Here is a 57671-nt window from a genome sequence, read left to right as displayed (position 1 = left end):
GGGTGTCATCACTTTAATATTAATTTGGGTATTAGCTAGAAAAATAGCGAGCCCATTGAGGCAACTTGCTGAAACCGCAAATACGTTGGATAGGCCAACCACAACACGCGAGTTAATGCTAATTCGTTCATGGTATTTTGAAAGTAATGAGCTTAGAAAAGCAATGTTAAAGGGAGTTGGTTTATTACACAGTAAAATTGGTTTGTTACGTCAAGAAGCACAGACAGACTCACTAACAGGGTTACACAACCGTAGAAGCTTTGATGCGCAGTTAAGTCATTTTATTGCACAGCGCTGCCCGTTTGCAGTTTTGGCAATCGATATTGATCACTTTAAGCGGGTTAACGACGAGTTTGGGCATGATATTGGTGATGTGGTATTACAGTCGCTTGCTAAAATTTTGTTAGATGTAACTCGTGATAGCGACGTTGTTGCTCGTACTGGTGGAGAAGAATTTATTGTGATCATGCCAAGAGTTGAGGTCAAACGGGCGTATCAGCTTGCAGAGCGCTTGCGGATGCGGATATCTGAAAGCTACATTGACCCTGTTGGCTGCATTAATGTATCTATTGGTATATCTGGTTGGCCGATTGAGCAACTGAACATTGATGAAGTACTTAAGCTCGCTGACCAAGCCTTATATCAAGCTAAAAAAACGGGCCGCAATCGTTCTGTAGTTAATGCAAGTTATGGCCAAGATTTCACAACTATTTCTGAGTCTCCAATCTTGGAATAAGTTATTTAATGTGCAATAGTGAATGTTATTAAGTTATTTATGGAAAACCAAAATGGCATTCACTTTTTTGACTCGTTTACCTAAATCCATTTCCTTGTTAAGTATTGCTGTTATTTTAACAGGCAATGTTTATGCAGACTCAAGCGATGATAAACGTAGCGAATTTGTGGATGTTGGTGCTTTGCTACCGAATGCTGTGTTAGATATTCGTTATTTTGGCCATCATAACTTTGTTGGCAAACCTGTTGATGGTTACAATGCGCCAAAATGTTTATTGCACAACAGTGCTGCTACAGCCCTTAAAAAAGTGCAAGTAGCAGCGCAAACCCAAGGCCTGAGCTTGAAAATATATGATTGTTATCGCCCGCAGCGCGCTGTTGATCACTTTGTACGTTGGGTTAACGATTTAGAAGATACCCGCACTAAAGCTGAGTTTTATCCAAACTTAGGCAAAGACAAACTGCTTGGTGATTACATCGCTGCTAAATCGGGTCATAGCCGTGGTTCAACGATTGATTTAACCTTAGTTGATGCAAAAGGCAATGAGCTCGATATGGGCTCACCATTTGATATGTTCGACACTCTTTCTAACACCGACGACCCACGCATTAGTGCAGAGCAAAAAGCCAATCGATACAAATTAAAAAGCCTGATGACTGAGGCCGGCTTTGCGCCTTATTCAATGGAATGGTGGCATTTTACTTACAAACCGCAAGCATACCCCGCAACCTATTTTGATTTTGTGGTGGAGTAGGTAAAACAGCTTTAAGCTTTCAGCTGTAAGTTTTAAGCCGAAAAGTGTTGTTTTTGAATGTTGAATCAGCTTGATTAAATAGCGTTGAATGTTAGACACGCCATGCAAGCATGACGCCTACGGTTTGATGTAGGCGTGAAACTTGTTTCACGCGTCTGACAGCTCCTTCTAGAACCTAGTATGATGACGCGGGATAAACCCGCTGCTACAGGCTGACAGCTTCTTCACGTTGGGTTTCGCTGCGCTCTACCCAACCTACATCACCTCTTTTACCGGTGAATAATCAACTTTAATTTCAACAACATCGACATTGGCATTTTGTTTAAAAGCGTTTTGCACTTTTAATAAATCAGTGTCTTTTTCTGCAAGGTAGCGGTAGCTTTTGTTGGTCATTTTTTTCAGCGCATATTGACTGCTAAGCTCTACCGGTAAGCTATTTTCTTTTAGCGTTAAGTAAATTGCACCCGTTGCAATGCCGCGCTCTTGCATTGCGTGATTAAAGACTTCTGTGCCCTTGGTTAAAGTCGGTGCATCAAAGGTAATTTTTTCGCCATTATTACTAAAAGCGTTCGTAAATTTTTGCTTGTTGATTTCGACTGCTTTTTTAACATCTTTAACTGAAATTTGTTCTTTTTGTGAACTGGTTGTTGGCTGTTGTACTGTATCTTGCTCGCTTATTTCATTTTTTTGACAGCCAGTCATTAGAGCTAAAATTAATGTAAGAAATTGTATTGTAAATATTTTTTTCATACCCCACCTGTTTTTTTGTTACTTTTTTTTACAATTAATTCTGTTTTTTAATTGTTCTATTAGGTACATTGGAATTGGTTATGATTGTTAACCGAAAATAAAAATATAACAATAGGGAACGTAAATAATGTCACAATTTAAAGTAACAGCAGTTGCTACTATGGTAACGGCTATTTTGGCATCATCTCAAGTACAGGCAAGCGAACAAACTCGTTTTTATAATACTTCAAGCGTTAGCTCACAAGTGCAATTCAACCCCCAAGTATCTCAACAACGTGCATTAGCTGAGCGAAGAACTGTTTCGGGTCACAAATCAATTTTCGATGAGCAGTTAGGTAAAGCTACGTTCTTATGGAAAGCAGTTGGTCAAGCTAAACCTGATATGGCGATGGTGCTTCCTGAGCAACGTAATGCCTATGCTGCAGATTTTTATTTAAATGCCTTAACGGGTGTTAGCACTGCGAAAAAAGGTTTTTCAAGTGCTGTATTAACAGATTTATCTGAGCAAAAACTTGGCTCAATCACAGCTAAATACAAGCAAAAAGTACTCGGCGTTGAAGTTTTCAACCGTGAATATAACCTGATTATGGACAAAGAGCATAATTTAGTTGCTGGCTCTGGGTATTTCGCAAATAAAGTGACGAGTTCAGTTGCTCCTCTAGGTGAGTTCACAAGTGCTGAGCAAAGCATTAAACGTGCAATTAAAGAACTTGCTGATATCAATGTGTCTTTAACTAAATCAACTGAGCAAGGCGACTATGTTAAGTACACTGTGTCTAACCAAAACGGTGACAAAGTTGTATTAGGACAGCCACGTGCTAAGAAAGTATTCTTTGAAGTAGCGGGTGAGCTGCAATCTGCATACTATGTTGAAGTAGAAGTTGCTGATAAAAACAGCCTGGAAAGCGATTACTTCAGCTACGTTATTGGCGCGCAAAACAGCAAAGTTTATTTCAAGAAAGACTTAAAAGCACACGCGGCAGACTTTAACTACCGTGTATGGGCTGACGAAGATGGTTACCCGTGGGAAGGTCCACACGGTGACGTGATCCCAGCTGATGGCCCAGATCAAATTGATGAAACTGAAATCCTAGATGCACCACTCGTAAGCCTGTCTTACTACAAAAAATTAAGCACGATGGATCCATGGCTTGCTGATGATGCTACAACAACATCAGGTAATAACGTATTTGCTTATGCTGATGTTATCGCACCACAAGGTTTTACAGAAGGTGACTTCACAGCTGAAACCACATCAGATTACACATTTGACTACCCTTATCAAGTTGATCAAGTAGCAAACAGCTACGACAACCGTAAAGCAGCTATCGTTAACTTGTTCTATATGAACAACTTCTTACACGATTTCTTCTATGACCATGGTTTTGACGAAACATCAAATGTTGCGCAAGTATCAAACTACGGCCGTGGTGGTGTAGAAGGCGACCCTATCGAAGCGCAAGCGCAAGATAATAGCGGTTTAAATAACGCTAATATGGCAACCCCTGCTGACGGTGCAAGCCCACGCATGCAAATGTATTTATACAACTCGAAAGATGCGAAAGTGGGTGTAGATTTTGGTGTGGTTGTTACATCTGACGAATCAATTGGTCTTCTAGAGTCTTCTAAAGTATCAGGCTTTGGTCAAATGCAATTTGCTGATATCGCAGGCGAAGTTGTTCGTCTAGTTGATGGCGATGATGCCGATTCTGGTAGCGTAACAGATGGTTGTCAACCAGCAACAAATGCAGCTGAACTTGCTGGCAAAATTGCGCTAGTTGATCGTGGCTCTTGTAACTTCACAGCAAAAGTACTACACGCTCAAGAAGCGGGTGCAATTGGTGCAATCGTTGTAAACAACAACCCTGATACAGATGAACCAGCGCCGATGGGCGGTGAAGATGATGCCGTTATCATTCCTAACATGGGTCTGAACTATGCTGACGGTCACGCACTTTACGATGGTATCGCTGCAGGCGACACTGTTACTGTGAACATGTTCAACAAAGCAACGTTAAAAGACGGTACGCTAGATAACGGTATTATTGCTCACGAATGGGGTCACTACATCAGTAACCGTTTAGTGGGTAACTCATCAGGTCTTATCAACTTCCAAGGCCGTGCGATGGGCGAAGGTTGGGGTGATTTCCACTCACTTATGTTCATTGCTAAAGCTGATGACATTAACATTCCAGGTAACGACAAGTTCCAAAAAGCCTACGGTAGCGGTACTTTCGTAGAAGATTTCTACTACGGTATCCGTCGTGTTCCATATTCAACTAATATGGAAGTAAACCCGCTGTCTTTCCGTCACATTACTGAAAATGAAGGTGCTGATGTAGGCATTGCACCAACAAGTGTTGCTTCACCACACGCAGCAGGTGAAATTTGGGCAACTATGCTTTGGGAAAGCTATGTAGCACTTATCAACGAGCACGGCTTTGAAGACGCACAAAACCGCATGGCTAACTACTTAGTTGCTGGTTACAAGCTAACTCCTGTTGCTCCGCTATACACAGAAGCACGTGATGCTATCTTAGCTGCAGCGTACGCAGTAGACCCAGAAGATTACAAACTAATCTTAGGTGCATTTGCTAAGCGTGGTATGGGCTTAGGTGCTGTAGCACCAGAGCGTTTCAGCGAAGATTTAACCGGTGTTGTTGAATCAGACAAAATGAAACTTGCTAGCTTCACATTGAAAGATGTGGCAATGAATGCAAACTACAACGGTGCTGAATTAGGTTATTGTTCAAACGATAACGTGCTAGATAAAGGTGAAACAGGCACATTAACTGTTAGCATCATGAACACAGGTAGTGAAGTACTAACGGGTACACAAGCACAGTTAACAGTTGTTAGCGGTCACGATGTAACGTTCGAAAATGATGGTTTAATTACATTCGACGATACAAACCCGTATGCTTCACAAACAAGCGCGCCTATCACGTTTACGCTAAATGATGCAGGCACTGCTGATACACTTGAAATCGAAGTGTCATTCCCTGAACTGTCTGCTGATGACGAAATTGTTGAAGCAGCAACCGATAAAGTATCTTACCTTGTGAACATGGACTTTGAAGATAAAGCACCAGTTAGTTCACAAACTGCTGACGATATGGAAATTGCAGGTGCATCATTACGTGACTGGAAAGAAAACGTAATGACAGGTGATGACCTAGCCGTTGGCACGCAAAGCATGGCAAAAGGTGGTTACGTTCCATTTTTTGATAGCTTTGGGTTTGGTCTTGGCGAGCAAACCATGTACCTAAATAACAATGACTTCCAGTCTGATGTTGCAATCGAATCAAGAGAGTTTGATATCGGTTTTGCGGGTGACTTTGAAGTTTCATTCTGGCACTTCTACCTAATCGAAAACGAGTGGGATGGTGGTGTTGTAGAAATCAGCGTAAACGGCGGTAACTGGGTTGATGTTACTGAAATGGGTGGTACATTTGATGTGGGTTACGATGGCCCTCTAATCGAAAACGACGCGCAAGCACTACAAGATCGCGATACCTTCACAGGTAACAATGTTGATGAAAACGATGTGTATGGTAACTACGAAACAATTCGTTTCGGAACTGAACTAAACGGTAACCGTGCCAAGCTTCGTTTCCGTATTTCATCTGATAATGCCGTTAGTAGCTTTGGCTGGTGGATTGATAACGTAACTGTTAGCAATGTAACGACACCAATCTTCTCAAATGTGATTGCTGGTGATACATTCGCTTGTGATAATGCACTACCATTACTTTCGGTAGCAGGTGATGCGACAGTGTCTGAGTCTGCTTCAGGCACATTAACAGCAACAGCGTCAGACCGTAACAGTGATGACACACTAAGCTATGCATGGACGCAACTAAGCGGCACAACAGCATCACTTACAGGTGCTGATACTGCGACTCTAGGCTTCACGCCTGGTGCTATCTCAAGCGATGACGAGTTAGTATTTGAAGTAACAGTGAGCGATGGTACAGACTCTGTATCTGAGCAGTTCACTGTTGCCGTAACTAACGAAGCTGAGCCAGTAGAAGAGAAGAAAGTAACTAAATCTAGCAATGGTAGCTTTGGTTTCTTAACACTACTACTTGCACCATTAGCGCTTATCGGCCGTCGCCGTAAACGTAAATAAGACTTTTAAATAGTGATAACAAAGCCCTTACAGTTCGCTGTAAGGGCTTTTTTGTTTTTAAGTTAGCGAGAGTAAAGTTAGCGAGGGGAAAGGTACGAGATGCGAGGTGGCAGCGATTTTACATCGCGTCCTAGGCCCTAGCACCTAGCGCCTGATGTTTACATTCGTAGGCGTGAAACTTGTTTCGCGCGTCTGACCGCTGATAGCTGAAGGCTGACAGTTTCTTAATGTTGGGTTTCGCTGCGCTCTACCCAACCTACGTGGAGAGTCAACAGGTTGAATGCTGTGGGGTTAATAAACACTCGATAACCCCACACTTCTGACTTACAGCTTAAAGCTTAAGGTCAGCTATTGAACGGTTGCTTTTAGGCCGCGGCGTTTTAATAATGCTGAGGTGTCTGGCTCTTGACCGCGGAATGCTTTGTACGATTCCATTAGGTCACGTGAGTTACCGACTTCTAAAATTTCTTTACGGTATTTATCACCGATTTCACGTTTTAGACCGCCTTGCTCTTGAACAAAGGCAAAGGCGTCTGCTGCTAAGATTTCACTCCACATATAAGCATAGTAACCCGCTGAATAACCGCCGCCCATTGAGTGTGAGAAGAAGGCTGACTTATAACGAGGTGGTACAAATGCTACATCAACACCATGTTTTGCAAGCGCTTGTTGCTCAAACTTTTCAATGTCTTGTAAAGGAGCATCAGCAGAGAGTGAATGCCATTCCATATCAAGTAGTGCAGCAGCAACGTATTCTAGGGTATCAAAACCTTGGTTGAAGCTACGTGATTGAATTACTTTTTTCAGTAGCTCATCAGGAATTGGCTCGCCAGTTTTATGGTGTTTCGCATAGTTAGCGATAACTTCAGGATACATTGCCCAATCTTCTTCAAATGTTGATGGGAATTCAACGAAGTCACGTGATACTGAGGTGCCAGATAGAGTAGGATACTTCACGTTTGAGAACATGCCGTGTAAGCCATGGCCTAGCTCGTGGAAGATCGTTGTTGCTTCATCATAACTGATAAGCGTAGGTTCGCCATTCGCGCCTTTTTGAATGTTCATTACGTTTACGACAACTGGCTTTTGTTCTTTAAGGCCTGATTGTTTAACGAAAGAAGTCATCCAAGCACCACCACGTTTACCTTCACGCGCGAAGTAGTCAGCAAAGAAAATGGCTAAGCTTTTACCATTTTCATCAAATAACTCATAGGCTTTTACATCCGGGTGATAAACCGGAATATCGTTACGTGGTTTAAAGGTGATACCGTATAAACGGTTCATGGTGAAGAATACGCCGTCTTCTAAAACACGGTTGAACTCGAAATATTCTTTCACTGCATTTTCGTCAAGGTTATATTTATCTTTACGCACTTGCTCTGCGTAGAATAACCAATCCCATGGCTGTAATTTGAACTGCTCACCTGACTCATCAATCTTAGCTTGAATTGCAGCTGCTTCTGCGTTGACGTTCTGCATTAATGCAGGGATCATGCTCGCAAACATATCAAATACAGCTTGTGGTTTTTTCGCCATTTGCGACTCTAAACCAAAATCAGCCCAGCTGTCGTAACCTAATAGTTTCGCTTTTTGAGCACGTAAGTGAGCAAGTTCTGCCACGATATCACGGTTACTATTTTCGCCCGATAATGCACGCTCAGCTGATGCACGCCATACTTTTTCACGTAAATCGCGGTTTTTCAGTGTTGCCAGAATAGGCTGACGCGTGGTGTTTGTGATCTTAATTAGGTATTTGCCTGGATGGCCAGCTTCTGCAGCGGCATTGGCAAGCTGCTCAATTTGACCTGCTGGTAAGCCCTCAAGCTCTGCTTTGTCATCCACTAAAACAACATTTGTTTTAGTCAGCGCTAATAAGTTTTGTGAGAACTGAGTTGTTAAGCTCGAGTGCTTTGTATTGATATCACGAATTTGTTGTTTTTGCTCTGCACTTAATTTTGCACCAGCACGCACAAAACGTTTGTAGTAAACGTCTAATAAACGCTTTTCTTCAGCAGTTAAGGCAAGGCTGTCAGCTTCGCTGTGAATAGCCGCTACTTTCTCAAAAAGTGCTTTATTTAAGAAAATGTTGTCGCTATGAGCCGCTAGTTTTGGCGCTAACTCTTTTTGTAATTCACGACGTGCCGGGTTTGAATCCGTACCCGCTAAGTTATAAAAAATACTGCGTGTGCGTGTTAATAGCTCACCACTTTTCTCAAGCGCAACAATCGTATTGGCAAAATCAGGCTTTGCTGGATTGTTGATAATAGCTTGCACTTCAGCCATTTGCTCAGACATGCCTTTATTAAATGCCGGCATGAAATGTTCATCTTTAATCGCACTGAAATCAGGCGTTTCGTATTGTAATACGCTTTTCACAAACAGTGGGTTAGCTTGCTCATTTGCAGCAACAGGCGCTGATTGCTCTGATTTAGGCGTTGATGTTGTTGTTTGCGGTTCTGAACAGGCTGTAAGTAACAGCGCAGAACTGATCGCGGTTGCGATTAGGTGTTTCATAGTTTTTCTCTTGTCATTTTTAAAATTAAATTGTGTCGATATAACCTTGCACATACGTTTTATAAGCTCTTGATTTGCATAGCGGTTAAAACGAATTACAAAAAGTGCTACAAAAAAGCACTTATGTGAGGCAGGTATCACCATGTGATCAATGAGCCCAGCATACTGTGTCTTACTACAATTGACCTCATACGTTGCGATAAGGTGATTATTGGCTGCGATAAGTCGTTAAAATTCTCTAAGATCGGAAAGCCACTTATTACTTTGCAGCTTAAATAGCCTGATCCAACTAATCTTTTTGACTCATAACAGTGTCCAAATAAAAATCTTATGGTATGTTATATTGTAACAATTTAATCTGCAATCAATCTTGCCATGGAGTGCATTTTTTTACGATAAGTTGCAAATGTTGCTGAATAAGCAAGGAGTCATATGGCTATCATAATCAAACACGCCTGTGTTGTTAATGAAGGACAGCGTGAATTAAACGATGTACGAATTGTTGGTAATCGAATCGCTGAAATTGCCAAAGATATCAGTGCCAAGGCCAATGATGAGGTAATTGATGCAAGCGGTCTGTTGCTATTACCAGGCATGATCGACGATCAAGTACATTTTAGAGAGCCAGGTTTAACCCACAAAGGTACGATCGCCAGTGAATCTGCCGCGGCAGTGGCAGGTGGCATTACAAGCTTTATGGAAATGCCTAATGTCTCACCTTCGACTACCACGGCAAAAGCACTTGCTGATAAATACGCGATAGCGGCGCAAACGAGCGCTGCGAATTATGCGTTTTACTTTGGCGCAACCCCAGACAACCTTGATGAAATTAAAGCTCTTGATGCTAAAAATGTATGCGGCGTTAAAGTGTTTATGGGAGCATCAACAGGTGATTTACTGGTTGAACACCCACATGCTCTAGAGGCCATTTTTCGGGAAAGCCCAGTACTCATTGCAACCCATTGCGAGCAAGGGGAGGTTATTCAACAAAACCAGCGCCGAATAGAAAAACGCTATGGTGAGTTACGAATAGAACATCACCCGTTAATTCGTGATGAGTTAGCGTGTTATGCATCATCATCGTACGCCGTATCGCTGGCAAAACGCTATGGCTCGCAGCTGCATGTTTTACACCTTACAACAGCAAAAGAGCTAGAGCTATTTAGTAACGCGCCTATAGAGCAAAAACACATAACCGCCGAAGCTTGTGTGCATCATTTGTGGTTTAACCAAGATGATTACACACACTATGGTAATCAAATTAAATGTAACCCTGCCATAAAATCAGAGCAAGATCGCCAAGCGCTACTCGCAGCAGTACGCGATGGTCGCATTGATATTATTGCCACCGATCATGCCCCTCATACTTGGCAAGAAAAGCAGCAACAATACAGCGCTGCACCAGCAGGACTCCCGCTCGTCGAGCATGCATTACTATCGTTACTTGAGCAGGTAAAACGTGGTGCGTTGAGCCTAGAGCAAGTCGTTGAAAAAACAGCGCATAACGTGGCAAAGCGATTTGCTATCGAAGATCGAGGGTTTATCAGAGAAGGTTACTTTGCAGATTTAGTCCTGGTTGACCCAAGCGCAGAAAAGCACGTTGAGCACACAAACACACATTACTTATGCCAATGGACCCCTTTCAATGGCACTACTTTTTCACACCGAATAACACATACCTTTGTAAATGGTGAGTGTGTCTTTGATGGACAGCACGTGTACCCGCACAAGCAGGCCGCTATGGCCTTAACATTCAATCGTTAAAAGAAGTTGATATGCAATTACCCGATATTACCTCTCACTCTAATGTAGATTTTCAGTCGCCTTTAAAATGGGTTGGCATGGAAAAAATAGCATTGCCTTTGAAACTTGCACAACCTCATGTTGATGTGCATCTGAATGCCAAAGCCGATATTTTTGTTAGCCTTGATAGTGATGCTAAAGGCATTCATATGTCGCGTCTTTATTTATTACTTAATCAGCTATTGGCTAATCAAAGCTTATCGACTAAGCGTATTAACGAGTTTATGGAAGCCGTTTTAGCATCACAAAAAGGCTTAAGTAAAGGCGCAAAACTGGTGCTGCATTTTGATTTACCGCTGCTAAAACCAGCACTCCTTAGCGACAATGCCGGATACAATGCTTACCCTGTTGTTTTAACGATAACTAAGAAGCAGTCGATGACTATCAACTTAAAAGCTGATGTAGCCTACAGCAGTACCTGCCCGTGTTCAGCGGCATTATCGAGGCAGCTTTTGAGCGAAGCCGTCGATAAACAATTTAGCGATGAGCATATAGATAAAGCCTCTTTACTCAGTTGGCTTGCAAGTGCACAGGGCTCTATTGCAACCCCTCATAGCCAGCGTTCTTATGCTTATATTGATGTCACTTTTAGTAGTGAGAAGCTACCTGATATTGGCGGCTTTATCACAGTATGTGAGCAAGCCATAGGCACCCCTGTACAAACGGCCGTGAAGCGTGAAGATGAACAAGCATTTGCTGCCCTTAACGCAAAAAACTTACTGTTTTGCGAAGATGCAGCAAGGCGATTAAAACAGTGTTTCGAAACCATGCCGAGTATTGCTGATTACCAGTTTAAGGTCGAACACCAAGAAAGCTTACATGGCCACAATGCCGTGGTTCATGAATCTAAATATTAAGCTGATGAGTCTAAGTGTTAGGCTCATGAACCTCAAATGGTTTACAAATTTTGACATTAGCGGTCGCAAAATATTGCTATTCATTTTCACAATGATAATGATACGAGCGCTAAAAATGATGAACATAATAATATAAAGGATGACTATGCGTTTTAAATTTATTGCTGCTGCAGTGGGTCTCGCTGTAGCAAATGTTGCTGTTGCCGACGAAGGCATGTGGCAGCCTCACCAGTTACCAGAGCTTGAATCAGTGTTAAAAGCGAAAGGCTTGAGCATCGATGTAGAGTCAATTTCAAAATTAACAGAGTTTCCGATGAATGCGGTAATTAGCCTTGGTGGTTGTACAGCTTCGTTTGTTTCACCAAAAGGCTTAGTTGTCACAAATCATCACTGTGCCTATGGTTCGATTCAATATAACTCGACTACCGAGAACAATATTTTAGAAAATGGCTTTTTAGCAAAAACAACGGGCGAAGAAGTGCCTGCTGCGCCGGGTTCTCGTGTTTTTGTAACAGAGCAAGTAACTGACGTTACAGATAAAGTAAATAAAGGGACTGAAAAGTTAACCGGGAAAGCACGTTTTGATGCTATTCAAGCAAATGAAAAAGCACTTGTTAGTGAGTGTGAGCAAGACCAAAGCTACCGCTGTAATGTGTATACTTTCCACGGTGGTCTTGAGTATTACCTGATCAAATCGCTAGAAATTAAAGATGTGCGTTTAACGTATGCACCCGCTATGGGCGTCGGTAAATATGGCGGCGATATCGACAACTGGATGTGGCCGCGTCACACAGGTGATTTCTCGTTCTATCGCGCGTATGTTGGCAAAGATGGCAAGCCTGCTGAATATTCAGAAGACAACGTGCCGTACCAAAGTGATGCGTTTTTAAAAGTAAGCGCTAAAGGCGTTCAAGAAGGCGATTTTGTGATGGTTACTGGTTATCCGGGCAGCACAAACCGTTACCGTATTTCGCCTGAAGTTGATTACGTGTTTAACACAGCTTACCCATTAGCGCGTAAATATAACTCTAAATATGTCTCGTTAATCGAAGAAAATGCACCAGAGGGTTCAGAGGCACGTATCGCTTACGAAAGCACGATTGCGGGTTATAACAACTACATTAAAAACTACGGTTCAATGATTGAGAGCTTTAACAAAGGGTCAATGTATAGCCGTAAGCAACAATTCGAAAAAGATCTCACCGCGTGGATCAATGAAGATAGTAAGCGCAAAGCTAAATACGGACAGGTACTTGCTGATTTATCTGCGCTAGTTGCACAGTCGCAGGAGCATAACCAGCGTGACCGTATGTTAGGTTACGTACACCGCTCACAAATGATTTCAACTGCTCGACGTTTATACCGTTTAGCTTACGAAAAACAAAAGCCAGATGCTGAGCGCGAAAGCGGTTATCAAGAGCGTGATATGCCACGTATCGAGTCTCGTTTAAAAAGCATGAGCCGTCGTTATGATGAAGCCGTAGATAAAGCTATTTTACTGTACTTTATTGAGCAATATGCTGCATTACCTAAAGACGAGCGAGTTGCAGAGGTAAATAAAGCACTGGGTCTAACAAACGGTTTTGATAAACAAAAACAGCAAGCCATGCTTGATGATATGTATGCTAAATCGGTTCTTGCAGATGAAAGCAAACGTTTATGGATGGCAGATCTTGACCTTGCTCAGTTAAAGCAAAGTAGCGATCCATTTATTCAATATGCGCATGCAATTTTTGCGGTCACAAAAGATATTGAAGATGCGAAAAAAGAACTGGCTGGTAAACAGCAAGCTGCTCGTCCTGCATTAATGGAAGCAATCATTGCTTATAACAAGGCACTTAATAAGCCTGTTTATGCAGACGCTAACAGCACCTTACGTGTAACTTACGGTACGGTAGGCGGCTATTCACCGCAAGATGGCTTAGTGGCAACCCCCTTTACATCGTTAGAAGGCCTGCTTGCTAAAAACACCGGTGTTGAACCATTCAACTCGCCAGAGAAACAAAACGAGTTAATTAAGCAAAAGCTTTATGGCGATTATACCGGCGGTATGAATACGGTTCCGGTTAACTTTTTATCGAACGTAGATACTACAGGTGGTAACTCAGGCTCTCCAACATTAAACGGTAATGCTGAGCTCGTTGGTTTGTTATTTGATGGTGTTTACGAAAGCATTATTGGTGATTGGGATTACGATGAAAACTTAAATCGCTCAATTCACGTTGATTCACGATACATGTTGTGGGTGATGGATAAAGTTGATAATGCTCAAAATTTACTTAAAGAGATGACTATCGTTAACTAACCTGAGTTTAACGTTAATTTTAGTATTAAAATGCCAGTCACACAGACTGGCATTTTTGTTTTTAACATTAAGATATAGTATTTGACTTATTCTGGCAACTCTATATAGTGAGCGGTAGCTAAAAAGCGTGTAATTAATAAATCTTTATTTCGTTGTTGTATAAGTAATACTTGTAGTACCGTCCTGAAGTTTTTAAGTTCCATCTGATTTTTTGCTACACCCGCCCACTACGGGCAATATTTAATTTTTTATATCAGGAATATGACTATGTCTAACGTTGTTTCAGGTACAGTTAAGTGGTTTAACGAATCTAAAGGTTTTGGTTTCATCGAGCAAGAAAATGGTCCAGACGTTTTCGCTCACTTCAGCGCTATCCAATCTGAAGGTTTCAAAACTTTAGCTGAAGGCCAACGTGTAGAGTTCACTCTATCACAAGGTCAAAAAGGCCCTCAAGCGGACAACATCAAGCCGCTATAATTTTACTGAAAAGTAAAATAGAGAAGAAGCAAGCTACGGCTTGCTTTTTTTATGTCTAAAAATTGACTGGACTAGTTAATATTTCTATATTTAATGCAGCTGTGTCATTAGAGTGTATTAATTATTTTAAAATATTTGTTGTTAGCGTGCCTAAGCTTTGCACCTGTAGTGTTTGCAAAAGAAAGTGTCACCATTTACACCGAGCATTTCCCGCCATATAACTTCTCAAATAAAGGGCATTTAGAGGGTATTAACTTAAAGTTTGTTAAGGCCATGTGCATCGATGCCAAAATTAAGTGCAATTTTGAGCTCTTACCTTGGTCAAGAGCATTCCACTTGGCGCAACAACAGCCCTTGTCAGGGTTAGTCTCTACAGCCCGAATTACGCAAAGAGAAAAGCTGTTTAACTGGGTAGGGCCGTTGGCCTCATCGCGAAATTTCTTTTATAGATTAAAATCAAATGAGCGTATTAATCCACTTGATCTACCCCAGGTAAAAGAACATAGCCTATGTGTTGTGCGTAATAGTATCTATGAGCAATTTGTAGAAACAATTGGTTTTAGTGACGGTAAAAATTTGCTGAAAGTGAGTCATAGTTATGAGTGTCTTAATTTATTTTTCAAAAATAAAATCGAGCTAATTATTGGTTCAGATCTATCATTTGATTATCAGCTAACTCAATACGGGCACCCTGGACGAGAAGTCGTTAAGCTAGTTGAGCTTCCTCTTAACGATACATTAGGGAATTATTTAGCATTAAATAAAAACATACCCATCGATGTAGTTGAACGTTTGCAATCAAGTTACGAAAAGCTAATTGCTCAGGGTAAGTTAGACTTTTTTATTGAGCAATATAGTAATACCAATACAAAATAATTTTTATTAGTCATCGTTAGCCGTTGAAGCTATCGGTAGCTGAGTACTACTATCATGGTGCAGTGTAAAAGGCACTGGGGGTTGTTCAGAGTAGCAAATAACGAATTTTTCTTGCTCTTACTTAAGGCCTATTTGTTCGCATGACCTGACTATATAGCGTTGATGCCTGAATCTCAGCAAACGCATTTTTTAATGCATTGATATGGTGTGGGTTAGTATTTTTGTTTGCAGCTAGGAACCCTTTCATCGCTAAAAAATCAATTGCAAAGGCAAAGTGTAAGCTCGATTCATCAAGGCCTAATTCATTAGCCATAGCGGCGATATAGTTTTTATCGTCAATGATTAAATCAACCTTCCCCGACATCAACAACTGATATGACTTATTGATGTCTGAAGTATACACAACAGTGTAACCGCGCTCAGTTAAGCGTTGTGCTGCTAAGTCATGACGCTGAACTGCTATCTTGTATTGTTTGGCTTGCTCATTGGAGGTGATGTTTATATCGCGGCGTTCGCTTAATTTCACAAAGCCCATTTCATAGGTGGCTACTTCACCAATCCAATAGAAATGATGTTCACGCTCTGGAGTTTTAGCCATGCTGTAAATGAAAGTATTCGGCTTTTTTAGTGCCATATTATAAGCACGGGCCCAAGGGTAAAGCTCTATATTCGCGTTCAAATTAGCTTTAGCAAAAATTGCTTTTACAAGCTCGGTGCTCTCACCGGCAACTTGGTTATTAATTAGAGTTTGATTAGGTGGCGACAGTTCAGTCACAACGGTTAGGGTCGGCTTGCAAAGGGCTGGCCAACTTAAGAAAAAGGTTAGTATATAAATTCTAAAATAGTTCATTTATGCACTTAAAAGGATTTAGTAAATAAATCTTAGCACATAAAACGATAAAAGGGCCTTGCGGCCCTTGGTGAAGTATCGTTCAAGTCAGATAGACCTTTAACCCCTTAAAGTCCTATCCTATTGTTTTGCAACTACGGCTCATCTCATTAAGTTTCTAAGCTAGCGAGAGGAAAAAACCTGCAATTGCTGCACTCATGAGGTTAGCCATAGATCCTGCTAACACTGCTCTGAGCCCTAAGCGTGCGATATCCTTTCGCCGACTAGGCGCCATACCGCCTAATCCACCTAGTAAAATTGCTATCGATGATAAGTTAGCAAACCCACATAACGCGAATGTGACAATCGCTTGTGTGTGCGCACTTAACGTATCGCGATAATTAATAAAGTCGAGGTAAGCAACAAATTCGTTAACTACAACCTTCTGACCTATAAAACTGCCTGCGATTACTGCTTCGTCCCAAGGTACACCTAATAACCATGCAACCGGAGCGAATACGTAACCTAAAATTTCTTGTAGCGTTAATGTTGGATGATCAAACCAACCACCAATACCGCCTAATAACCCATTTAGAAGTGCAATAAGTGCTACGAAAGCAAGTAACATCGCACCTACGTTCAGTGCTAGTTGCATACCGTTTGCGGCACCTGATGCGGCAGCATCAATTACGTTTACCGGTTTTTCTTCTTGTACGTCTAAATCAGCTAAATCTTCTTTTGGTGTTTCGGTCTCTGGCACAATCATTTTTGCCATTAAGAAACCACCTGGTGCCGCCATAAAGCTGGCTGCAATTAAGTATTTAAGCTCTACACCAATTGTTACGTAACCTGCCATAACAGAACCTGCTACGGTAGCAAGGCCACCTACCATTACCGCAAATAGCTCTGACTTAGTCATGCTGGCGATAAATGGCTTAACAATCAATGGTGCTTCTGTTTGACCAACGAAAATATTGGCGGTTGCAGAAAGCGATTCAGGGCGCGAGGTTTTCAATAGCTTTTGTAAGCCACCGCCTAGAATCTTGATTATCCAATCCATCACCCCGATGTGATACAACACAGCAACAAGTGCTGAGAAGAACACGATAACGGGCAATACTTGTATCGCAAAAATAAACCCTAAGGTATCTTGCGATGCCAGTGAGCCAAATAAGAAGCTAATCCCGTCATTGGCATAACCAATAACTGATGAGACTCCTCGTGACATACTTGCCAGTACGTTTTTGCCCACTTCGAAGAACAAGACAAAGCCACCAATTAACACTTGAAGTAAAAAGGCGATGCCTACAGTTCTTAAATTAATTGCTTTACGGTTCGTTGAAGCCGCAAAAGCAATGCCTAGTAGCACAACAATGCCAACTAAGCTCATAAATGTTGTCATACTGACTGTTTCCCGTTGTTATTGTTGCAGTAAATATTTTATTTTACTTTTAATTATATCAATGGCAACGCGATTCATACCGCCGCGTGTGACTACGAGATCAGCTTTGTGCTTAGATGGCTCAATAAACTGATAAAACATAGGTCGCACTGTCGCTTGATATTGATCAACAACGGACTGTAATGTTCTGCCACGCTGCTCCATATCTCGTTGCATACGGCGCATAAGGCAGATATCTAACGGTGTATCAATGAACACCTTAATATCAAATTCTTTTCGAAGTGCCGGATCACTCAGTAGCAAAATACCTTCAACGATAAGTACTTTTGCAGGTGCCACTCGACGCGTTTCATCGCTTCGGGTATGCATTGCATAGTCATAAGTTGGTACGTCTACTGATTCTCCAGCGCGCAATTGAAGTAAGTGCTCATGCAAAAGCTCATGCTCGAAAGCATCAGGGTGGTCGTAATTGGTTTGCGTTCGATGGTCAAACGGCAAATGCGACTGGTCTTTGTAATAAGCATCTTCTTCGATCACTGCGATCGCGCCCGGTTCAAGCTCATTGACTAATTCGTTATAAATTGTCTTGCTAAAAAGAGACTTGCCCGACGCAGATGCGCCAGCAATAGCTATAATTGTTCGTGTCACTAAAGTTCTCGCCCACACAGAAGGAAACATTGTTAGGTAGATCACAATAGCAAAAAAGACACGATTAATCTCTTTTGCTTCGCTTAGAGATGCAAATTTATAATGTTTCCGTTTTATGAAACAGGACTTATGTCCTGTACCAAAAATTCAAAGAGCATATAAAGTATTCACATATTGATAACGAGGTACCCATGGCAAGAGCACTCATCTTAATGGCAGATAGCCTAGGAATTGGCGCAGCACCTGACGCAGAAAAGTTTGGTGACGTAGGTGCAAATACCTTCGCTCATTTACTTAAAGCCTATGCAGAAGAAACTGGTGAGCACTTATCGCTTCCTAATCTTACCCGTTTAGGTTTAGCTGATGCATGCGAAGCCGCAGGTAAAGAACCTTGTTTAGTCAGTGACCGCCAAGCACCTATTGGCGCATGGGGTTACGCTAAAGAGTTATCAAGTGGTAAAGACACGCCTTCAGGACACTGGGAAATGGCCGGTGTACCTGTGTTATTTGATTGGGGTTATTTCCCAAACACACAGCCGTGTTTTCCACAAGAATTTGTTGATGAGCTAATTGCTCGCGCAGAGATTCCTGGCATTTTAGGTAACTGTTATGCCTCAGGAACGACCATTTTAGAAAAGCTAGGTGAAGAGCATATGCAAACCGGTATGCCGATTTGCTACACCTCAGTTGATAGCGTGTTTCAAATAGCCGCGCACGAAGAATCATTTGGACTGGAGAAACTTTATCAGGTTTGCGAAATCGCACGGGCGCTGCTTGATGAAATGAACATAGGAAGAGTGATTGCGCGGCCATTTTTGGGTTCGAGCCGTGACGATTTTGCCCGTACAGGTAATCGTCGTGACTATTCGGTGTTACCTCCGTCGCCAACCTTGCTTGATAAATTATCGCAAGACGGCGGTGAAGTGATCAGTATTGGTAAAATTGCCGATATCTATGCGCACCAAGGCATCACCCAAAAACACAAAGCGCCAGGGCTAATGAACTTGCTTGAGAAAACCTCAGAAGTAATCGCAAGCGCACCTGACCATAGTTTGATTTTTACAAACTTAGTTGATTTTGATGAAAAGTACGGTCATCGCCGTAATGCAGTTGGCTATGCTAAAGCATTAAAAGAGTTTGATGATTACCTACCGACCATCTTAAATCAGCTAAATAGTGATGATGTGTTAATTATCACGGCCGATCACGGATGTGATCCAACAGCAGCAGGCACTGACCATACACGTGAATACGTGCCAGTACTTGCATACCAACCGGGAATGACAAACACCCCGCTTGGAGAACGAGCTAGTTTTGCAGACATAGGTCAAACCCTTGCCCAGTGGTTTAATCTTCCTGCACTTGAATACGGTGATAGCTTTAACGACAAGCTATTAGCGAACAAAAAAGGAAACCAATAATGAGTACTCCTCATATCAGCGCCAATGTAGGCGAATTTGCAGAAACGGTATTAATGCCGGGTGATCCGCTTCGCGCTCAATACATTGCTGAAAACTTTTTAGATGACGCAAAACAAGTAACAGGCGTTCGTAATATGTATGGTTTTACCGGTACCTACAAAGGTAAGCCAGTGAGTATTATGGGTTCTGGGATGGGTATTCCATCAATGTCAATTTATGCCCGTGAATTGATCGTTAGTTACGGCGTTAAAAATCTAATTCGTATTGGTACCTGTGGCGGTATTGGTAGCGATATCAAAATCCGTGACGTTATCTTTGCACAAGGTGCAAGCACAGATTCAAACGTAAACCGTGCACGTGTACGTGGTTACGATTTTGCCGCAATTGCTGATTTTGGTTTATTACTCAACGGCGTAAACGCAGCAAAAGAATTAGGTATTGAAGCGAAAGTAGGTAATGTATTTACAACAGATACATTCTACCAAGCAGATAACACATTCTATCAAGAGTTAGACAAGCTAGGCGTACTTGCTGTTGATATGGAAACAGCTGGCATGTACGGCGTAGCTGCTGAATACGGCGCAAAAGCGATGGCACTATTTACTGTAAGTGACCACGTAATCACTGGTGAAGCAACACCAAGTGAAGAGCGTCAAAGCACCTTTAACGAAATGGTTAAAATTGCTTTAGAATCAATTTAAATAAGTTCCTTGGTAACGTATTCACTGAAATTTGGAAACACGCCCAAAGTGAAGTGAGACTAACCTCAAAGCCGCATTTATGCGGCTTTTTTTATGACTATGTTTTTATGCTCGCAACCGCCCCTTAAAACTTGAAAATTCAAGCAATTGTTGCCACTTTTAGTAGAGGAACAACAATTAAGGATGTGTATGTCTAATTGGGTTGAAGCTAAAGTTAAAGATGTTAAATGGTGGACCGACTCACTATTTAGCTTAATTGTTAATGCCGATGTTGAACCATTTGTAGCAGGGCAGTTTACAAAGCTTGCTATGCAAGTGGGTGATAAACGGGTTGCACGTGCATATTCTTATGTTAATGCGCCGAATAATCCCGACCTCGAATTTTATCTGATTAATGTTAAAGACGGTCAACTTTCTCAACAACTTGCGCAATTAAAGCCGGGTGACTCAGTGACTATAGAGCGCCGCGCGACAGGCTTTTTTACCCTTGATGAAGTGCCAAGCAGTGAGCAGCTTTATATGCTGAGTACAGGTACTGCGCTTGGGCCTTTTATATCAATATTAGAGCAGGGCGAAGTGTGGCAAAAGTTTGAGCATGTTCACTTAGTGCATGGAGTTCGTTTTAATGAGGACTTAAGTTATCAAGCGCGCATTAAAGCACTACAGCAGCAGTACCCAAATCTTTACTACTCACCTGTAGTCAGCAGAGAGTCAGCCACAATCGGTTTTAATGGCCGGATCACTGACGTAATAAAAGACCGTCGCTTATTTGATGTAGTAGAGCTTCCTGTTAAACCTGACTCGACACAGTTCATGATTTGCGGTAATCCAGAAATGGTAAAAGATACCACGGCCATTTTGTTAGAGCTTGGTTTTAGCCGCAACAGACGTCGTGAGCCTGGGCAGATCACCGTTGAGCAATATTGGTAAAAAACTATGCCAAACTGTGAGAATTTGCTACCTTAACGCCTTAAATCAGGCATGATGTATTTAGGAAAAGTATGAAACCGTTATTTTTGGCAATTAGTTTATTATTCTCTTGGCAGTCATTTGCTAGTGAAGAAACCACTGAACAAGCCGAGCCTCAAACTAGCCATGAACAAAAAGCCGAAAAGAAAGACGTACCTAGTTTAGAGTTTATTGAAGAAAAGCCAGTAACAGAGCAAAAAGTAATTTCTGAATCTAAGAAAGAGGTCGCAGAAGTTGATGATAGTAAAGTACTCGGTACTCAAACGCCTACACCTGCCGAGCAACCAAAAACAGTTGAAGAAAAGCAGCAAGCAGTTGATGAGGCTGAAAAGGCTGTAAAGCAAGCAAAAGAGGCGCTAACAGCCAAGCAACAAGAAAAAGCGCGTCAGTCACGAGAATCAATCGCTGTAATTGAGCAATTAATAGCAGCATATAATGCTCGTAATATTGATGCATTTATTAAAATGTATGATGAAAACGTCGAGTTTTACACATTCCCAAATGAGTTAATGTTCACAGGGAAAGAAAAGCTTATAGCTCGTTATGGCATCATGTTTAAAAAGCTTAAATGTATAAAATCGTCTCCAATTAAACGAATTGTGCATGGAAATATTGTGATTGACCATGAGCTATCAGAGACTTGTTCACAAGACCCTAAGGTGGTTGATAAGCGAGCTGAATTTGTCACTAGTTATAAAATAGAAAATGGTAAAATAACCAAAGTGTTATTCTTCCGCTAGAAAAAGAGCAGCCCAGCTGCTCTTTTTTTATGGGTGAAAGTTAGTGGGTTCAAGCTAGCGAGTTTCGAGATATGAGGTAGCAGCGATTTTACATCGCGTCCTAGAACCTAAATCCCAGCGCCTATGACGCGGGATAAACCTGCTGCTACATGTAGGCGTGAAAGTTGTTTCGCACTATTAATCTTCATTAATTTCAGGAATTACACCTTTTAAACGGGTGATATCTTCATCACTAACGTCTGCAAAATGTTTAAAGTGAGTCGGCCAATCTTTGCAATATTCTTCAATCTCTTTAATGATGTTTTTTGCTGCTGAATTTGCTAACCCAAATCGCTTAGCTTGAGATAAAAAATTGTTTTTACTTGCATAACGGCCATCATCACCAAAGCCAAGACCATGTTGTTTTGAGTTGTTTATTGGAGTGATGTCATAGGCTGGACTTAATCGCCAATTTTTTTGTGAAAATGAATATAGGAATGCATGATTGCGAGTGTGATCATCTGTATTACCAATATACGCATTGAACACCATTCGCTTAAACAACTCTTCAGCATCACCTGCATTTTGCATTGTTTGATGCCTTATAAATTCAGCTAATTGACCATATGAGTAGTCACTTGAAAGATCACTCATAGCAACTTTGGGTTTTTGAAGTAAGCTATTCGCACTTAAAAAGTGGTGTGTTGGTAACCCATTACTAACATCAAACCGCTCAACAAGTAGCACATCACCGGTATGTGTTTTATGAATAAAGGTAGGAGCCGTTCGAATACCAAGCTGTTCCGCCATTTTCATTGCAGCATGTTCAGCTCTGACTAGATTGAATAAATCATCTTGGCGATTGAATTTTGCTAAGTAGAGTTTGTTGTCAATTTGTATAGAAGTTTTTGGTCTAGCTCCCCCCATGCTTTGGCCAAATTCAAATGCTTTCTTAGCTTCATCAGAAATTGTTTTATTTGCCAGCAAGTCATCTTTAGCTTGGTCTAGCAAGGCTAAATCAGACAAGGTGTTTTTGTTAGTTTTATGCTTTGAGGCACTTCGCGAGAGACTAAAAACAAGGGCTCCTACGCCATACCCAGACCCGGCTAATAAAAATTCTAACTCGTTTTTGGGTTTTGTAGTATGAAGCGAAAGAATTAACTTGCGCCCCCACGAGTCAGCTCCTGCATCACTCAATACGCCAAATACACCTCTGTTTGCGCTGTAACTGAAAATCCCCGATTTTAATGGCAGATGTATTGGATCTAGAGCAAAGGCATCGCTTCGGGCTAAATAGCTCTTACCATAGTTGAACTCACCGCGACCTGATTGATTATCTAATTTAAAGTAACCACAGATAACGGGTTTTTCTTCTAAACCATCTATAAAAACATAGCACTCAGAAGTCATCATTGATTTCCTGTGGTGAATTTCGTTTGCGTTGGCGAGCATTGTATCCACCTACGTCGGCCGCTAATTCATTTATTTCATCGAGAAGCGATCCCTGTAAGTTAAGTACAACCAGCGCTTCAAAAAGAATGTCACTTTTCACAACATCACCTTGCTCTAACTTTTGTACTGTCGAACGTGATACCCCAATCATTTTCGCAAATGTACTTTGCGTATAATGAAGAGTTCGGTGCTGGCGAATCAAATCTCCCAGCTTTTGTGCCATTTTTGCAGCCTGTTTAGAACGCATATTGATTACTTTTTTAATCATTAGATACTTAATGATTAGTTTAGCGGTATTTGGTTTTTTTGCAATAGAGGGGGATTAAGTTAGTGGGTTCAAGTTAGCGAGAGTAAAGTTAGCGAGTTTCGAGTTTCGAGTTTCGAGGTACGAGGTAGCGGCGATTTTACATCGCGTCCTGGCGCCTAGGACCTAGAACCCAGAACTCGCCTATGACGCGGGATAAACCCGCGGCTACATGTAGGCGTGAAACTTGTTTCGCGTGTCAGATCGTCTCTATATGTTGGGTGTCGCTCCGCTCGACCCAACCTACCTGGAAAGTGAATAGGTCGAATGCTGAGAAGAACAATCGACCTTAATAATCCCACATTTCGGCTGATATCTAATATCTGACCTCTAACGGCTAAAAGCCAGCGATTTCACATCGCGTCCTAGCGCCTAGAGCCTAGGACCTAAAACCTAAACCCTAGTGCCTATGACGCGGGATAAACCCGCTGCTACATGGGGTTCGGCTATGCCGATTCATTTAACAACGAATTAAAGCTGTCGTTGTCGTGTAGGCTGGCAAACGCGCTTTCGTGTAATAGCTCGTTACGTAGGTTAGGAGAATATTCAAGAGCCATACGAATATCAGCCATTGCATCGGCGTGTTTGTGTAGTAATGCATAGGCACAAGCACGTTGCCAGTATGCGTAGCCGTAGTCGCTATCAATTTCTAATGCTTGATTACAAAGCTCGATAGCCTCACCTGTTTCGTTAATTTCTAACAGAGCATCTGCTTTATAGGCAATGGCTTCTACGTCTTCTGGTTTACGTTTTAAGATCTCGTCAAAAATCTCAATCTTATTTGCAACATCGCTTTCTAAATTGGCACGCATCCATAAAGAATGAACTTCATTGGTGATTGAGATCTTTTGTTGGTTTAATAAGATCTCTTCAGACCGCTCACGTAGTTTTTCTTCGAGTACTTTTAGGCGCTCTTCATATTCTTTTGTAATCGCACTCACGCGTGTATTAACAATATCTTCTACTTTATTTTTCACATCACGTAGGGAATTCCAACCGACTAAGACCAAGATTGAAGCGGTAATGGTAATAATGAAAAACACATTATTAATGGTGTCGGTTGTATAAGTTAATGCACGGTCGGCAGTATCAAGTTGTGTATGAGCAACTTGTTTTGTCACATCTTCGCGTAGTTTTTGTTGGTCTTGGCGCACCGCTTTTAATTCATCAAGAATATAGCGCTCTAACAATGGTTTATACATAGGTTCTTGAAGCTTATCGAGTCCTTGCTGTTGCTCTGCTTCAGTTAATGCTGGGCGGTTTTGTGGCTCATTTTGAGCTGCTACAAATGGGCTAAAGCTCATTAAAAAAGTGATTAAAATTAGGGTATAACGCATAACATATTAATTTTTGGTGATTACTGAGGTAACTGTAACATGCGTGAGCACTAGGGACTAGGCAAAAAAAAACCAGCTCGGGGGAGAGCTGGCCAAACTGCTTAAACAACATAAAGTCGTAAGGGGTATCAACAGGAGTTAGGTACAATATACTCATTTTTATCTGAACAACTACTTAATACTTAAAGAGTTTCTAAAAAAAGTTAATCTATATGCGATATTGAGTTTGTTCGTCTAAACTTAAAGGATACTAAAACTAAAAGGTGAGAATATGCGCCAGCAACTAGTACAACTGCTTTATGGTGTATCAATTTCGTCTGATCTCGATAGTGGAAATGTTGAATTAGCTGAACGGCTAATCCTTAATGCTGTTCTCGATGGACTTGAAATCGGGCGTGCCGGCATTTGGTTACTTAATAAAGAAAATACAGCAATAGAGTGCCGTTTATTACTCGACAGAGAAAATGGTAAAGAAATTCAAATGCTAGTGCTTCCCCGGGACGCATACCCTGACTATTTCAAAGCACTTGATACGCAACGCACAATAACAGCGGTTGATGCGCATACTGATCCTGCTACCTACGAATTTAGCGAAAGCTACCTAACACCACTTAATATTGGCGCTATGCTCGATGCACCAATTCGCTATAAAGGAAAAATGATCGGTATATTTTGTTGTGAGCACATTGGTAGTGAGCGACATTGGACAGAAGATGAATGCTCATTTATAGGCGCATTAGCAGATCTATACGGCAGAGCGCTATCAGCACAAGAAAATGAACGTATAAACGCAGAGCTTGAACGCGCTAATCAGCACCTAGAGGAGCGTGTTGTTGAACGCACTCGAACGCTCGAGAAAACCTTATCTGAACTTACCGAGATGCAAGAAAAACTTATTGAAGCAGAAAAAATGGCTTCATTGGGTAATCTGGTTGCTGGGATTGCACATGAAGTTAATACGCCAATAGGTATCGCGGTGACTGCAAACAGTTCGGCAAAAGACAAACTCTCTGAAGTTGATAAGCTTATACAGTCAAATACGTTAACTAAGGCTGCGCTGATAGAGAGTATTAATCATTTAAACGAATGTTTTAAAATATCATTCACTAATTTAGAGCGAGCAGCAAAATTAATCAGCGACTTTAAACAAACGGCAGTAGATCAATCTTCACTCGATTTATTAGAAACCAACATTAAAGACTACTTAGAAAACATTCTACATAGCTTAATGCCTTTAACCCGCAGTCATAACGTAACTGTAAATGTGAATTGTGTCGATGACTTTGAGTTGATCACAGTCCCTGGAGCTTTGAGTCAAATCATAATGAATTTGGTTAATAATAGTTGCGTTCATGGTTTTGTGGGACGCCAAGACAACCAAATAAACATATCGGTTAATATTGACGAAGCACAAGGTGTTTATTTGCTTTGCTACAAAGACAATGGCCATGGCATGGATACAGAAACTTTGCATAAAGTGTTTGAGCCCTTTTTTACTACGAAGCGCGGCTCAGGTGGAAGTGGATTAGGAATGTCAATCGTTTATAACCTTGCAACGCAAGCATTACAAGGTGAAGTGAGTGCTGCGAGTTCACCTTCTAATGGCATGACAGTTAATTTTAAACTGCCTATAAAACTCGCATAACTAATTAATATTTATACAAGTTGAGGGCTAAATAATCTGGTGACTGGGTAATAAAATTAAAAATTAATCAGTTTGCTTAGCGAGACATGATATATCGGTGCACTTGTTGTTTTTGCAAAACTGCTTTATACGTTTTTTCGAGTATAAATAATTAATGCTTAAAGGTGTAACCAATAGCGTCAGCCAAAACAATAATGAGCTTCTAAACGTTAACCCCACAAGCGAAGCAACTACCAGCCCAGTTAACATTAAAATAGGTAAATTGGCGATAAAAAAGTTAATGCTTAATTGTCTAGCAACATCAGGATTAATTGTTTTCATAAGGGCTACTCGCAGTAAAAAGACCTTTATAAAATGGACTGTTTTGTAAAATGAATCAAATCGTATTTTTCTATCGAATCAATCGATTTAAAACCATGTTCAAGATCTAGCTTTATTTATGTAGTGCTCCTATAGTTTTAAACAACAGGAACTTTTGAGTTATTAGTTATTCAAAACCAATAGAAATCTTTATTTATGATGATGCTAAGTAAACTAGCTTTCGTCGTATTTTAAGCTTATGAGGAGCAAGCAATGAGTAATGGAAAAACGGGCCAGTGCCCAGTAATGCATGGTAGTAACACTGTCACCGCTCAATCAAATACTGACTGGTGGCCAAACGCACTCAATTTCGACATTCTTCACCAACACGACAGCAAAACGAACCCTTACGGCAAAGATTTTAATTACGCTAAAGCATTCAAATCTCTTGATCTTGAAGCCGTTAAAACCGACTTAAAAAACTTAATGACCGAAAGCCAAGAATGGTGGCCAGCTGATTGGGGCCATTACGGTGGTTTAATGATCCGTATGGCGTGGCACTCAGCGGGTTCATACCGTTTAGAGGATGGACGCGGTGGCGGCGGTACAGGTAACCAACGCTTTGCACCATTAAATTCATGGCCAGACAACGCAAACTTAGACAAAGCACGTCGTTTACTTTGGCCAATTAAAAAGAAATACGGTAACAAGCTTTCTTGGGCCGATTTAATGATCCTAGCCGGTAATATGGCTTATGAGTCAATGGGTTTAAAAACCTTTGGTTTCGCGGGAGGCCGTGAAGATATCTGGCATCCTGAAAAAGACGTTTACTGGGGCGCTGAAAAAGAATGGCTAGCACCAAGTGACGAGCGTTACTCGAATGTTGAAAAACCAGATACCATGGAAAACCCATTAGCAGCGGTACAAATGGGCTTAATTTACGTAAACCCAGAAGGGGTGAATGGTAACCCTGATCCACTTAAAACAGCAGAACAAGTTCGCGAAACTTTTGCCCGTATGGCAATGGATGACGAAGAAACTGCCGCACTTACAGTTGGTGGTCATACCGTGGGTAAAACCCATGGTAATGGTAGCGAAGAAAACGTTGGCCCTGAGCCAGAAGCCGCGGATGTATTTGAACAAGGTCTTGGTTGGAACAACCACAACTCACGCGGTATTGGCCGCGATACCATGACCTCGGGCATCGAAGGCGCGTGGACTACTCATCCAACTAAGTGGGATAACGGTTATTGCTACTTATTGCTTAGCTACGAATGGGAACTTAAGAAGAGCCCTGCAGGTGCGTGGCAGTGGGAACCAATCGATATTAAAGAAGAAGACAAACCAGTTGATGTTGAAGATCCATCAATTCGTTTAAACCCCATCATGACCGACGCCGATATGGCGATGAAGATGGACCCAACCTATCGTAAAATTATCGAGCGATTTAACGATGATTTTGAATACTTTAGTGATGTGTTTGCACGCGCATGGTTCAAACTGACGCACCGTGACCTAGGCCCTAAATCACGTTATTTGGGTGCCGATGTACCAAGCGAAGATCTGATCTGGCAAGATCCGATCCCTGCGGTTGATTACACATTATCTGACAGCGAAATTAGCGAACTTAAAACCAAGCTACTTAACTGTGGTGTAAGCCAAGCAGATTTAATCGCAACAGCATGGGATAGCGCCCGTACTTACCGTGGCTCAGACCATCGCGGTGGTGCAAACGGTGCTCGTATTCGTTTAGCACCGCAAAAAGATTGGCAAGGTAACGAGCCAGAGCGTTTAGCTAAAGTATTAAGCGCACTGGAATCAGTGCAAGCGGGTTTAAGCAAACCAGTTAGCCTCGCCGATTTAATTGTACTTGGTGGGTCAGCAGCGGTTGAACAAGCAGCAAAAGCAGCGGGCGTTGACATCACCGTGCCATTTGCGCCGGGTCGTGGTGATGCCACAGACGAGATGACAGATGCAGACTCGTTCGACGTACTTGAGCCAATTCATGATGGTTTCCGTAACTGGTTGAAGAAAGATTACGCGGTATCAGCAGAAGAGCTAATGTTAGAGCGTACGCAATTAATGGGCTTAACAGCACCAGAAATGACCGCTCTTGTTGGTGGTATGCGTGTACTTGGCACTAACCACGGCGGCTCTAAGCATGGCGTGTTTACAGATAATGTAGGCACACTTAGCACCGACTTTTTCGTAAACCTAACCGATATGGCTTACACATGGAAGCCAACAAGTAAGGGTCTTTATGATATTGTTGAGCGCAGCACAGGTGCAACTAAATGGACAGCAACACGTGTTGATTTAGTGTTTGGTTCAAACTCAATCCTTCGCTCTTATGCAGAGTTTTACGCACAAGACGACAACAATGAACGTTTTGTAAAAGACTTTGTCGACGCATGGGTGAAAGTAATGAACGCCGACCGCTTCGACATTTAATTTAAAATTCCGTTAAGTACAAAGGCCACACAGTTTAACTGTGTGGCCTTTTTTATTTAGAGAAGTTAGCGAGTTACAAAGGGAAAGTGACGAGATGTAGGTGGCGTTTAAACGCCGAACAAGTAGCAGCGATTTCACATCGCGTCCTAGCGCCCAGACTCGCTGATGACACGGGATAAACCCGCTTCTACAAAGTAGGCGTGAAACTTGTTTCGCGCACCGCTGTAAGCTCCTTTATTTCTCAATCCCAAACCAATAGCTATTTTGAAAAATACTCTCTTTTAATTCTCTTTCGCTGTAAGCATACGTACTTTGCCAAAACAGGCGGTCAAAAAGGTATTTATTACCGTCTTTAGCAAGAATTTTGAAATTAAATAATGATGAATAGGCAACTTCTTGATTTGCTAATACTTCATCTTTACAACTAGCGTAATCAACTGCATTTGGGCACTGCGACATCATTGCAAAGCTAATGCTGTTATCAGCTTCTAATTGCCAATAGCTACTTGGTGTAAAGTCAGCTCTATTTTCAAGGCCATATTGGTCAGCATAATAGAAGCTGCCTTTACCATCATCATTTATATACCAGTATATTTTCTGGCTACTGCTGGTATAATTTTGACGTAAGTAGCTAAATAGATGCTTATAGTCATCGAGTGTGATGCTTGAATCATCCACTACTTCTATGAACTCATACCCCAAGCGAGCTTGGCGCTGCTCTTTATTACGCTCGCGTGCCATGATCATTTTGCCATCAGGCTGAGTGAAAAATTGTAAGCTCGTTTCTAGGCCATTACCCGTTACTTTAACGGTTTCGCCGTTATTGTCTAAGTTGTAATGCCATTTAAATGAGTCAGTACTTTTAGGTGTATTGAATGTGACCGTTGCTGTGTCGGCTGCAGTGATTGTAAAAAATGTGGGTACATAACGGAATGTTAAACCTTCGCCCGTATCGGAATTTTTATTATTTAAACGACCAGTATATGATTTACCTACTGTCAGCTCAGGAACTGTAACAGGGGTAAGTTTTCGAAGTGCGCTAATCGATGTTTTTTCTAGCAGAGCTTCAGCCAGTTCGGTTGATTCATTAATAATATTCTGTGCACTTTCATCTTTATAAGTTAAAACATGACGTAGTTTTAGCACTAAAAAGTCATCAAACTGAGCAATAACTTCTGCATCAATTAGATTAAGATCAAATGCGACATCTACTTCATGACCAAGGTTACTCAATTGCTTTGTGTTTTGAGTCGTAACTAATGTATCACTGTTAATTTTTAATGCTTTACCCTCTAACGTTGCCGAAAAGTCAGCATAAGTATACGACGTAGTGCTTCCTGAAGCCGTTGGAATATAGCTTGCTAGCGATACTTCAAAGTAACTTTCCTCGCCCGTTGTACTTAAATAATTAACAGAGTGGAACGAGCTTTGATCCACATCAGCGTAGTACTCAGAGCTAAACTCTGCATTTGATTTATAAAGGGTGACAACTTCGCCTTTATCGGTTGAAACATTAAATAGCTCAACACGAATAGCATCATCGCGCTTAGCCAACACTTCCATTTCAAGTAAGGCTTTTTGATTACACTCATGCAAGCAATCAATCGCTTGGGTATTTAACGCAATGACATCAGGGTTCGACCATTCAAAACGACTTAACTCACCATTTTGAGCGATTACACCTGCATCTTCACTAGCAAATACCAACCGTACACTGCCATCGCTTGATTGCCAGTTACCTATCACTTCGTTATTGCTAAGCTCAATAGGTTGCCATGCTGCACGGTTTTCAGCGACATTTACGGTTAAAGTGTATTGATTACTTGCCTTACCGTCAGACACTTCTACAGTAAAAGAATGGTTAGCTACTTCAAATAGGCTCGGCTCAGCATTAAAAGTCACTTGATTGCTGCTGGTCGTGACACTTAGCCACTGTGGCTTATCAATAATCGTGGTTGTCACACTGTCGTTTTGCTCATCTTTAATATCAACAACTAAGCTGGCTGATTCAAGTGCTTTGGTAGAGAGTGTGAGTGATCCAGATAGAGTAGGGGCGGTATTTTTTGTCGCTTCTGCATCTGGCTTTTTGTCTGTTGATGACCCGCCACCACAGGCTGTTAGAGCCAGAGTCAATGCCGATACGCTAAGTAGCTTATTCATTTACATCCTTTAAAATGTTGTTTTCTGTGTAAAAGAAATGCAAATTACCCAAATAAGGTAAGTCAGTCAAAGGTATTATGTAACTGAACGTAAACAAAAAGGGTGAGCAAACTTGCTCACCTATTTGAAGAGGGGGTTATTGCGCTTGTTGCGCGACATGATCCATATATTCGTCAAACGTGCCCTGAAAATCGATAAGCTGTTGATCTTTAATATCGATGATGCGAGTCGCTAATGACGATACAAACTCACGGTCGTGGCTCACAAAAATCAGCGTGCCTTGGTAATCTTTTAATGCGTTATTGAGTGCTTCAATGGCTTCCATATCCATGTGGTTGGTTGGCTCGTCCATAATGAGCACGTTGATGTCTTGCATCATGAGCTTACCAAACAATAGGCGGTTCTTTTCACCACCCGAGCAGTTACGTGCTTTTTTGTTAGCGTCGTCTGCGGTGAATAATAAACGGCCTAACATAGCACGTACCATTAAATCGTTGTGCTTCGCGGTGCGCCACTGCGACATCCAATCAAATAAAGTTAAGTCGTTATCAAAGTCTTTACTGCTGTCTTGCGGGCAATAACCAATGCTGGCATTTTCAGACCACTTAACCACACCTTCGTTACTTTGTAATTCATTCACTAGGCAACGTAATAGGGTAGTTTTACCAACACCGTTTTCACCAATAACCGCAAGCTTAGCGCCGGCTTCTAGTAATAAGTCACCACCGCTGAACAGGGTTTCACCCTCAAAACCATGACCTAGCTTAGTAAGCTCTAATGCTTGGCGATACATCTTTTTGCCTTCGTCAAAACGAAGTGATGGGCTAATACGGCTTGATGCTTTTACTTCATCAAGCTTAATTTTATCCATGCGCTTAGCACGAGAGCTGGCTAATTTTGCTTTTGATGCATTGGCACCAAAGCGATTTACGAACTCTTGTAGCTCGTCTATTTCAGCGCTCTTCTTTGCGTTTTCAGCAAGTAGTTGTTCGCGTTGCAAGCTTGAAGCTTCAATCCACTTTTCGTAGTTACCAGGGTAAATTCGTAGCTCACCGTAATCTATATCGGCCATATGTGTACATACCGAGTTTAAGAAGTGACGGTCGTGCGAGATAATAATCATCGTACACTTACGCTGGTTAAGCTCGTTAGCTAGCCAAGTAATGGTATGAATATCAAGGTTATTGGTTGGCTCATCAAGTAGCAAAATATCTGGGTTTGCAAACAGCGCTTGTGCTAAAAGCACACGTAGTTTCCAACCTGGCGCGACGTTTGCCATTAAGCCGTAATGAAACTCTTGCTCAATACCCGCTTGGATCAAAATTTCTTCTGCACGGCTTTCTGCTGTGTAGCCATCCATTTCGGCAAAAATGCTTTCAAGTTCAGCGACTTTCATGCCGTCTTCTTCACTCATTTCTGGCAGCGAATAGATACGGTCGCGCTCTTGTTTAACTTTCCAAAGTTCTGCATCACCCATGATCACCGCATCAACCACAGTGTATTGCTCAAACGCAAACTGATCTTGGCTTAGCGTACCTAGCTTTAAACCCGATGCAATCGACACATTGCCAGACGTTGGCACAAGAGCACCACTTAGAATTTTCATAAAGGTCGATTTGCCGCAGCCATTCGCGCCAATTAAACCATAGCGGTTACCGTTACCAAACTTAGCTGAAATGTTCTCAAACAGAGGCTCTGCACCAAATTGCATGGTGATATTAGCGGTTGAAATCAACGAATTATTCCTAGAAAAATACTGACAGGGTTATGGGCGCAGCAACTGCGAAAATAAACAAGCAATAGGGTAAATAATAGGCCGCGGATTATACAGTTCAGCCCCTAATAACGCTATTAAAAAGAAATGAAAGTTGTGATTTTACATCGCGTCCTAAAACCTAATGTTTCCCCGTAGGACTGGCTTTAGCCGGGAAATGACTAAGTTAGCGAGTTTCAAGTTACGAGGGGAAAGGTGCGAGTAACGAGATGTGAGGTAGCAGCGATTTCACATCGCGTCCTAGCGCCCATGTTTCATCCGTAGGCGTGAAACTTGTTTCGCGCGTCTGAGAGCTGAAGGTTGAAAGCTCATTATTTTTGGTTCGGCACTGAAGTACCTCCTACAAGACTTCCACAAACTGAACGAATTACGAAAAAAACCTGAAAATATATAAATATAGTTAATACTTTAGGGAAATCGGGCGATAATACTAAGTAATATGACAGCAAAGGTGGATTCAATGTCTGCAGGTATTTCTTTCAATAACTTGAGCATCACAAAAAAAATACACGCCATAACATGTATTGCCATTACGGCATTCGTGATCATAGTAGTAACCAATTTTATAGCCATGAATGACAACAAGATCTCGCTCGACGAGCTGGAAAAGTCATCATATCAGGTCGTTAAACTCACTTCAGCAAACGTTGCGCTACTCGAAAAACTAGATGAGTTATACACTCAAGCGGTAACATTTGGTGAGTCAGATTTAGTTGATAGTGCAGCGCAAACGTATAAAACGATTAATGAAAATCTACAAAATATAATCAGTATCAACGACAGCTACGTGCATGCCGATACCAAAAAACAATTAGAGCTTTATGCACAAACCTCGTCAAGCATAGCAACTTCAATGATCGACGGCACCGCTGACTTTAGTAAAATTCAGCAACAAGCACAGCAAAAAACGCAGCAGTATGAGGCCGTTCTAGCTGGCTTTAAACGAGCACAAACCCGCGCAGATGATCGCTTTTTTGAACTTGTACAAGCAACCAAAGCGCGTTCAGACAACGCACTACACTTAATGCTTGTAGTGTCTGTAGTATCACTTATTTTATTGGTGGTTACCTCAATTTGGATTGCCCGTGGGATTGGCTCATCAGCTAGCGCTGCGGCAGATAACTTACGCCTATTAGCAGACGGCAAAGGCTCTCTAAGCACACAACTTGAAGTACACGCTAAAGATGAAATCGGTCAAGTTTCGATTAACTTCAACGCGTTTATACAGCTGTTAAAAGCTGCTGTACTTGAGGTTATAGCGGTTTGTGAGCCATTAATGGAGAACTCAACACGACTTGTACAAGGCATGGAGCGTGCCGAGCGTGCCACAACTAAACAAACATCAGATGCTGAAATAGTTAAGCAATCAATGGAAGAAATGCGCCAGAGTGTCGCTGATATTTCTCATTCAGCAGCAAATGCATCACAAGCTGCGCAAACAGCCGAGCGAGAAGTTGAGCAAAGTCGAACGCAAATACAGCGTTCTGTGACAGAATCAAAAACACTAAGTGAAGAGATAAATCAAGCAGCATCAACTATTAATCAACTGGCCACTGACACCAAGAATGTGACGCAAATTTTAAACGTTATTACCTCGATTGCAGAACAAACTAACTTACTCGCGTTAAATGCTGCGATTGAAGCTGCACGTGCAGGTGAACAAGGCCGAGGCTTTGCGGTTGTAGCTGACGAAGTGCGTGAGCTTGCTTCAAGAACATCGCAGTCTACGAATGAAATCAGAGAGCTGCTTTCTACATTAACCACAGCAGCAAGCCATGCAGTAAATGCAATGAACTCAGCCCGAGATATGGCTACAAATAATGCAGAGGCCGCTGAAAATACAGGGCAATCGATTGATAAAATCTCTGAACAGATATTAGAAATTAACGGTATGAATTCGCAAATTGCCGCAGCTACCGAAGAGCAAACATCTGTTGCTAGTATGGTAGTTGATAACGTGACGAATATGCATATGTCGTTTGAAGAAACAATGGATTCATTATCGGCAGTACGTGATGTAGCGAAAAACCTTCATTACCTCTCTGATTCGTTACTAGACGCCACAGCTAAATTTAAAGTCGAGTAATTTTAGCGCATAAAAAACCAGGCATCGCCTGGTTTTTTATTAACCGTAGTAGAACTTAAAAAGTACCAACCACTTTAACTTTATCAGTTACTTTTGCTGCATCGATATAACCAATACCATCAGCATTACCTGCAACAAAGTCAATCACAGCTTGATCATTAGCTAGTTTCTCAGGTGGAGTACCTTTACCAGTAAACACCAGTTTTGACCAATAAGCATTTAGCTGGCTGCTCGATTTACCAACCACCTTATCGTTAAACTCATCGCTTACGCTGGTGCCATCTTGGTTTACTGGGTTTACTTTTGTGCCATCATCAAACGACTTTGCCTTACCAAGGTAAATCTTTTTGATCATACCTTCGTCAATAGCACTGCTATTTGCTGGGTTCACAATAACTGCAACGTCAGCAAGTACAGCGTGCGAGCATAGTGTTAGTGCTGTCGCGATTAACAATTTTTTCATTATGAACTCCAATTAAAAAACTAAATCAACAGCAACAGCAACAACGTCGGTTTCTGTATCTGAAATGTCATCTTTAAAGCGGCTGAAATCTACTTTTAAAGCAGCAGATGGGTGGAAGTCATAACGCGTACCAATGGTATACACGTTGCTTTTTGCTTTCACGCCCTCAAGCACTTGATTAATACCCGCATTTAAAGCTGGTACTGCAGGTAGCGCGTTGTAGCGGTTGCTATCGTGTTTGTCGTCATTATTTTCGTAAGTTAAGTGCACAATCCACTCATCCATACGGTAACCAACAGACGTGTAGTATTGAGTTTGTTTAGCAAGGGCGCTGTTTTCTACTTCAAACTCAGTGTATTCAGCATCAAATAAAATATCGTTGTAATCAATTGAAAAGCCCACAGCGAAGAAAGAGCCATCATCTTCGTTTACAGCAATATCATCGGCTTGATCAACAAAACCGGCTGCTCTAAGAGTCTGCTCAAGGCCATTAAGTGCAATACCTGCGTCAGTGTCATTTTCAATATCAATTGTTGTATCTGCAACAAAGTACGCAGCACGAGCGCTAAACCAGTCATAGCTCATTGTCCAATTGATACCAGCAATATCATTAAGCTCTGTATCGCCATTAACCGATACCACAGCAATGTTTCCATCGAAGCTACCGTAAATAACTTGAACGGTTGAATCCCAATCACCTAATTGTGTGTTGTGTAACAGGCTAAGACCTTCATACGTTGAAAACGGAAGGTTATAAACAGATTGCGGTGGACGAACCCAGCGGTAAGTGTAACCAACGTCTAAGAAGTCTGAATAACGGTAAAAAGGTACACGCATTTTACCAGCACTTACTTGAAGCTCATCGCTGAACTCATAAGTTAGATAAGCCCATTCGAACTCAGCATCAAAATCATCACTACCACGCGCCACAATTTGTGCCGTAGCGCTTAGCTTTTCTTGTAAGTCTGCTGAAAGCTGCAATGCAAACATACTTTCGTTTTTAAATGAAATATCGTCATCGTAGCCGTAAAGCGTTGCGTCGTCGTCAAGGGCTTTACCGCCAACAATAGAAGCAAAGCCGTTTATGCGAACCTCTGCCATTGTGTTTGCAGACACAAAAGCAGCACATAGAGCCAATGCAATAGGAAGTTTTTTCATTGTGTATCCCTAGTATTTAGTATGAAAATGTTGATTTCGCTTAATATTATAGTAGTGCGTAGCGAAATGGGCGACACAAGTTACATATAAATTGTAATTACATCAATGAATAAGTCGTTATTTTTCACAAAAACGGTACTAAAAGTGGATAAAGTTGCTAGATACAAGTGATAAGGGGAAAGAGGAAGTTAAAAGATGCGAGTCTGTAGCAGCGATTTCACATCGCGTCCTAGAGCCTAGAACCCTGACTAATGACGCGGGATAAACCCGCTGCTACACGTAGGCGCGAAACTTGTTTCGCGCGAGCAACATTAAAATGATAAAGCTTTGTCTAATGCGCCTTTGAAGCGATCAAAATCCTCGATGTGAGGTAAGTGGCCAATATCGTCTAATTCAATTAATTGCGATTTTGAGATCATACTTGCCGCGGCTTTGCCTAACTTATCGTAACGGCCAAGCTCATAGTCAATATTTGCTTTTTTCCAATTGCGGCCAGGGCCAGTCCTATCGCGTGTGCCTATAATTAATGACACTGGCATGCTTAACTGAGCAAACTCAGTTATTACAGGTTGCGTAAAAATCATATCGTAGGTTTTAGCATTAACCCATGCGACCTGCTTGTGATCAGGGCCTTGAATTTGACCACTGATAAAGTGGGTTAATTGCTCGTAAGTGTCATTCCATTTACCGTCATAATAGTTTTTCTTCTGGTAAGCAATAACCTTATCAGGTGTTTTAGCCAATTCATTTTTATAGAAAAAATCGGTGTCTTTGTATTGCACATAATTTAAATAGTTCTCTAAACCAAGTGGGTTTAGCAAAATAAGTTTACTAACTTGGCTAGAAAACATCAGGCTGTAACGACTTGCCAGCATGCCGCCCATTGAGTGACCAAGTACAATAGGGTTTTCAATATTTAAAGATGACACTAGCTGATGAGTGTTATTGGCTAATACAGCAAACGAAAATTGATAATCAGCAGGCTTTGACGATTTACCAAAACCAATTTGATCCGGTATCAATACGCCATAGCCTTTGCTATTAAGGTAGTTGGCAGTATTGGTCCAATAATGGCCATTAAAGTTTTTACCATGCATCAGTATAACGGTTGGCATGTTATTGCTTGGTTTAAGGTAAGAATAAGCCATTTTTAATGGCGTATTTTGTGATGAAAAATTAAAAAATTGAACGGGTAAGTCGTATTGATAATTGCTTAATTCAGCATCAAAACTAAGAGGCTGTTCTTTTGCGATTAAGTTAGCAGAAGAGCATAAAACAAGTGCTGAGATTAACAGTATGCGTAAAAACATCATTATCCTTTCTTAATATGCTTAAAGAATATTCAGCCTAGCATCCTAAATAAAAATTTATAATATAAATACGACTAAATACTAAAAGAAGTTAGCAAGTTTCAAGCATGGAATTCGTAGGACTGGCTTTAGCCGGGAATGGTTTAGGTTAGCAAGAATTCAACGAAAAAGAGTAAAGTTATGAGAAACCAGCGACTTTACATCGCGTCCTAGCGCTTAGCACCTAAAACCTAGATGATGACGCGAGATAAACCCGCTGCTACACGTAGGCGTGAAACTTGTTTCGCGCGTTTGAAGGTTGACAGCTCTTGCCTTGTCTAAATTCGATTCTCGTTATAACCACTTAACCCAACTTACTAAAGTCAACGTCTGGCAAGCTCTCAAACCCAGGGTGGGCGAAAAAATAGCCTTGCATTAAGCTAACACCAGCTTGGCGCAACCACTGGTATTCTTCAACTGTTTCAACGCCTTCTGCAAGAGCAACAATATTCAGCTCTTCAAACATGGCTATACAATGGTTAACAATAATTTGTCTTGCTTTGTGAAGGTGTATATCTCTAATTAAATTCATATCGAGTTTAATTATATTGCTCTGAAAATCAGCCAACAAATTTAATCCAGAATGACCTGACCCAAAGTCATCGGTCGCAGTAATAAACCCCAAAGATTGGTAATAATCAACTACACGTTTGATATGTGTAGTATCTTCAACTTTTTCAACCTCGGTAAACTCGAACATAATCTGTTCTACCGGAAAATCATATTGCTTAGCAGCTTCAAGTGTCGTTTTTATACAACGCTCAGGTTTATAAATTGCATTAGGTAAAATATTAATGCTCACGATTGAATCAATTTTCAGCTGGGCAGCAAGTGAAATAGCTTTAATACGGCAAAGTTGATCGAATGTGTAGCGATTCTCGTCGGTTACTTGCGAAATGACAGAATAAGCCGACTCATTATTAAGGCCTCTAACTAATGCTTCGTAGCCAAAAATATGTTTATCGGTGCAATCAACGATTGGCTGAAAAGCCATTGTAAAATCAAAACCAAGTGCTAAATGGTCTTCGCAATGTTTACAACCTGTTGGCTGACATTGAGTTTGCTCTTTGTGCATTTAGCACCTCTGAATGAAGTCTTAATAACTCAATAGTGCTAGTAAATTATCAATTGTGCAATGTTGTTGAGTCAAAAGTATAAAACTATAGAGAAAATATGTTGCTGCCGTTTTACATAGCGTCAAACAGGCATTTATTTACTGTAGGTTCTTTCTTCACAGAGAGAAGTGAACGAGAAAATAATGAGGTATAAAAACTTACTTCTCTGAAGCGCAGCGTCTCTTATCCTCTTTGTAAGTATCTGTTTTTCTCTGTGAAGCGCGAAGCGCCTCTATGTGCTCTGTGGTTCAAATATTCTTATGCACAATGAGAAGTTAATGAGAAAACAATGAGGGTTTATCGTATTTACTTTACGTATGTTTTCATAGACATATTAGATCTTCTCTAACCATAGAGGACATAGAGAACACAGAGGAAGACAAGGAGGTATTAAAGTGTACTTCTTTAAAGTGAAGTGTCTTGTGAGTATTTGTCTCTCTGTGCAGCGCAAAGCGCCTCGGTGCCCTCAGTGGTTCAAAACGTCACGCACAAAGATAAGTGAACGAGAGAATCATTAACTATTAGCAAAAATCATTTGCCACATAACATGTACCCATTTTATTTATTCTTCATTGACTCATTACAGTGATGAAGATAACCTCTAAATAAGGATGATTAGTTAGTATGGATACTACTTATGGCTTTAGAAATTAGAATTTGTATTGATTCAGTAACCGCTGAATTTGTGAAATGTAAAGAAGATAAAGAAGACAGCTTTACCAAAGACAATAACCATATAAAAAATCAAGTTATTACTTCAGGCACGCCATATATATGGCGAAGAGAATACTCTGACTCTTACACTCCGCCTACAAATGAACAGCAAAGTATAGTTCGTCAATTCGATTTATTGCCTGCGCAATCCCGCAGAAACATTGCATATATGCTTCGCGATTTTGGCAGTGAAACGCTTATGGCAATCTCTGATTTTCAAAACCAAGTTATGCCATTTTTGTCTGAAAATACACATGGAATAGTTGGGTCTGGAGCAACATCAATTCAGGCTCGTAGCTCAAAGTTCGCCACCTATGCCAACAAATATGAAGCCGCTTTAAGAGATATTCGTATGGCTCATAAATCAGGAATGCCCAAGTATCATATGGTTGCATTAGAACAAAAAGCATTCAGTATATTCAAAGAGCTGAACGGTCAGTTTCGTGCAGAATTGCAACGTTTTATGAGTGTAAACCGTGCAAGCCGTCGTGGCACGGTTTGGTCTAATCCGAATCGGGGAATCAATATAGCTAAATCAGCAAGGCATTCTGCCAAGCTCGATATAAATAGCACCGCTGAATTCAATAAAATTAAGCGGATTGAAAATACCGGACGCTGGCTTGGCAATGGCATGATTTTACTTGATGGTGCATTTAGAGCGAACAAAGTTTACAACGACTATAAAAACAATAAGGACTGGCAGCGAAGTTTATCTACAGAGTTAGCTAGTTTTGGGGCTTCAACATTTGCAGGTATCATAACAGCATCATCAGTCACCACGGCCCTATCTTCATTTCTAATGTTAACCCCATATGGATGGGTGGTTGCTTTAGGGGTTGGGTTAGGTGCTGGTTTTTTAATGAGCCTAGCGGTTAATACAAAAAGCAAAAAGCTAACAGAAAACATATATGATAGGCAGCCTTTGATGAAAGATTTGTTTTAATGTTGATACTCAACTCAATTCTATACTGCACCATTTTCTTCTTTTTCCTAATGATGATAATGACTGTTATATTCCCGAGAATATCAGTAAGGCATATTAATAATAGGATGCTAGAAAATGGGGCTTCCCCACCTAGTTGGGATAAAGGGCTTGGAGCAAGCGCTCCATTTTATGCACTTGCTATTTTTTTAAAAAGAGCTCGTAAGCCTACACCACTATTTGATGGTAGGTTTGTCGCCAAACATGCAAGGCCAATTGATAAGTTTCTCGCTTTTTTACATCTTCTTTCTACATTTGGCTTTATTCTTAGTATTTCAATTATGGTCTTATTAGAATATGTTTTGTTATAACTAACACCACAAGTTAGCAGCAAGCACACTTCTCATGCTAACGCCTGATGTTTGGGTTGTAGCTATAGGAACTGGCTTATATACAGAATTTAAATCATCGTTTTTTGTGAACGAAAAAGTGAAGTCGCTAACTGAAAAAATTTATGACAGAGAGCCGTTATTATAATGCCTAGTATAGATAAGTTTGCTCTGGCAAGTATGTTCATCTTTATGGCTTTAGCGTTTATTTTTGTGGTCTTATTTGCACGCATTTCTATCAAACACATAAATAAAAAAATGCTAAAAGATAATATTACCCCTCCGCTTTGGGACAAAGGTGTTGGCGCTAGCGCCCCTTTTTACGCTATGGCAATATTTTTTAAACGCTCGCGATTACCCACACCTCTTTTTGATGGCCGTTTTATAGCAAAACATGCAAGGCCGGTAGATAAAGTTTTAGCATTCTTGCACCTTTTCACAGTGGCAGGGCTCACAATCAGTGTGTTTACAGCCATGTATTTAGATACAGTCTAAATAAAAGAGAACTTGCGAAATGGGTTTTAAAATCTTTATTTTCTACTCCCTACTCGTATTTACAGTAGTTACTTTTGCTTCAGGCGTGCTGTTTTATAGAGTATCAGTTAAGTATATAGATAAGCATATGGAAAAAGATGGAGTATCTCCGCCTGGTTGGGATAAAGGCATCGGCGCAAGCGTTTCGTTTTATATATTTGCTATGTTTTTTGAACGTTCTCGTATACCGACGCCTATGTTTGACGGCCGTTTTGTCGCAAAGTACACAAGAACATTAGATAAAATTATTGGTGCAATCCATTTGGTTTCTATTATCGGAGCTGTACTCAGCCTATGTATAATAACTTTTTTAAAGCATAGCTAGATCTACGCGTTTATTTACTAAAATATAAGTAACCGGGTGAAGTATATTAAAAAATTTTTATACTCAACTCAATTCTATACTGCACCATTTTCTTCTTTTTCCTAATGATGATAATGACTATATTCTCGAGAATATCAGTAAGGAATATTAATAATAAAATGCCAGAAAATGGGGCTACCCACCTAGTTGGGATAAAGGGCTTGGAACAAGCACTCCTTTTTATGCACTTGCTATTTTTTTAAAATAGCTCGTCAGCCTACACTACTGTTTGATGGTAGGTTTGTCTCCAAATATGTAAGGGCAATTGATAAATATCTCGTTTTTTGCATCATCTCTCTACATTTGGCTTTATCGCAATGTTAAGTGGAATAAAAAGACTCAAGTACATCGAAGTTTAACTTTTCATCATTTTGGTAAATCCAAATGATAAGTAACGATCTACTTTCGTAAATCGTTACTTACTATAATGGCTAGCTAATTACTAATTTATGGGCTTAATTAATAAGCGCCCTCACTGTAAGTTAATTCGTAGCTGTGGCTATAAATTTCTAAAATATTGCCAAACGGGTCTTCCATATAAATCATGCGGTATGGTTTTTCACCTGGGTAATAATAACGTGGTTTTTCCATACGTTTCTTACCACCTGCAGCAACAATGCGTTCTGCAAGCTCTTCAACATTAGGATCTTGAACACAAAAGTGGAAAATACCTGTTTTCCAATACTCAAAGTTATCTTCTGGATTTTGTTGGTTTTTAAACTCAAAAATCTCAACCCCAATTCGATCACCCGTTGATAAGTGAGCAATTCGGAACTTATCCCAGTTAGCACCAAAAACATCAGTACACATCTGGCCAATAGGGCTATCATCTTCGGTAATTTCCGTTGGCTCCATAATAAGATACCAGCCTAATACTTCGGTATAAAACTTAACGGCCGCATCAAGATCCGGAACAGAAATACCAATATGCGAAAAAGTACGTGGGTATGTATTACTCATAATTAACTCTCCTAAATAAGAATGAGTTTATAGTTTACGAGTGCCTAGGTATTAAGTTAAATTATCATTTAACATTCAAATAAGTATATTTTGTTATGATAAATCCGGTTTGGTTAAAAACATTTTGTGAACTAGTCGAAGTCAATCACTTTACAAAAACAGCTGAGCGACTGTTTATGACCCAATCAGGCGTAAGCCAGCATATTAAAAAGCTAGAACAGCAAGTTGGAGCTTTATTGCTAGAGCGACACGGCAAACAATTTACACTTACTCCGCAGGGCCAAAGCTTATACAACAGAGGTAACCAGTTACTAAAAGAATGGCAATTTTTGGAGCAACAAATAAAAAATGATTCACCTTTTGAAGGCCGCGTAAAAATACAATCGCCGGGAAGTTGTGGGCTTAAGTTTTATAACGAATTGTTAAGCTTGCAATCAAAGCACCCAAAACTTTTTATAGAATATGCGTTTGCGCCTAATTCGGGGGTCGAAAAGGCCATAGCGAGTCATCAAATAGACATTGGTTTTATGAGCCAAGCACCTACAATGCTTGAGGTTACAGGGCACAAAATCGCTAATGAACCCTTGTTATTGATAACGCCAGCCCAGTTCAAAACTATAGATTGGCAGCAACTTTGCCAATTAGGTTTTATTAATCACCCAGATGGAAAACATCATGCACAACAGTTATTAAGTGCGAACTTTGCAGAGTTTGAATCAATAGCTCAGTTTGAGTGCAGTGGTTTTTCGAATCAAATCAACTTAATTCTAGAGCCAGTAAGTTTAGGGCTTGGCTTCACTGTACTCCCTGCTCATGCTGTTAGTGCGTTTCATAATCAAGAAAAAATACACGTGCACACACTAACGCACCCCGTTTGTGAAGATATATATGCATGCCATCATCGCAATAGGCCATTAGCCAAGCGAATGAAAACAGTTATAAATGAAATAAAAAGCCTTTAATCAAGCGATACTAAAATTGATCATCTTTTTTATTCTCGCACCTCGTAACTATGATCTCCTATTTCTCTCCAACTAACTTCTAATGCCTACTATAAAACCCTTGTTTTTAGCACCTAAAATCACATTTCATTCTTTGCGTTACCTTGCTTTAATGGTATTTTAGCGCCAAGCAATCTTGCCCCTATAAAGGAAGTAAAATGGCATCCAAAACCGTCGAATACTACAACCAAAATGCGCAAGCATTTGTCGATGCCACACTCGATGTAGACCTCAATGAACTTTACGACGAATTCTTACCGCTGATCCCAAAAAAAGGCGCTTTACTCGATGCCGGTTGTGGCTCTGGCCGCGACGCTTTCATCTTTAAAGAGCGTGGTTATAGCGTAGATGCATTCGATATCAGCCCAGCTATGGCAAAGCTGGCGTCAGAATACTTAAACCAAGATGTAGCAGTAAGCAGTTTTCTAGAGCTAAACGACGTTGCTAAATACGACGGCATTTGGTGCTGCGCAAGCCTTATTCACGTAGCAAAAAATGACTTAACCGACGCATTCAATAACCTTGCCCGTGCATTAAAGCCACAAGGCATTGTGTATGTATCGTTTAAATACGGCGACGGCGAGCGCGAACACAACGGTCGCGAATTTACTGACCTAAACGAACAAGCTCTTGAGAGCATTATTAAAGGCACAGACCTATTTATCCTCAAGTCATGGCAAAGCGCCGACCAACGCCCAGAGCGCGCCACAGAAACATGGCTAAACGCCATTTTGCATAGAAGAACGATATAGTAGTCTGGCTGTGTAATCGAAGTTCAAATAACAAAAAAGGTCGGCAATTGCCGACCTTTTAGCTTTAGTAATTAAACTCTTTTGCATCAAGTTCACTTCTGCGTTCTTGCAGCGTTAATTGATGCTTTTTTGAATTCCATTTATTGTTTCTTGGGTTTGAGCTAAGTGCCGAAGAAGTGCACTTTGCAGTGTTAGCATAAAAACCAATTTTGTTTTCAAGTGCAAAACGCCAATCGTTTTTGCTATGACCAAAGTAAGTTTGGTTTACAACTTTATTTTTTAATCTAGCGTAATGATGACGCCTTAATGAGCGCGATTTTTTCATATTTTATCTCCACGTTGGAAGTGGCTACTGCTTCCAGTAACCGCATAATCGGGAGATGAAATTCAATATTAGGTAATTGCATAGAGCTTGATATCCTTAAAAGCTCAATAACACGTGGTTATTTTTAAAAATTGTTGAAGTTTTTTGATAGTTCTTTAGCCTGATAAAACAAAACTTGAAAACTGATTGTACCCTCTTAGAATGCATTTCTGCACTAAAATCCTCTTAGATAAATTAGAGTTATTATTTCATTCATCGAAAAAACCTATATTTTTCATGGTTATTCATGCTAGATTGTTCCTAAACTTAATGCTGACTTAACAGCTCGCCATTTAGTATCAAGAAATAACCATGGAGCGGTTTATTCATTTTAAGCCGCAGTAACAGGATTTAGTTTATGCGCTTAAAAGAAGCACTCAGCGTTTTATCAAAGTCTGCAGTAAAGGCATAGTTTGGATATGGCTATGCAACAACAGCTCGACTTTATCGCATATATTCAACGTATGTTGGTGGATGGGGACTTCAGTGCCACTTATAAGTTTGCCCTTTTGCATGCGTTAGCTGATATAAGTATTGAGAAACAGCAATTAGATCCGAATTCGCAATTACAAATAACTTTTGACGAATTAGTCGAAAAGTTTATTACGTTGTATTGGCATCAAGCATCTCCATTTGGTGCCATTGGTAATAATAGAGACCAGCTACTTTTACAAAATACCAACTCCAAAAAACAAGCCAAAATAATCACTACACTGCACGATGCAAAATTAAACAACATTAATTCAGTTAGCCAATTAAAAAGGTGCAGTGATTGGAAAAACATACGCAGAACAACGTTACAAACCATTAAAGATGGACCGCTATGGTTATTACAAAAGCTAAATGGCAAGGAAGAGTGCTTCTTATACCCTCATGTTAAAGGGCTGCAATACATCACCTTAAATGCAGGTATTGCTAGTTGCTTTAGGCGCTTTTACGATTTAGTTGTCTATTTAGCTAAAAATGCATGGCTACAAAAAATCCAAAGCATTAAATATAACCAAGCGCTAATCGGCCCACAGAGCCAACTTCATGACTTTTTATTTGGCTTTGATCGTAATGCACTCAATAAAGCAAAACCTGTATTAATAGAACTACAACGTGGTCACTGTTTTTATTGTCAAAAGGCATTAAACAGCAAAACTGAGGTTGATCACTTTATTCCGTTTACGCGTTACGCCAATGATCTCGGCCACAACTTTGTGGCAGCTCATAGTAAATGCAATAACAGTAAACGCGATTTTCTAGCCGCGCAAGAGCACCGCGAGCGTTGGCAAGAGCAAAACCTAGTTGTTCATAATCAGCATATAACAAATGAGTTAAGCGATTATTTTAATTGTGACGCTGAAAAGTCACGCTCGGTAAGCGATTGGGCCTATCAGGTTGCTCAGGCTAACAGCGCCAAATTATGGGCAGACATAAATAGTTTTGAGTTTGCAGAAGGTGTTGTTTACCAACAACAAAATAATGAGCTTGGTTTAGTGGCGGAAGAAAAGCCAATGTATAACGTGTAGATAGTGAAGTTTAACGTATATACCGATAGTTTACGTGCAGGATTCCAAGGGATTAAAAACCCATATTTAGGTTTTATCGCGTTGGCGATGGCAACCAAAGAGAGGCTGCCGCCGGCCTCTCTCTGGACTCTCTCGGCGCACCCGAGGATCACACTTGATCTTCAACTTGCGTTAATGATGTGAACGTAAACAGCGTAAATAGGCCATCCATGGCCAAACTACGCTTTGTACAGCATCCATGCTGTAAATTACTCATCATTAACTTAGTTTCAGGTGTGATCACGGGGGAATTGGAGTGTGCTGGTAGGTTGGTATTCATAGGAAAAGGTTTTGACTATATCTAGTTTGTATAAAAGAGTAACTTTAATATGACTAACGCATCATCTAAAAGCATTTTGCACGATGCTACACCCTCTTGGAATGGCTATAACTACCAAGGAAAAGTAGGCCTCTATGTTTCTTTAACTAATATTATCAAAGAAGCTCGAATAGGAATTGGTTTACCTACTTTCGATACTTTCTTAGATGAACACCATATTGAGTATGAATGGATAGAAGATTTTGCCATCAAAAGAGGTGACGAATATTTGTCTCTTCACCAAGTTAAGCATAAAGGCGAAAATAAATTTAAAGATCATGTAGAAGCAATCGCAACAATTTTATACAGAAAGAAAGGTATCCTGCCAGATACTGACATATTTAAATACTTCAACTTTAAAAGTAAAAAAGAAGGTGATACGGCAACAGCGAAAGAAAAGCTTAAAACAGAAATAAGTACTCATAAACTTATTGATGAGCAGGGGTTATTAAACAGTAACTGGAGAGATAATGTTAAATTTGTAGATATTAAGTACCGAAGCAATATTACAAAATGCTTTACCGATTTTGAAGCGCTCTCACAGAAAGCGTTCAGGACTTCAACCACTTATTTCCATACAGCTGATGAAGTTGCACCTCCCTTGGAAAATATAACCAATATTGCAAGTATACCAAGCCATTTAGTTCCAAATTTAGCTAAGCCAAAAAGTCTTTCCTGCCAAAAGGTTTTTCTCAGCTTTGATAAACCTATTGTATATAATCTTGCTCTATCTGATGATGCACTGAACTCAGAGCTAGACACACTAATCAAGGAACTCTTAGCGTTATTGCACACCGGAACAACTTTTCTTGATAAAGATATCAAATTATATAAAACAGCATTGTGTTCACTTGTTGATCAGAATTTAATGTTAAGGCACCAGCACATTAGAGATAAGAAAGATCATCATATTCCTTACTTGCAGAAAACTAAACCAAGTATTTCTTTTAAGGTTATTGTACAAAAGCTAAAAAGTACTTATAGAGATCAAGATGATTCATATTGGAATTTAGTGTGTCGTGAAAACTTTGAAAAGGCTTATAAAGAGCAAATTGAAGACACTCACAAGTTGTTAGCAAACTCAGTTATTGATGATAAGAAATACCAATATTATATGGTACGGTTGGAGTCTGTTCGCCAAAATGTAATTCAACATTATTTCCCTGATGACTGTGCAGGTTTTTTGCGGCGCATATACCCTCACGTTTATCAAGGCCCGTCGAAACAACAGTATTATTCTCAAATTTCAGAGCCAAATAAAATTAAAAGTGTTTTTTTTAACTTTATTAAAAAAGTTGAAAAACCATCTGGTAAATTAACACTAAAATGCAAAAAAAAGGTTTTTGAGTATCAGCCCAGTTGTATTAATTTCAATGAAGCTGACCCTGAAGTTAAGTATATTGAGATTGAGAGAGCAAAAAAAGGGTTGGTCGATAATCAAGGTGATAAATCAAATGTTTTTAATAATGTAGATTATATCGTCGTCAATTCAACAGGTGAAAATGATGAAATTTTAGCTGGAATAGAAAAAATAACAGAAGTTGAAAGCTATGATGAAAATAGCTTAGATACAAAAGAGTCAGATAAAATCACTCAGCAAAAAGAAATTAGTTTTATAGATAGCAGAAAAGCGTTAGGAGAAATAAATGGATGATCTAATCGAGAAGATTTTTATAGAATCTCAACTCTCCTTAGTAAAAGTTAAATATATTGAAAAGGATTATGATTTTACAGCGTTTGTATACATTGGTAAAAATTTACAAAGTGATTACTTTGTTTATGTTCATTTACCGGAAAGGGTTTTGGCTCACGTTACGAATGATATTCAAATAAAGTTACTCTCTTTAATTAAAAACAATACTGATAAATTTGAGAAATTGACAGATGAAGGTGTAGAGATATCATCTGCATTTGATAAAAATGCTACTTTGATAATTTTTACTGCACATAAAGCTAGTACAAAGAAGGATGTACTAAAAAAATCTATTTCAATTGAAGAGGATCCATACTTTTTCAAGAAGCAAGTTTTATTGTTGTCTGTTGAAGAACTTAAAATAATTAAAAACTCTTTTAATAGTAAGGAAGGGAGTTATATTTCTTTTATTCAAAGTGTAATTTCTGATTCTGAAAGGTTTAATGAATTTACAAAAGCTAACCAATTAAAATTGACTGAAAGAGAAATTGAATATTTATTTGTAGCAAAGCTTTATGAAAAAATCCCTTTCTTGTCATTAATAGTTACGCCTTCTAATCAAGAGATATTACAGAAGAATATAGATAATAAGTTAACCGAAAAACAGTTAAGAGAATGTGAGAAGCTGCTAGAACTCGATATAAATGATCTTGAAAGCTGGCTTACTGAACTTGTAAAGGAAGATGAAACAAATGATTAAGCTAGGAAGGATGCTAATTGAGAACTTTAAATCTTTTAAAGAACCAGTTGAGTTTGATTTCACTGGTAATGATCTAGTTCTTTTTGATGGTCCAAATGGTTTTGGGAAAACAACAATATTTGATGCTATCGAACTGTGTTTTACGGGGAAAATATCTCGAGTTAAGCATACTGATACAAAGAATAAAGAAGATCATATTCTTAAGGGAGATAATTCTAAGCCAACGACTGTTCAGTTAGAGCTTTTAAATGATACAAGTACTTTACTTGTGGTCGGTATTCATATACCCGCCAATATTTCAGGCGAAGCGGGTAGGGTAGCAAAATATCAAAATGCTATTGAGCGTTTTGAAACTAATGTGTGGCAGGATGAAACTGTTTTTCGTGATTTAAGTAAAAATAAGCTGGATGAAAGCAAATTAAATAATTTATTAAAGAATGAAAAACTAGATAAAACATTTACTTTGTTTAATTACATCCAACAAGAAGAAACTTGCCACTTCTTAAAACTTGATGAAAGCAAACGCCACCAAGAAATAAGTTATCTATTCGGTACAATAGAAGAAAAAAATAAAGCCGACCAATTAGATATGCTTTCAGCCAAACTGAAGAAAAAAATAGATGATTACTACACCCCGTTAATCAATAAAGAAGAAGAAGAATTAGCACAGTTATCAAAACCGACTACTGAGGATGAAGATTCAGTAAGCACACTAAGTAGTGGGAAAATTGCTATATTTAGTGACTTAACATCTAGCACTGTAGAGCAGCTTGAAGTTTATAGAGATAGCTTAGAAAGTGTTGAGTGGCTAATAAAAAATAATTCTGATTATGAAAAGCTAAAATTTAATTACTTTTTACATAAAATGACAACAGAGCGAATTGACCAACTTCAGAATTATTTAAAAGTTGGCTTGTTTGAAAATTATGAAGATTTAGAAAAAAAGCTTAATAAACACAGTCTTACTTGGATAAAATCTAAGAGAAAAGCTGATAGCTATAGTAAGTTAATTACATTATTTGATGATAAACCAAATAGCCTCAGCGAAGATATTTTAAATATTTACAAAGAAAAATTTCCTTCAAGCTATGATGTGTTCACAACTGATATAGCTTTATTTTTAAGTTTGACGAAGACAAATAGTTCGCTAGGCTCTTTACTCATTAAAATCGATGACAGTAGAAAGAATCTTTTATCTCACTATAAAGAACATATTGGCTATGATGAAGAAAAGCAATGCCAAAATATACCTTGCCCATTATGTGGGGATATTAAGCCAACAGGACAAGCTTTACTTATTGAATATGAAAAACAATCGAAATTCTTCTCTGGACAGTTAGGAGATAATGATAAGGCACTTAAGATTGTAACCGAAAAACTAATAACAGGCCTTATTAAACCTTCTATTAGAAAAATGAAAAACTATCTCTTTAAATATAAAGATTATTTAAACTTTGATTTAATAAATGTGAATAATAATAAGAGCATAGGAGAATCTGACTTCAATGACATGATGAAAGTCAGAACGTGGCTTGAATACAATGTTGGGGATTGTACCCCATTTATTGATAAAAAGTTATTGGAAGTTAATGAAGATTATCACGAAAAAAAAGAGCTACTTATTACTTTTATAAATAGCCACAAAAAGCAACTTTCTAATGAACCGCTAAAAGAGTATGAGCAATTAAAACAGGATCTAAAAACGTTGGGTTTAGTTTTTGATGACGCTGAAAAATTGACTATTGACTTGAATGATATTCGTAGAGACTCATCACTATTGACGCGATTGATTTTGCAGCAAAGATCTTCAACCTATAAAGTAAAAAGTTTAAAAATATCTCAGCTAAAAGAGGAGTTAAAAAAGTTAAAGCTAAAGAGGGATGAAATAAAGGAAATCAGTAAGGTCTATAAAGATGAAATTAAAGCTTATGAAAAAGATGTTGCAAAACATATTGCAATACCGCTTTTTGTATATAGCTCTAAAATACTACAGTCTCGCCCAGAGGGGAGCGGTATATTTTTAATTACGCCGACTAAAGGAAGCGAAAAAGGCTTTATGAAGTTCAGTGCTACACCTAGTGATAGTCATGATGCATGGAATACAATGAGTTCGGGGCAGCTTGCTGGTGTTGTTATCTCATTTATGCTAGCAATGAATAAGGTTTACCCTTCTAAGTTATCAACTATATTGATTGATGATCCAGTGCAAACTATGGACGAAGTGAACATGGCTTCTTTTGTCCAAATGATGCGATATGAGTTCTCAGATCTTCAAATCATTTTATCAACACATGAAAGTAAAGTGGCTAATTATTTCCATTATAAGTATAGTCAGGCGAATTTAAAGTCATTGCCGATTAATATGAAAAATAAGAGGCTAGAATATATAAGTTAGTTTTAATTTTTAGATTAAAATATCTGATTGAATTTTAATAGATATTTTAATCTTTAATTTTACTATCTATTTTTCCAGCCAATACCAGTAACTATGCCCATGCCAACTGCAAGAACATGAGTTAAAATTTTTAAAGCTGTATTACTATCATCTTTAACAAAAATTAGTCCAAAGATTAAAGTAATTATGAATATCAAGATAACAACTAGAAGCCAAAAACCGTGGCTAAAGCGTTTTTGATCTAAGACCATGCTTTTAAGTTCACGTTCGTGCTTTAATTCAATATTTTTATCATATGACTTCACCCCTTCGAAAAGAACACCTGTAATCATTTCTAGATTTTCATTATTCTTTTTTACAACTCCATATGTACTTTCTTCATCATTAGTTAAATTATCGAAGTGATTTTCTAGTTTTTCTTCAAGCTCTTTAATTGACATATTTTTCCTTAATTTTATCTATTAACCAATAACTTACTGTTTCATAAATATTTCACTAGGCATAAGTTCGGTTAGCTCTTAGGTTATATTCAGTGTTGAGTGCAGGTGTGAGTTATTTCTATAACTTTATTATGCTTTAGTTGTTCCATTTTTTGCTAATAATATATTTTCACAGGCAAAAGTGTTGCATTGTAAATGCCAACCTGTTCCATAAACCACTCCCTGTTATTTACAGCCAGTTTACTGAAATAGCTAATGAAAACAAGAAATAACTCATTGTTCAGTTGCAGGAGATTGCTGAGGTTTTCCCCGTGTTCACACCCGAAATTGAATTAATTATGAGTAATTTACAGCATGGATGCTGTAAAAAGCGTAGCTTGGCCACGGGTGAGAAGCGAAGCTTTAAACGAGAGGATATGGATATCCGAACTGGGGTGCGTACAGGGATGTGTAAGTTGTGCCTATCTACGCTGTTTACGTTCATTTAATTAATTCAAATTGAAGGAACAGTGTGAACCTCGGGGCGCCGAGAGATTCCAAAGAGAAGTCGGCGTTTAGTTCTCTTTGGTTGCCGTCGCCAACGCGACATACCTAAATAAATCGTTAAAAGGTCACTTTTTCCTCGCCCTAATTTTGGTACAATGTGGCTTACCAAATTACACAGATGTAATGTTATGAATAAATGGATTTTATTACTCGCTACTTTGCTTGCGAGTTTCAACACGGTTGCTGATGAGCAATATTCAAAAAGTCGCTGCGATAACATTGAGGCTGAGCGCGAGGGCATTCGTAAAAGAATGAATCGTAGCTACACGGCTAAGCAAGGTGAACGGTGGAATCAACGTTTAGATGAGCTTTTTACGCTGCTGGCTAGACACTGCAAACACCCAAAAAGAAGTTCTGGTAATGGCGGTAATTATACGTATCGCTCGAACCCTACCGCACTTTTAAACACCAAAGTACATAACTCTACTGTGTATTCAAATTCATATAATGACGATAAAAAGCGCCAAGCTTGGGGGCAATTTTATGAATTACCAAAACGTTGTAGAGCGAAGAAAATTCAGCAAGCTGATTTTGTATGGTGTAGCGAAAATAAAGCTGAGCAAAAGGCGCTATTTGAATCTGCTTGGAGCGGTAATTCAAAAGCAAGCCATAAAGATATTGTTATTACAGTAAAGCCAACTATTACAGAAATTAATGCAAATAAAACCACAAGCCAAGTTGCAATAAAAAGCCCGATAATCGAAGCACCCGTTAAACAAGCTTCAATTCCTTTAAATGAGAGTGTTGGTCCGCAAGTGACAAAGTTGAATGATCTTAAAATTTGGCAATTAGCCTTGGCAGGCATTGCGGCCATGTTGTTTGTGTTTGGTCTTTATCGTTGGTTTAAAGATTGAGTTATTTGACGGGCTAAAGCCCGACCTACGATGTAGGTCGCCATTTATGGCGACAGAGTGGTAGGGTTTTGAAACGCGATATGAAATCGCTGCTACAAGTTTATTTATAAACCTTATTATTGAGTTGTTTGACGGGCTAAAGCCCGACCTACGATGCCTCGCAACTACAGTTTCAACACCTCTCCTTGTAAACTCGGTGAGTTTGCAATACTGGTTTGGAGTTGTTCTATCAACAACTGGGCATTTGTTGATGGCGTGCGTGAATGTGGCCAGAGGGCGTAAATTGGCCTTGCGGGAATATCGTGGGGGGAGTCGATATAACTAAAGTTGCTGGTGTCGTCTATACAGCAAATTTCGCTCATCGGCAGTAAGCCAATGCCATAGCCTGCTTCAACCATTCTTCTGGCGATTGTAATATCAAAACAAAAGCTTGTATGTTCATACTCGGTTTTTAGTTTGTTAAGTAAGCCGCTGGGGAGTTGTGACTCTGAATAGGGCAATATCAACCTTGATGCTGGCGCATCTTTCTTTTTAATTAGCTTAATTGCGATCATGCCTAGGCGCTTTTGAAAATAGCTAGAGTCTTGTTGTTCGCCGATGCGAATAGCTAAGTCAAAACGTTTTTGGCTTAGTTGGCTGTTGGCATTACTTGGGTAAATGTGGAGGTTTAGCGCAGGGTTTTCCATCGCAAACTGATTAACTGCCCCCATCAGTGGGCCCGCAATGATGTTTTGTGGGCACAAAAGGTAAAACTCTTTAGCGGTGGGGGAGTCATTTAGTTGCTCAAGCTGGCTGTTAAGAGCAAGCACCTGCTCGCCTAATTCGTTATAAAGAGATTCGCCTTTGGCGGTTAACACAATGCCGCGGGCTGTGCGTTGCAGTAATGGCTCGGCGAGTTTTTCTTCTAATGCCTGAATGCGCCTTGATAGGGTTGATAGATTCAGTCCTAAATCTTTTGCTGTTTGGCTCATGCTTTTACGGCGCGCTATTTCAATAAATAAATGCAGATCATCCAGCATACGACTCCCTCAATCTTAGTTTGCATTTTCGTGACTGTTGCCACTTGGCCTGTGCAAATATAGTAACGCCAAGGAGGACATATGAAAATTCATTTTACTTTTACTGCGGCATTTTCGTTTTTAATGTCGTTTTTACTTTCGGCATGGGTCACTTATGTCAACTTAGGGCTGAGCGATACATTTTTTCTAAGTTGGATGAAGGCGTTTGCTAATGCATGGCCTGCTGCGTTTGTGGTGGCTTTTACGGTTGCCCCGCCAATTAGGGCATTGGTTTTAAAGTTATATAGTAAGGAGTCAGTATGATTAATATCGTGGCAAAAATTACCCCAAAGGCAGCATTATTTGATGACTGTAAAGGGCGTTTACAGGGCATATTAGCAGCCACTCGCGCAGAACCTGGTTGTAATCGTTTTGAGTTGTTTGCGAGCAAAGAGCAGCGTTGTTTGTTTTTAGTTGAGCAGTTTGAATCGCAAGCCGCCCTTGATGAGCATTATGCTCAGCCTTATACCCAAGCGGTGTTCGCATTTTATGAAAATGCGTTGGCAGAGCCAGTTGAGGTAGAGAAAGTGGAGGAGCTTTAGATTTTATTTGCACAAAGAGGATTAAGAGGCGCTGCGCTTTAGAGAAGAACATTAATTGGCTGTATCTCATTGTCTTCTCATTCACTTCTCTTTGTGAATAAAAATATTTGAACTTTAGGGAGCACCGAAGCGCTTCGCGCTGCATAGAGAAACCCATTTAAACCTTTCAAATTTCATACTCTCAAAGTACAAAACAAGTTTCACGCCGACAGGTAAAAAACTAGGCTACTGGGAAGTACTGCTATTCGTAGACTAGTTTACAAAGTTGAAATGGTTACAGCATATGCAGAATTTGTTTGGCTTTTTCGCTGGTTAAACACGCGGCCATTGGGCGTTTTGCAAACAGTTTGGCTGAGACTGTTTGTTCTTTGCCCATTTATTGGTTATGCAGCTGTTTAAAGTGTGGTTACTTGAGCAATATGCATTGGATGATAAACAGTTTTACTTTGGCAAGAATTAATATTCAGATTTGTTATTGCTCTTTCACTTTGTGAGAACATAAATCGAACTAGCAATTTATCAGTCTTTCAGGTGAATTTAGCGCAGATTTGTTGCAGTTTTATTTGAAGCTGTTAGTCTGTACCTCTAAATTTTACAGTGACGTAAATTCATGTTTAAACGGACTTTAATGCTTACAGTGCTATTGCTAGTAGCTGTATCTACACGGGCGAAAGAGCCAATCCTTTCTAATGAGTGCAAAAGTATTCAAACTGAGCGCGCTGAATTGCAATCTGCGTTAAGAAAGTCTCATGTACTTGATAAAATAGAAATTTATAAACAGCAAATTCAGAACTTATCTGCTCGATTTGCTGAAACATGTTTTACCAATGAACAAATAGCTGACCGTAAAGCTGCGCTTTTTAATCCTGATATTAGTTTACTTGAAAACCAACTAGCTAAACCGTTGTCTCAAAAAGCTTATTTAGAAAAACAAGCTGCGTGGCAACGTTTTTACGTGATGCCAACACGCTGCTTTAATCAGCCTCTTGAGCTTAAATATCTAGATTGGTGTATTGACAATAAACAGTTTCAATTTCAGAAATTTGATACGCTCTGGCAGCAAAAGAATACACAAATCGCGCGTTCTGAAGCTAAGCTGACAGATTCGTTTCATGAGTTTGTGCTGCCAAGTAAAACAGAACGAGCAAAACTGAGTGCGCAACAGCAATTAAAGCGCTACAGCAACACAACAGATTCCTTCTTACCGACCAATATAATTGTATTATGTGTTTTAGCAGTATCAGTGTTTTTTGGGCTGATTTTTATATTTCATTGGTTGATGCGCCCACGACCTGTGGTGAAGTGAGTATACAGTAGGCGTGAAATTTATTTCGCGCGCCATGCAAGCATAGGCACTGGGCTTTAGGCGTAAGGACGCGATATGAAATCGCTGCTACACATTCGTCTCTCTAAACTCACTTCTCGTTATTTGCTCAAACCATTCCCGGCTAAAGCCAGTCCTACGGGGGAAACAATAGGCACTGGGCTTTAGGCGCTAGGTCGTGATGTAAAATCTGCTACAGGCTCGTTTCTCGTTACTTAATCACTCATCTGTTTTAAGCTGTTTAGCGCGTTCTTCTGCATCAATAAGAGCTTGTGATTTTGGCTGTTTGGTTTTACTTTTTATCACAGGCTTTTCGTCAGAATTAGGGTCCCACGTAGGATCAAGCGATAAGTTTGCAAATGGATTATACGGCTTATCATCTTGTTGCTCGGTCTCTAAATTTGTTTCTTTATCAGCTTCATCAGAGTCACTAGCCATCTCTTCTAGCATATCGTCGTTACTCAGTTCGACAGACAAATCAACCGTATCTTCAGCAGGTTTTGTTGGTTCTTCAGGGCTAAATGACGCAGATTCGTCCTGTAGCTCTTGTTCAAGCGCTTGTAAGGCTTTTGCTAAATCATCATCGCTGATGTCGTCGTGATCGTCTGTTGTGCTTGGAGGCGTAACTGTTTGTTTATCTTCAGCAAAATTATCAGCAAACGATAAATCATCACCCATCAATGACGATAAGTCATATTCAGGCACGTCATCTTTAGACGGCTCATCGTCGGCAATAGGCTCTTTTGTTGAATACTCATCA

The 57671-nt window shown here is 40.0% G+C and carries 47 protein-coding genes and 1 pseudogene (1 of these 48 running past the window's edge); 29 read left to right on the top strand and 19 right to left on the bottom strand.

What is annotated here, in order from left to right; translation table 11 throughout:
• Both CWC02_RS14605 and CWC02_RS14600 read left to right on the top strand, forming a co-directional pair.
• Positions 1 to 736: the final stretch of a sensor domain-containing diguanylate cyclase gene (locus CWC02_RS14605; RefSeq protein ID WP_249364116.1), read on the top strand. 890 nt of this gene lie to the left of the window's left edge; 736 of the gene's 1626 nt are visible here — the last part of the coding sequence; its start codon lies off the left edge, out of view; the stop codon is at positions 734 to 736.
• 52 nt (positions 737 to 788) lie between these two features.
• Positions 789 to 1490 carry a M15 family metallopeptidase gene (locus CWC02_RS14600; protein ID WP_138619012.1) on the top strand — a complete coding sequence of 234 codons (702 nt, stop codon included), beginning with the start codon at positions 789 to 791 and terminating at the stop codon, positions 1488 to 1490.
• Positions 1491 to 1745: 255 nt separating this feature from the next.
• Here the strand turns inward: CWC02_RS14600 and CWC02_RS14595 are convergent, their stop codons facing one another.
• Positions 1746 to 2240 carry a serine protease external chaperone gene (locus tag CWC02_RS14595; protein ID WP_138619010.1) on the bottom strand — a complete coding sequence of 165 codons (495 nt, stop codon included), beginning with the start codon at positions 2238 to 2240 and terminating at the stop codon, positions 1746 to 1748.
• 127 nt (positions 2241 to 2367) lie between these two features.
• Here CWC02_RS14595 and CWC02_RS14590 point away from each other — a divergent pair, with 127 nt between their 5' ends.
• A complete protein-coding gene (locus CWC02_RS14590; protein WP_138619008.1) occupies positions 2368 to 6372 on the top strand; it encodes a rhombosortase-dependent M36 family metallopeptidase in 4005 nt (1334 codons plus the stop codon).
• 348 nt (positions 6373 to 6720) lie between these two features.
• Here CWC02_RS14590 and CWC02_RS14585 read toward each other — a convergent pair whose 3' ends face one another.
• The gene (locus CWC02_RS14585) at positions 6721 to 8886 is read right to left on the bottom strand and encodes a M3 family metallopeptidase (RefSeq protein ID WP_054553617.1); all 2166 of its coding nucleotides are present in this window, start codon (positions 8884 to 8886) and stop codon (positions 6721 to 6723) included.
• Between the two features lie 432 nt (positions 8887 to 9318).
• Between CWC02_RS14585 and CWC02_RS14580 the strand changes: the two genes are divergently transcribed.
• The 5 genes from CWC02_RS14580 to CWC02_RS14560 all read left to right on the top strand — a co-directional run bounded on the left by CWC02_RS14580 (position 9319) and on the right by CWC02_RS14560 (position 15204).
• On the top strand, positions 9319 to 10650 hold the full coding sequence (locus CWC02_RS14580) for a dihydroorotase (RefSeq protein WP_138619006.1): 1332 nt from the start codon (positions 9319 to 9321) through the stop codon (positions 10648 to 10650).
• An 11-nt stretch (positions 10651 to 10661) separates the two neighbouring features.
• Entirely contained in the window at positions 10662 to 11546 is an 885-nt protein-coding gene (folE2, locus tag CWC02_RS14575) for a GTP cyclohydrolase FolE2 (protein WP_138619004.1), read from the top strand.
• A 145-nt stretch (positions 11547 to 11691) separates the two neighbouring features.
• Positions 11692 to 13851 carry a S46 family peptidase gene (locus tag CWC02_RS14570; RefSeq protein ID WP_138619002.1) on the top strand — a complete coding sequence of 720 codons (2160 nt, stop codon included), beginning with the start codon at positions 11692 to 11694 and terminating at the stop codon, positions 13849 to 13851.
• A 267-nt stretch (positions 13852 to 14118) separates the two neighbouring features.
• Positions 14119 to 14328, top strand: a complete 210-nt coding sequence (locus CWC02_RS14565) for a cold-shock protein (RefSeq protein ID WP_119852743.1) — start codon at positions 14119 to 14121, stop codon at positions 14326 to 14328.
• A 168-nt stretch (positions 14329 to 14496) separates the two neighbouring features.
• Entirely contained in the window at positions 14497 to 15204 is a 708-nt protein-coding gene (locus CWC02_RS14560; protein ID WP_082389280.1) for a substrate-binding periplasmic protein, read from the top strand.
• Between the two features lie 121 nt (positions 15205 to 15325).
• Here the strand turns inward: CWC02_RS14560 and CWC02_RS14555 are convergent, their stop codons facing one another.
• From CWC02_RS14555 to udk, 3 genes are all read right to left on the bottom strand, one after another.
• Positions 15326 to 16054 (bottom strand): substrate-binding periplasmic protein, encoded by a 729-nt coding sequence (locus CWC02_RS14555; RefSeq protein WP_138619000.1) that lies wholly within the window; start codon positions 16052 to 16054, stop codon positions 15326 to 15328.
• 157 nt (positions 16055 to 16211) lie between these two features.
• On the bottom strand, positions 16212 to 17435 hold the full coding sequence (locus CWC02_RS14550; RefSeq protein WP_054553401.1) for a NupC/NupG family nucleoside CNT transporter: 1224 nt from the start codon (positions 17433 to 17435) through the stop codon (positions 16212 to 16214).
• An 18-nt stretch (positions 17436 to 17453) separates the two neighbouring features.
• Positions 17454 to 18083, bottom strand: coding sequence for a uridine kinase (gene udk / locus CWC02_RS14545; protein ID WP_138618998.1), 630 nt, complete (start codon positions 18081 to 18083; stop codon positions 17454 to 17456).
• Positions 18084 to 18274: 191 nt separating this feature from the next.
• Between udk and CWC02_RS14540 the strand changes: the two genes are divergently transcribed.
• The 4 genes from CWC02_RS14540 (at position 18275) to CWC02_RS14525 (ending at position 21914) form a co-directional block, all read left to right on the top strand.
• A complete protein-coding gene (locus tag CWC02_RS14540) occupies positions 18275 to 19504 on the top strand; it encodes a phosphopentomutase (RefSeq protein WP_138618996.1) in 1230 nt (409 codons plus the stop codon).
• Positions 19504 to 20205, top strand: coding sequence for a purine-nucleoside phosphorylase (gene deoD / locus CWC02_RS14535; protein ID WP_036972525.1), 702 nt, complete (start codon positions 19504 to 19506; stop codon positions 20203 to 20205). The genes CWC02_RS14540 and deoD overlap by 1 nt, the downstream gene beginning before the upstream one ends.
• A gap of 189 nt (positions 20206 to 20394) precedes the next feature.
• Positions 20395 to 21135, top strand: a complete 741-nt coding sequence (locus CWC02_RS14530) for a ferredoxin--NADP reductase (protein ID WP_054553403.1) — start codon at positions 20395 to 20397, stop codon at positions 21133 to 21135.
• Between the two features lie 71 nt (positions 21136 to 21206).
• Complete coding sequence (locus CWC02_RS14525; RefSeq protein WP_054553404.1) at positions 21207 to 21914, top strand: nuclear transport factor 2 family protein; 708 nt, start codon at positions 21207 to 21209, stop codon at positions 21912 to 21914.
• Positions 21915 to 22091: 177 nt separating this feature from the next.
• On the opposite strand, the gene CWC02_RS14520 is transcribed toward CWC02_RS14525, so the two are convergent.
• The 3 genes from CWC02_RS14520 to CWC02_RS14510 all read right to left on the bottom strand — a co-directional run bounded on the left by CWC02_RS14520 (position 22092) and on the right by CWC02_RS14510 (position 24986).
• The gene (locus tag CWC02_RS14520) at positions 22092 to 23303 is read right to left on the bottom strand and encodes a type II toxin-antitoxin system HipA family toxin (protein WP_138619032.1); all 1212 of its coding nucleotides are present in this window, start codon (positions 23301 to 23303) and stop codon (positions 22092 to 22094) included.
• A complete protein-coding gene (locus CWC02_RS14515; protein ID WP_138600147.1) occupies positions 23293 to 23592 on the bottom strand; it encodes a helix-turn-helix transcriptional regulator in 300 nt (99 codons plus the stop codon). The genes CWC02_RS14520 and CWC02_RS14515 overlap by 11 nt, the downstream gene beginning before the upstream one ends.
• Before the next feature lie 503 nt (positions 23593 to 24095).
• The gene (locus CWC02_RS14510) at positions 24096 to 24986 is read right to left on the bottom strand and encodes a tetratricopeptide repeat protein (RefSeq protein WP_054553406.1); all 891 of its coding nucleotides are present in this window, start codon (positions 24984 to 24986) and stop codon (positions 24096 to 24098) included.
• Between the two features lie 271 nt (positions 24987 to 25257).
• On the opposite strand from CWC02_RS14510, the gene CWC02_RS14505 reads away from it, so the two are divergent.
• Together CWC02_RS14505 and katG are read left to right on the top strand one after the other, a co-directional pair.
• Positions 25258 to 26631 carry a GAF domain-containing sensor histidine kinase gene (locus tag CWC02_RS14505; RefSeq protein WP_138618994.1) on the top strand — a complete coding sequence of 458 codons (1374 nt, stop codon included), beginning with the start codon at positions 25258 to 25260 and terminating at the stop codon, positions 26629 to 26631.
• Between the two features lie 573 nt (positions 26632 to 27204).
• Complete coding sequence (gene katG / locus CWC02_RS14500) at positions 27205 to 29382, top strand: catalase/peroxidase HPI (protein ID WP_138618992.1); 2178 nt, start codon at positions 27205 to 27207, stop codon at positions 29380 to 29382.
• 234 nt (positions 29383 to 29616) lie between these two features.
• Here the strand turns inward: katG and CWC02_RS14495 are convergent, their stop codons facing one another.
• Positions 29617 to 31542, bottom strand: coding sequence for a hypothetical protein (locus CWC02_RS14495; RefSeq protein ID WP_138618990.1), 1926 nt, complete (start codon positions 31540 to 31542; stop codon positions 29617 to 29619).
• 136 nt (positions 31543 to 31678) lie between these two features.
• Positions 31679 to 33277: an ABC-F family ATPase gene (locus CWC02_RS14490; RefSeq protein ID WP_138618988.1), complete on the bottom strand. Its 1599-nt coding sequence runs from the start codon at positions 33275 to 33277 to the stop codon at positions 31679 to 31681.
• A 499-nt stretch (positions 33278 to 33776) separates the two neighbouring features.
• On the opposite strand from CWC02_RS14490, the gene CWC02_RS14485 reads away from it, so the two are divergent.
• Positions 33777 to 35402, top strand: coding sequence for a methyl-accepting chemotaxis protein (locus tag CWC02_RS14485; RefSeq protein ID WP_138618986.1), 1626 nt, complete (start codon positions 33777 to 33779; stop codon positions 35400 to 35402).
• A gap of 55 nt (positions 35403 to 35457) precedes the next feature.
• Here CWC02_RS14485 and CWC02_RS14480 read toward each other — a convergent pair whose 3' ends face one another.
• The 4 genes from CWC02_RS14480 to CWC02_RS14465 form a co-directional block, all read right to left on the bottom strand.
• A complete protein-coding gene (locus CWC02_RS14480; RefSeq protein ID WP_054553412.1) occupies positions 35458 to 35865 on the bottom strand; it encodes a type 2 periplasmic-binding domain-containing protein in 408 nt (135 codons plus the stop codon).
• Positions 35866 to 35877: 12 nt separating this feature from the next.
• Entirely contained in the window at positions 35878 to 37023 is a 1146-nt protein-coding gene (locus tag CWC02_RS14475) for a porin (protein ID WP_138618984.1), read from the bottom strand.
• Between the two features lie 311 nt (positions 37024 to 37334).
• A complete protein-coding gene (locus tag CWC02_RS14470; RefSeq protein ID WP_138618982.1) occupies positions 37335 to 38336 on the bottom strand; it encodes an alpha/beta fold hydrolase in 1002 nt (333 codons plus the stop codon).
• Between the two features lie 340 nt (positions 38337 to 38676).
• Positions 38677 to 39447 carry an EAL domain-containing protein gene (locus tag CWC02_RS14465; RefSeq protein WP_138600153.1) on the bottom strand — a complete coding sequence of 257 codons (771 nt, stop codon included), beginning with the start codon at positions 39445 to 39447 and terminating at the stop codon, positions 38677 to 38679.
• A 677-nt stretch (positions 39448 to 40124) separates the two neighbouring features.
• On the opposite strand from CWC02_RS14465, the gene CWC02_RS14460 reads away from it, so the two are divergent.
• The 4 genes from CWC02_RS14460 to CWC02_RS14445 all read left to right on the top strand — a co-directional run bounded on the left by CWC02_RS14460 (position 40125) and on the right by CWC02_RS14445 (position 42371).
• Complete coding sequence (locus CWC02_RS14460; protein ID WP_054553416.1) at positions 40125 to 41144, top strand: hypothetical protein; 1020 nt, start codon at positions 40125 to 40127, stop codon at positions 41142 to 41144.
• Between the two features lie 59 nt (positions 41145 to 41203).
• Entirely contained in the window at positions 41204 to 41494 is a 291-nt protein-coding gene (locus CWC02_RS14455; protein ID WP_138618980.1) for a hypothetical protein, read from the top strand.
• Between the two features lie 165 nt (positions 41495 to 41659).
• Complete coding sequence (locus CWC02_RS14450; RefSeq protein ID WP_054553418.1) at positions 41660 to 42007, top strand: hypothetical protein; 348 nt, start codon at positions 41660 to 41662, stop codon at positions 42005 to 42007.
• 19 nt (positions 42008 to 42026) lie between these two features.
• Complete coding sequence (locus CWC02_RS14445) at positions 42027 to 42371, top strand: hypothetical protein (RefSeq protein WP_138618978.1); 345 nt, start codon at positions 42027 to 42029, stop codon at positions 42369 to 42371.
• Between the two features lie 498 nt (positions 42372 to 42869).
• On the opposite strand, the gene CWC02_RS14440 is transcribed toward CWC02_RS14445, so the two are convergent.
• A complete protein-coding gene (locus CWC02_RS14440; RefSeq protein WP_054553420.1) occupies positions 42870 to 43370 on the bottom strand; it encodes a lactoylglutathione lyase family protein in 501 nt (166 codons plus the stop codon).
• 95 nt (positions 43371 to 43465) lie between these two features.
• On the opposite strand from CWC02_RS14440, the gene CWC02_RS14435 reads away from it, so the two are divergent.
• Entirely contained in the window at positions 43466 to 44332 is an 867-nt protein-coding gene (locus tag CWC02_RS14435) for a LysR family transcriptional regulator (RefSeq protein ID WP_054553421.1), read from the top strand.
• A 197-nt stretch (positions 44333 to 44529) separates the two neighbouring features.
• Positions 44530 to 45123, top strand: coding sequence for a class I SAM-dependent methyltransferase (locus CWC02_RS14430; protein ID WP_138618976.1), 594 nt, complete (start codon positions 44530 to 44532; stop codon positions 45121 to 45123).
• A 64-nt stretch (positions 45124 to 45187) separates the two neighbouring features.
• Here the strand turns inward: CWC02_RS14430 and CWC02_RS14425 are convergent, their stop codons facing one another.
• Positions 45188 to 45448 carry a hypothetical protein gene (locus CWC02_RS14425; protein ID WP_138618974.1) on the bottom strand — a complete coding sequence of 87 codons (261 nt, stop codon included), beginning with the start codon at positions 45446 to 45448 and terminating at the stop codon, positions 45188 to 45190.
• Between the two features lie 464 nt (positions 45449 to 45912).
• On the opposite strand from CWC02_RS14425, the gene CWC02_RS14420 reads away from it, so the two are divergent.
• The 4 genes from CWC02_RS14420 (at position 45913) to CWC02_RS14405 (ending at position 52147) form a co-directional block, all read left to right on the top strand.
• Positions 45913 to 47001 (top strand): HNH endonuclease, encoded by a 1089-nt coding sequence (locus CWC02_RS14420; protein WP_249364114.1) that lies wholly within the window; start codon positions 45913 to 45915, stop codon positions 46999 to 47001.
• Positions 47002 to 47369: 368 nt separating this feature from the next.
• Positions 47370 to 49013, top strand: coding sequence for an ABC-three component system protein (locus CWC02_RS14415; RefSeq protein WP_138618970.1), 1644 nt, complete (start codon positions 47370 to 47372; stop codon positions 49011 to 49013).
• On the top strand, positions 49006 to 49752 hold the full coding sequence (locus CWC02_RS14410; RefSeq protein WP_138618968.1) for an ABC-three component system middle component 1: 747 nt from the start codon (positions 49006 to 49008) through the stop codon (positions 49750 to 49752). Before CWC02_RS14415 ends, CWC02_RS14410 begins: the two co-directional genes overlap by 8 nt.
• Positions 49745 to 52147, top strand: coding sequence for an AAA family ATPase (locus tag CWC02_RS14405; protein WP_138619030.1), 2403 nt, complete (start codon positions 49745 to 49747; stop codon positions 52145 to 52147). Before CWC02_RS14410 ends, CWC02_RS14405 begins: the two co-directional genes overlap by 8 nt.
• A 62-nt stretch (positions 52148 to 52209) precedes the next feature.
• On the opposite strand, the gene CWC02_RS14400 is transcribed toward CWC02_RS14405, so the two are convergent.
• Positions 52210 to 52587: a hypothetical protein gene (locus tag CWC02_RS14400; protein ID WP_138618966.1), complete on the bottom strand. Its 378-nt coding sequence runs from the start codon at positions 52585 to 52587 to the stop codon at positions 52210 to 52212.
• A 674-nt stretch (positions 52588 to 53261) separates the two neighbouring features.
• Here CWC02_RS14400 and CWC02_RS14395 point away from each other — a divergent pair.
• Positions 53262 to 53987 carry a hypothetical protein gene (locus tag CWC02_RS14395; RefSeq protein WP_138618964.1) on the top strand — a complete coding sequence of 242 codons (726 nt, stop codon included), beginning with the start codon at positions 53262 to 53264 and terminating at the stop codon, positions 53985 to 53987.
• A gap of 164 nt (positions 53988 to 54151) precedes the next feature.
• Here the strand turns inward: CWC02_RS14395 and CWC02_RS14390 are convergent, their stop codons facing one another.
• Entirely contained in the window at positions 54152 to 55006 is an 855-nt protein-coding gene (locus CWC02_RS14390) for a LysR family transcriptional regulator (RefSeq protein WP_138618962.1), read from the bottom strand.
• An 81-nt stretch (positions 55007 to 55087) separates the two neighbouring features.
• Between CWC02_RS14390 and CWC02_RS14385 the strand changes: the two genes are divergently transcribed.
• The 3 genes from CWC02_RS14385 to CWC02_RS14375 all read left to right on the top strand — a co-directional run bounded on the left by CWC02_RS14385 (position 55088) and on the right by CWC02_RS14375 (position 56893).
• Complete coding sequence (locus CWC02_RS14385) at positions 55088 to 55309, top strand: DUF2798 domain-containing protein (RefSeq protein WP_054563225.1); 222 nt, start codon at positions 55088 to 55090, stop codon at positions 55307 to 55309.
• Complete coding sequence (locus CWC02_RS14380) at positions 55306 to 55587, top strand: putative quinol monooxygenase (RefSeq protein WP_054553427.1); 282 nt, start codon at positions 55306 to 55308, stop codon at positions 55585 to 55587. The genes CWC02_RS14385 and CWC02_RS14380 overlap by 4 nt, the downstream gene beginning before the upstream one ends.
• Before the next feature lie 610 nt (positions 55588 to 56197).
• Positions 56198 to 56893, top strand: a complete 696-nt coding sequence (locus CWC02_RS14375) for a hypothetical protein (RefSeq protein ID WP_138618960.1) — start codon at positions 56198 to 56200, stop codon at positions 56891 to 56893.
• A gap of 237 nt (positions 56894 to 57130) precedes the next feature.
• On the opposite strand, the pseudogene CWC02_RS14370 reads toward CWC02_RS14375, so the two are convergent.
• Positions 57131 to 57671, bottom strand: a pseudogene (locus tag CWC02_RS14370) (hypothetical protein); the annotation flags it as partial.

Source organism: Pseudoalteromonas sp. S2721 (assembly GCF_005887425.1).
Classification (GTDB): domain Bacteria; phylum Pseudomonadota; class Gammaproteobacteria; order Enterobacterales; family Alteromonadaceae; genus Pseudoalteromonas; species Pseudoalteromonas simplex.
The sequence above is the reverse complement of the archived record's forward strand: the minus strand, read 5'-3'. Positions and strand labels throughout refer to the sequence as shown.

What these genes read in the sequence shown, in the direction of transcription:
- CWC02_RS14540 (WP_138618996.1), top strand. Translation starts at nt 18,275, where the DNA reads ATGGCAAGAGCACTCATCTTAATGGCAGATAGCCTAGGAATTGGCGCA.
- CWC02_RS14585 (WP_054553617.1), bottom strand. Translation starts at nt 8,886, where the DNA reads ATGAAACACCTAATCGCAACCGCGATCAGTTCTGCGCTGTTACTTACA.
- CWC02_RS14600 (WP_138619012.1), top strand. Translation starts at nt 789, where the DNA reads ATGGCATTCACTTTTTTGACTCGTTTACCTAAATCCATTTCCTTGTTA.
- CWC02_RS14580 (WP_138619006.1), top strand. Translation starts at nt 9,319, where the DNA reads ATGGCTATCATAATCAAACACGCCTGTGTTGTTAATGAAGGACAGCGT.
- CWC02_RS14390 (WP_138618962.1), bottom strand. Translation starts at nt 55,006, where the DNA reads ATGCTGGATGATCTGCATTTATTTATTGAAATAGCGCGCCGTAAAAGC.
- CWC02_RS14555 (WP_138619000.1), bottom strand. Translation starts at nt 16,054, where the DNA reads ATGAACTATTTTAGAATTTATATACTAACCTTTTTCTTAAGTTGGCCA.
- CWC02_RS14595 (WP_138619010.1), bottom strand. Translation starts at nt 2,240, where the DNA reads ATGAAAAAAATATTTACAATACAATTTCTTACATTAATTTTAGCTCTA.
- deoD (WP_036972525.1), top strand. Translation starts at nt 19,504, where the DNA reads ATGAGTACTCCTCATATCAGCGCCAATGTAGGCGAATTTGCAGAAACG.
- CWC02_RS14480 (WP_054553412.1), bottom strand. Translation starts at nt 35,865, where the DNA reads ATGAAAAAATTGTTAATCGCGACAGCACTAACACTATGCTCGCACGCT.
- CWC02_RS14485 (WP_138618986.1), top strand. Translation starts at nt 33,777, where the DNA reads ATGTCTGCAGGTATTTCTTTCAATAACTTGAGCATCACAAAAAAAATA.
- CWC02_RS14410 (WP_138618968.1), top strand. Translation starts at nt 49,006, where the DNA reads ATGGATGATCTAATCGAGAAGATTTTTATAGAATCTCAACTCTCCTTA.
- CWC02_RS14385 (WP_054563225.1), top strand. Translation starts at nt 55,088, where the DNA reads ATGAAAATTCATTTTACTTTTACTGCGGCATTTTCGTTTTTAATGTCG.
- CWC02_RS14405 (WP_138619030.1), top strand. Translation starts at nt 49,745, where the DNA reads ATGATTAAGCTAGGAAGGATGCTAATTGAGAACTTTAAATCTTTTAAA.
- CWC02_RS14450 (WP_054553418.1), top strand. Translation starts at nt 41,660, where the DNA reads ATGCCTAGTATAGATAAGTTTGCTCTGGCAAGTATGTTCATCTTTATG.
- CWC02_RS14550 (WP_054553401.1), bottom strand. Translation starts at nt 17,435, where the DNA reads ATGACAACATTTATGAGCTTAGTTGGCATTGTTGTGCTACTAGGCATT.
- CWC02_RS14515 (WP_138600147.1), bottom strand. Translation starts at nt 23,592, where the DNA reads ATGCGTTCTAAACAGGCTGCAAAAATGGCACAAAAGCTGGGAGATTTG.
- CWC02_RS14455 (WP_138618980.1), top strand. Translation starts at nt 41,204, where the DNA reads ATGACTGTTATATTCCCGAGAATATCAGTAAGGCATATTAATAATAGG.
- CWC02_RS14440 (WP_054553420.1), bottom strand. Translation starts at nt 43,370, where the DNA reads ATGAGTAATACATACCCACGTACTTTTTCGCATATTGGTATTTCTGTT.
- CWC02_RS14375 (WP_138618960.1), top strand. Translation starts at nt 56,198, where the DNA reads ATGTTTAAACGGACTTTAATGCTTACAGTGCTATTGCTAGTAGCTGTA.
- CWC02_RS14400 (WP_138618966.1), bottom strand. Translation starts at nt 52,587, where the DNA reads ATGTCAATTAAAGAGCTTGAAGAAAAACTAGAAAATCACTTCGATAAT.
- CWC02_RS14470 (WP_138618982.1), bottom strand. Translation starts at nt 38,336, where the DNA reads ATGATGTTTTTACGCATACTGTTAATCTCAGCACTTGTTTTATGCTCT.
- CWC02_RS14475 (WP_138618984.1), bottom strand. Translation starts at nt 37,023, where the DNA reads ATGAAAAAACTTCCTATTGCATTGGCTCTATGTGCTGCTTTTGTGTCT.
- folE2 (WP_138619004.1), top strand. Translation starts at nt 10,662, where the DNA reads ATGCAATTACCCGATATTACCTCTCACTCTAATGTAGATTTTCAGTCG.
- CWC02_RS14430 (WP_138618976.1), top strand. Translation starts at nt 44,530, where the DNA reads ATGGCATCCAAAACCGTCGAATACTACAACCAAAATGCGCAAGCATTT.
- CWC02_RS14520 (WP_138619032.1), bottom strand. Translation starts at nt 23,303, where the DNA reads ATGACTTCTGAGTGCTATGTTTTTATAGATGGTTTAGAAGAAAAACCC.
- CWC02_RS14565 (WP_119852743.1), top strand. Translation starts at nt 14,119, where the DNA reads ATGTCTAACGTTGTTTCAGGTACAGTTAAGTGGTTTAACGAATCTAAA.
- CWC02_RS14415 (WP_138618970.1), top strand. Translation starts at nt 47,370, where the DNA reads ATGACTAACGCATCATCTAAAAGCATTTTGCACGATGCTACACCCTCT.
- CWC02_RS14570 (WP_138619002.1), top strand. Translation starts at nt 11,692, where the DNA reads ATGCGTTTTAAATTTATTGCTGCTGCAGTGGGTCTCGCTGTAGCAAAT.
- CWC02_RS14460 (WP_054553416.1), top strand. Translation starts at nt 40,125, where the DNA reads ATGGCTTTAGAAATTAGAATTTGTATTGATTCAGTAACCGCTGAATTT.
- CWC02_RS14590 (WP_138619008.1), top strand. Translation starts at nt 2,368, where the DNA reads ATGTCACAATTTAAAGTAACAGCAGTTGCTACTATGGTAACGGCTATT.
- CWC02_RS14525 (WP_054553404.1), top strand. Translation starts at nt 21,207, where the DNA reads ATGAAACCGTTATTTTTGGCAATTAGTTTATTATTCTCTTGGCAGTCA.
- CWC02_RS14425 (WP_138618974.1), bottom strand. Translation starts at nt 45,448, where the DNA reads ATGAAAAAATCGCGCTCATTAAGGCGTCATCATTACGCTAGATTAAAA.
- CWC02_RS14445 (WP_138618978.1), top strand. Translation starts at nt 42,027, where the DNA reads ATGGGTTTTAAAATCTTTATTTTCTACTCCCTACTCGTATTTACAGTA.
- katG (WP_138618992.1), top strand. Translation starts at nt 27,205, where the DNA reads ATGAGTAATGGAAAAACGGGCCAGTGCCCAGTAATGCATGGTAGTAAC.
- CWC02_RS14510 (WP_054553406.1), bottom strand. Translation starts at nt 24,986, where the DNA reads ATGCGTTATACCCTAATTTTAATCACTTTTTTAATGAGCTTTAGCCCA.
- CWC02_RS14465 (WP_138600153.1), bottom strand. Translation starts at nt 39,447, where the DNA reads ATGCACAAAGAGCAAACTCAATGTCAGCCAACAGGTTGTAAACATTGC.
- CWC02_RS14505 (WP_138618994.1), top strand. Translation starts at nt 25,258, where the DNA reads ATGCGCCAGCAACTAGTACAACTGCTTTATGGTGTATCAATTTCGTCT.
- CWC02_RS14420 (WP_249364114.1), top strand. Translation starts at nt 45,913, where the DNA reads ATGCAACAACAGCTCGACTTTATCGCATATATTCAACGTATGTTGGTG.
- CWC02_RS14395 (WP_138618964.1), top strand. Translation starts at nt 53,262, where the DNA reads ATGAATAAATGGATTTTATTACTCGCTACTTTGCTTGCGAGTTTCAAC.
- CWC02_RS14530 (WP_054553403.1), top strand. Translation starts at nt 20,395, where the DNA reads ATGTCTAATTGGGTTGAAGCTAAAGTTAAAGATGTTAAATGGTGGACC.
- CWC02_RS14435 (WP_054553421.1), top strand. Translation starts at nt 43,466, where the DNA reads ATGATAAATCCGGTTTGGTTAAAAACATTTTGTGAACTAGTCGAAGTC.
- CWC02_RS14380 (WP_054553427.1), top strand. Translation starts at nt 55,306, where the DNA reads ATGATTAATATCGTGGCAAAAATTACCCCAAAGGCAGCATTATTTGAT.
- CWC02_RS14495 (WP_138618990.1), bottom strand. Translation starts at nt 31,542, where the DNA reads ATGAATAAGCTACTTAGCGTATCGGCATTGACTCTGGCTCTAACAGCC.